The following is a 57,671-nucleotide window of genomic DNA, read 5'->3' as shown; positions in this document are numbered from 1 at the left end:
CGTGCAGGCCCGCTACGAGCGCCTGGTCGCCCTCCAGGAGGAGATCTCCTGGGAGGAGAACAAGAAGCAGGTCGGCCGCGTCCTCGACGTCATGGTCGCGGAGGGCGAGGGCCGCAAGGACGGCGAGACGCACCGCCTCTCCGGCCGCGCCCCCGACAACCGGCTCGTCCACTTCACCAAGCCCGACGAGGACGTACGCCCCGGCGACGTCGTGACCGTCGAGATCACCTACGCCGCCCCGCACCACCTCCTCGCGGAGGGCCCGGTCACCGCCGTGCGCCGCACCCGCGCGGGCGACGCCTGGGAGAAGCGCACCGCCGAGCCCGAGCCGAAGCCGGCCGGCGTGCTCCTCGGCCTGCCGAAGATCGGCGTGCCGGAGCCGCTGCCGGCGGCCGACGCGCCGGCGTGCGGGAGTCACTGACACATCAACGACTCGGCCGCGCCCGGCGGGACACCGGGGGAGCGGCCCTCGGTCTGGCAGCGCCGTCGCGCAGTAGGCTGCGGCACATGCTTGTCGCCGCCGCCGTCTGTCCCTGCCCCCCGCTGCTCGTGCCCGCCGTCGCGGCCGGTGCCGCGGCCGAGCTCGCCGAGGCGCGCACGGCCTGTTCCGACGCGCTCGGCGTGCTCGCCGCCGCCCGTCCCGACCGGCTCGTGGTCGTCGGCCCCGCCGCCGAGGGCGCGCGGGGCGGCTTCCCTGGCGGTTCCGCGGGCTCGTTCGCCGGGTTCGGGGTCGATCTGACTGTACGGCTCGGCAGCGGGCCCGGCGGGGACCGCCCGTTGCCCGCCTCGCTCGCCGTCGCCGCCTGGCTGCTCGATCGTACGGACTGGTCCGGCGCGCCGGTCGAGGGTCTCGGCGTCGCCGAGTCGCTGGAGGCCGCCCGCTGCGCGGAGGCCGGCCGGGAGATCGCGGGGTCGGCGGACCGGGTCGCGCTGCTCGTCCTGGGCGACGGCAGCGCCTGTCGCACGGTGAAGGCGCCCGGCTATCTCGACGAGCGCGCCGAGGCCTTCGACGCCGCCGCGGCCCAGGCCTTGGGGGCGGCCGACACGGCGGCGCTGCTGGCGCTGGACGAGGGTCCGGCGGGCGAGCTGAAGGCGGCCGGACGGGCGCCCTGGCAGGTGCTCGCGGGCGCCGCCGAGGGCGCGGACCTCGCCGGGCGGCTGCTGTACGAGGACGCCCCGTACGGGGTCGGGTACATGGTCGCCGCCTGGAGCTGATCGGGCACACCCTCGGGAAACACCAGCGGCGGACGGCCGTGGAGCGCGCTGCTCCACGGCCGTCCGCCGTCGCGGGGGGAGGGTCAGGCAGCCGGTGGCGGGGGCGGCGGCGGGGTCGGGCCCTCGCCGGTCGAGCGTTCGCCGGCCGAGCCGCTCCCGCCCTGGTGGGCGAGCTTCTCGATGGCCTCCTTGGCCTTCCCGGTGCCGGTCTCGATCTTGTCGCTGTACTTGCCCTTGGTCTTCTCGTCGACCATCTTGGCGGCCTTCTCGAGACCGTGCTCCACCTTGCCCCCGTGCTCCTTGGCCAGGTCGGAGACCTTGTCCTTGGCGGGGCCGAGCTTGGCCTTCAGTGAATCCAGGAGACCCATGAGGTCACCATCCCTCCGCCGGACCCCTGGCGGGTCCGTACCGTTCCGTACCGTGGTGTCTGCCGGCCCGCCGCCCTAGTGACGGGCGCCTTCTCCGGCCTCGCTGTCCACGGCCTGCTCCACCGACTGCTGCCGGGGGATCTCGACCGCCTCGGCCTCGGGCTCGGCCTTCCGCGCGGCTGCCGGTTCAACCACCTCGGCTTCCGCCCGCTCGGCTTCCCCGGCTTCGGCCGGGGCCTCGGTCGCGGCCTTGGCCGCCTCGGTCTCCACGGCTTCCGCCGCGGCCCGCTCGGCCGGTGCGGCGTCGGTCCCGGCTCCTACGGCGGGTTCGGCCTGCCCGACGGGCTCGGTTGCTGCGGTCGGCTCGGTGGTCACCTCGGCCGTCGCCGTCTCGGCCGCATCGGAAGCCTCGGCCGCCTCGACCGTCTCGGCCGCGGCCTCCGTCTCGGTGGCCCCGGCCGACTCGACCGTTCCGGCCGACGCGGCCGTCTCCTTCGCCTCCTCCGTCACAGGCGCCGTTCCGGCGACCTCGACCGGGTCCGAGTTCTTCCTGTTCCTCCTGCGAAACAGTGAGAAAACGCCCATATCTGCTCCTAGCGTACTCAGGTGTGGAATTCCGCAACAGGCAACGAAGTCGGATGGGTGCCGTCACGTAGCTCATTCGGGGACGCGCCGTGACGTTTGCGAGACTGGTGCGGTGAGAAGTGCAGCTCCCGCCCCGCGGGTCATCGCCGTCGTCGGCCCCACTGCGGCCGGAAAGTCCGATCTGGGCGTTTTCCTCGCCCAGCAGCTGGGTGGCGAGGTCGTCAACGCCGACTCCATGCAGCTCTACCGGGGGATGGACATCGGCACCGCCAAACTGACGGTGGAGGAGCGCGGCGGAGTGCCGCATCACCTCCTCGACATCTGGGACGTGACCGAGGCCGCCAGCGTCGCGGAGTACCAGCGGCTGGCGCGCGCCGAGATCGACCGGCTGCTCGCCGCGGGCCGCACTCCCGTCCTGGTCGGCGGTTCCGGGCTGTACGTACGGGGGGCCATCGACGCCCTCGAGTTCCCCGGCACCGACCCCGAGGTCCGGGCCCGGCTGGAGGCCGAGCTGGAGGAGCGCGGCTCCGGGGTGCTGCACGCCCGGCTGGCCGAAGCCGACCCCGAGGCCGCCCGCGCGATCCTGCCCGGCAACGGCCGCCGCATCGTGCGCGCCCTGGAGGTCATCGAGATCACCGGCAAGCCGTTCACGGCGAACCTCCCGGGCCACGAGTCCGTCTACGACACCGTCCAGATCGGCGTCGACGTCGCCCGCCCCGAACTCGACGAGCGCATCGCGACCCGCGTGGACCGCATGTGGGAGGCGGGACTCGTCGACGAGGTCCGCACCCTGGAGGCGCACGGGCTGCGCGAGGGGCGTACGGCGTCGCGCGCGCTCGGCTACCAGCAGGTGCTCGCGGCGCTCGCGGGGGAGCGCACGGAGGACGAAGCGCGCGCCGAGACCGTACGCGCCACCAAACGCTTCGCGCGCCGTCAGGATTCGTGGTTCCGGCGCGACCCGCGGGTTCATTGGCTCAGTGGCGCCATGGCCGACCGGGGGGAACTCCCGGGGCAGGCCCTGACGTTGGTCGAACGAGCGGTTACAGCCTGATCACGTGATGGCATCGGGACGCCATGCCCGTCATTTCAGGGGGTCGAAGCGTGCCATCATCGAGCATCGATCGACCAAGTGGAGTCCGAGTGGGAGGGCGCGTGGCGATGGAGGCCGGCCCTCGTGACACGGAGCAGCAGGCCGCCGTCCGGGGACAAGTCCCCGGTGAGGCGCCCGGGCTGACGCCGGACGGCCCCGACGAGGCCGAGGGCAGCGCCGTCGAGGTCGACGCGGCGGAGGTCGAGGTGGAACTGCGTCCGCAGCGCCGCCTGCGGATCTGGCAGCTCGCCCCGATCGTCGCGCTCGCCGCCGTCGGCTCGCTGATGTTCGCCTTCCCGCTCGCCTTCGGCTCGGGCGACGGGGGCGCCGTCGTCGCCATGCTCGGGCTGCTGATCAGCTCCTGCGCGGCCGGCTGGGGCATGATGGCAGCCCGCCGCGTCGGCTACACCTGGCCGGGCCTGCCCGCCCGCGGATCCGGCCGGCGCCCCGACTGGCGCGTCCTCGCCCTGTACGCGCTGCTGAGCACCGTCCTGGTCGTCCTCGCCGTCTGGCGCGTCGCCCGGCTGCGCTGACCCCGGCGAGAGGCGTCCCGGCGCCTGGCGGCCCGAGGCCCCGGCCCGGCCCCTCGGGCCCGCCGCGCCCGGCCCCGTACCCGTACAGTTGATCCCGTGACCAGCGCGCAGACCTCGCCCCTCCGCTTCCTCAAGGGCCACGGCACCGAGAACGACTTCGTGATCGTCCCCGACGCCGACCACACGATCGACCTGCCTCCCGCCCTTGTCGCCCGGCTGTGCGACCGGCGGGCCGGGATCGGCGGCGACGGCGTGCTGCACGTCGTGCGCAGCGCCGCGCACCCCGAGGCGCGGCACATGGCCGACGAGGCCGAGTGGTTCATGGACTACCGCAACGCGGACGGCTCCGTCGCCGAGATGTGCGGCAACGGCGTACGGGTCTTCGCCCGCTACCTGGAGCACGCCGGGCACGTCACCGCCGGTGAGGTCGCCGTCGCCACCCGCGGCGGCGTCAAGCGCGTCCACCTCGACAAGGACGGCTCCGTCACCGTCCGGATGGGCCGGGCCGTGCTCCCCGAGGACGGGGTCACCGTCACCGTCGACGGCCGCAGCTGGCCCGCCCGCAACGTGAACATGGGCAACCCGCACGCGGTCGCCTTCGTCGACTCCCTCGACCACGCCGGCAACCTGTACGGCGAGCCGCCCTACGAGCCGGCCGGGGTCTACCCCGACGGCGTCAACATCGAGTTCGTCGCCGACCGCGGCCCCCGCCACGTCGCCATGCGCGTACACGAGCGCGGTGCCGCCGAGACCCGCTCGTGCGGCACGGGCGCCTGCGCCGTCGCCGTGGCCACCGCCCGCCGGGACGGCGCCGACCCGGCCGTGTCCGGCGCCCCCGTCACGTACACCGTCGACGTCCTCGGCGGCACGCTCGTCATCACCGAGCACCCCGACGGCGAGATCGAGATGACCGGACCCGCCGTCATCGTCGGCGAGGGCACCGTCGACCCGGCCTGGCTCGCCGACACCCCGTAAGGGTCGCCGGGCGGACGGCCCCTCAGCATGTCCACCCGCACCCCGACCGAAACCGTATGACCCGGAATCATCCCTCGAATGGGTGATCCAGTTCACGCTCGGCGAGAGCGGGACTGCGCCACGTGGTGGGGTCGGTAGCATCAAGCACCGGCCCTGCCGGGCACGCTGCCCGGCCCACCTTGCCGGTCGAAGCCGCCGGAGGTGCCCCCATGAGTGCAGAGGCCGCCCAACCCCTGAGCGAGGCCGGGCCCACCGGTCCCGCCGCTCCCGGCCGCCGCCGCGGCCGCGCGAGGATCGATCTGCGCCGCATCGGCCGCGCCGCACTGCTCGGGGCCACCGCCGGACCCGCCTCGCGCGACCGGCTGCCCGACGCCATCCGGCACGTCGCCGAGGCGCATCGCGCCCACTATCCGGACGCCGATCTGTCCGTGCTGCGCCGCGCGTACGTCCTCGCCGAGTCCTCGCACCGCGGCCAGTTCCGCAAGAGCGGCGAGCCGTACATCACCCACCCGCTCGCGGTCACCCTGATCCTCGCCGCACTCGGCGCCGAGACCACGACGCTGACGGCCTCGCTGCTCCACGACACCGTCGAGGACACCGAGGTGACGCTCGATCAGGTGCGGGAGGAGTTCGGCGACGAGGTCACGTATCTCGTCGACGGCGTCACCAAGCTGGAGAAGGTCGAGTACGGCGCGGCGGCCGAGCCGGAGACCTTCCGTAAGATGCTCGTCGCCACCGGCGACGACGTCCGTGTCATGTCGATCAAACTCGCCGACCGGCTGCACAACATGCGCACCCTCGGCGTGATGCGCCCCGAGAAACAGGCCCGCACCGCCCGGGTCACCCGGGACGTCCTGATCCCGCTCGCCGAACGCCTCGGCGTCCAGGCCCTCAAGACCGAGCTGGAGGACCTGGTCTTCGCGATCCTCCACCCCGAGCAGTACGCGGCCACGCGCGCGCTCATCGCCGCCGACGCCCTCGCCGGGGACACCCTCGGGGCCGTCGCCGAACAGGTCTCCGGGGTGCTGCGCGAGGCCGGCATCGCCGCCGAAGTCCTCGTCCGGCCGCGGCACTTCGTCTCCGTCCACCGGATCCACCTCAAACGCGGCGAACTGCGCGGCAGCGACTTCGGCCGGCTGCTCGTCCTGGTCGCCGAGGACGCCGACTGCTACGCCGTCCTCGGCGAGATGCACACCTGTTTCACGCCGGTGATCTCGGAGTTCAAGGACTTCATCGCCGCCCCCAAGTTCAACCTCTACCAGTCGCTGCACACCGCGATCGCCGCGCCCGACGGCGCCGTCGCCGAAGTCCTCATCCGCACCCACCGGATGCACAAGGTCGCCGAGGCGGGCGTGGTCGCCCTCGGCAACCCGTACGCGACAGTCCCCGAGGGGGCGGGCGGCCCCGAGCAGGCGGCCGAGCCGGCCACGGGGCCCGGCGGTCGGTTCGGGGACGGCGAGCGCGCCGACCCGACCCGGCCCGGCTGGCTGTCCCGGCTCCTCGACTGGCAGCAGTCCGCCCACGACGCCGACACCTTCTGGACCTCGCTGCGCGCCGACCTCGCCCAGGACCAGGAGATCACCGTCTTCCGCACCGACGGCGGCACCCTCGGCCTGCCCGCCGGCGCCACCTGCGTCGACGCCGCGTACGCCATGCACGGCGAGGCCGCCCACGGCTGTCTCGGGGCGCGGGTCAACGGCCGGCTCGCGCCCCTGAGCACCGTGCTCGACGACGGCGACACCGTCCAGCTCCTGCTTGCCCAGGACGCCGCCTCCGGGCCCTCCCCGCAGTGGCTCGACCACGCGCGCACCCCCGCCGCCCGGATCGCCATCACCGGCTGGCTGCGGGCCCACCCCGAGGCGGCGGCGCCCCCGGCGGCCGCGCCCCGCCCGCCGGCCGACGCGGCGAAACGTCCCGCCCCGGACACCACGGCCGGTCACGACGGCGAGAGCGCCGCCTCCGAGGTCACCCTTTGCGTCGAGTCCTTCGGCCGGCCCGGCCTGCTCGCCGACCTCACCGAGGCCATCGCCGCCGAGGGCGCCACCGTGGCCGCCGCCAACGTCGACCCCCCGGACGAGCAGCGCGTCCGGCACACGTACACCCTCCGGCTCCCGGACGCCGCCGGTCTTCCCACGCTGCTGAAGGCGATGCGGGACGTGCCGGGCGTGTACGACGTACGCCGGGCGGGGAACCCGGAGGCGCCGGGACGCTGAGCGCCGCGCGGAGCCGGCCGCCCGGGACCGCGGGCGGCGGCCCGTGGGCCCTTCGGGTGGCCGGTGTGCGCGCCGCCCGGGGGAGCGGCCCGGGCCCTGGTAGCCGTAACGCATGCCGCTCCGCTCCCCGACGCTCCGCACCCGGACGCCCGCTGTCCGGACCTCGTCCCGCGCCCCCGTCCGCGCCCGCCGGCCGCTCGGGCGCGCGGCACGTTCCGCCGTCCTCGTCGCCCTCGCGGCGGGGCTCGTCGCCGCCGCCCCGGCCCCGCCGCTGCCCCCGCCGCTGGGCGTCGGCGACCGGCTCTTCCCGTACCTGGGCAATCCCGGCTACGACGTCCTGACGTACGACATCGCGCTCGCCTACCCCGGCCGCAACGACCGGCCGCTCGCCGGCGTCACCCACATCCGGGCCGTGACCACCGCCGACCTGGAACGCGTCAACCTGGACTTCACCCACGGCACCGTCTCCTCCGTCACCGTCGACGGGCGCCGGGCCGACTTCGTGAGCAGCGACGAGGACCTGGTGATCACCCCGGCCGCACCGCTCGACCGCGGCCGGGTCGTCGACATCACCGTCACCCACACCAGCGACCCCCGCGGCCCGGCCGACTCCGGGGGCTGGGTCCGCACCTCCGACGGTCTCGCCATGGCCAACCAGGCCGACGCCGCCCACCGGGTCTTCCCGTGCAACGACCACCCCTCCGACAAGGCCTTCTTCACCTTCCGGATCACCGCGCCCGACCGACTCACCGTCGTGGCCAACGGGCTGCCCGGCGGCCGTGAACGGCTCGGCGGCCGGACGACGTGGACGTACCGCACCGCCCACCCCATGGCCACCGAACTCGCCCAGGTGTCCATCGGCGACTCCACCGTGCTGCACCGCGCGGGCCCGCACGGGCTGCACGTCCGGGACGTCGTCCGGACCGCCGACCGGGAGCTCCTGGAGCCCTGGCTGAAGGACACCCCCCGGCACGTCGAGTGGATGGAGGGCCTGGTCGGTCCGTACCCCTTCGAGAACTACGGGCTCGTCGTCGCCGACGCCGACACCGGCTTCGAACTGGAGACCCAGACCCTCTCGCTCTTCGAGCGCCGTCTGTTCGCCGAATCCCGCTATCCCGCCTGGTACATCCGGTCCGTGATGGTCCACGAGCTGTCGCACCAGTGGTTCGGCGACAGCGTCTCCCCGCGCGTGTGGTCCGACGTGTGGCTCAACGAGGGCCACGCCACCTGGTACGAGGCGCGATACGCCGAGCAGCACGGCGGGCCGACCCTGGAGGCGCGCATGAAGGCCGCGTACGCCTTCTCCGACCAGTGGCGCGCGGACGGCGGCCCGCCCGCCTTCCCGAAACCGCCGGTGCCCGGCGACAAGATCAGCATCTTCCGGCCCGTCGTCTACGACGGCGCCGCCCTCGCGCTGTACGCCCTGCGCACCGAGATCGGCACCGAGGCCTTCGACCGGCTGGAACGCCGCTGGGTCGCCGAGCACCGGGACGGCACGGCCACCACCGCCGACTTCGAGGCGCTGGCCGCAGAGGTCTCCGGGCGGGACCTGGGCCGCTTCTTCGACGCCTGGCTGTACGGGACGACGACCCCGCCCATGCCCAGGCACCCGGACTGGCACGTCCAGGCCCCGGAACCGGCTCCCGCCGCCGCGAAGGCCGGCCGCGGGGCACGCTCCGTGAGCCCGGTGACGCTCGCCGTACGGGGTTCGGATCACGCGGCGCGGGCAGAAAGACCCGTGCGTGCGGGGAAACCCGGATGACGGGCCGTGCCCGACCGTGCCACCATCTTCTCGTCGGCGGCGCTGCCGGACCCCGGGAATTCTTCCCGGACGTCACGCGTTGTGACTGCTGTAGAGACTTCGATTCGACCTTCGACGTAAAGGATCCAATGACCTCCTCTTCATCCCCTTCCCAGGACAAGCAGAGCTTCGCGGAGACGAGCCGTACCGAGAGCCTTCGGGCCGATGCCCTGATGGAAGAGGACGTCGCCTGGAGCCACGAGATCGACGGAGAGCGGGACGGCGAGCAGTTCGACCGCTCCGAGCGTGCGGCCCTGCGCCGTGTCGCGGGCCTCTCCACCGAGCTCGAGGACGTCACCGAGGTCGAGTACCGGCAGCTGCGCCTGGAGCGCGTGGTGCTGGTCGGCGTCTGGACCTCGGGGACCGTCCAGGACGCGGACAACTCCCTCGCGGAGCTCGCGGCGCTCGCCGAGACGGCGGGTGCCCTCGTGCTCGACGGTGTCATCCAGCGCCGCGACAAGCCGGACCCGGCCACGTTCATCGGTTCGGGCAAGGCGCGGGAGCTGCGGGACATCGTCCTCGAATCCGGCGCCGACACCGTCGTGTGCGACGGTGAGCTCAGCCCCGGCCAGCTGATCGCCCTTGAGGACGTCGTCAAGGTCAAGGTGGTCGACCGGACCGCCCTGATCCTCGACATCTTCGCCCAGCATGCCAAGTCCCGTGAGGGCAAGGCCCAGGTCGCGCTCGCGCAGATGCAGTACATGCTGCCGCGACTGCGCGGCTGGGGTCAGTCGCTCTCCCGGCAGATGGGTGGCGGCGGCGGTGGCGGCATGGCCACCCGTGGTCCCGGTGAGACCAAGATCGAGACGGACCGGCGACGGATCCGCGAGAAGATGGCGAAGATGCGCCGTGAGATCGCGGAGATGAAGACCGGCCGTGATGTGAAGCGGCAGGAGCGGCGCCGCAACAAGGTGCCGTCGGTCGCCATCGCCGGATACACCAACGCCGGCAAGTCGTCCCTGCTCAACCGCCTCACGGGCGCGGGCGTGCTGGTGGAGAACGCGCTGTTCGCCACCCTCGACCCGACCGTCCGGCGGGCCGAGACGCCCACCGGCCGGGCCTACACCCTGGCGGACACCGTCGGCTTCGTCCGGCACCTGCCCCACCACCTGGTCGAGGCGTTCCGCTCCACGATGGAGGAGGTCGCCGACGCCGACCTGATCCTGCACGTGGTGGACGGTTCGCACCCGGCCCCGGAGGAGCAGCTCGCGGCCGTACGCGAGGTGTTCCGCGAGGTCGGCGCGGTGAACGTGCCGGAGATCGTCATCGTCAACAAGGCGGACGCGGCCGACCCGCTGGTGCTCCAGCGGCTGCTGCGGACCGAGAAGCACTCCCTCGCCGTCTCCGCCCGCTCGGGCGAGGGCATCGAGGAGCTGCTCGCCCGGATCGACGCCGAACTGCCCCGGCCGCAGGTCGAGATCGAGGTCCTCGTGCCGTACACGCACGGTGGTCTCGTCTCGCGGGCACACGTCGAGGGCGAGGTGATCTCCGAGGAGCACACCCCGGAGGGCACCCTGCTCAAGGCGCGGGTCCACGAGGAACTGGCGGCGCTCTTCGCCCCGTACGTGCCCGCCGCGCACTGATCCGACCCGCTCGGACCAGGTCTTCTCGAAGGCGCCGGTCGTCTCCCCTCCGGGGGAGGCGACCGGCGCCTTCGTCGTTCGGCGCGCGCGTGCCTGCCGCGGAGTCACGTGCCGGTGGGCGACGCCGCGGGATCCCGCGGGTCCTCGGGCCGCTGCTTGCGCCGGTAGTGGGTCCGGCCCTTGGCGGAGTTCCCGCAGGTGGCCATGGAACACCAGCGGCGGCGGCCGCCCCGGGAGCTGTCGAGGAACACCCAGCCGCAGCGGCCGCCGGGGCAGACCCGCACGCGGTCCGCCGGCCAGGACCGCAGCAGTTCGAGCGCCTCCAGGGCGAGGACGTGGGCGGGGTAGTCGAGCCCGGAGGCATCGAGGCCGATGTCCAGCCGCGGGATGTTCCCGTCCAGGACGAGCCGGGAGCGGGCGACGGCCTGCTTCCACTGCTTCTCGACCCGGCCGACCGCCACCGCGGGGGCAGGGGTGTCGTCGTGGACCAGCGCCGTGACGAGCGCGTGCAGCGCCTCGCGCAGTTCGCGGACCCGGTCCAGGGCCCGCGCCTCCGTACCGGGATCGGCCCCGGCCGTCGCGACCAGCTCCGTGAGCGCGGCGGGGGAGAACCGGCCGGTCAGGGCGGCCCACTCCAGCAGACGCGGATAGCCGTCGAGCCAGTCGGCCGGTTCCGCGTTCCGGGCCGTGACCGTGTTCACCAGATCGAGGACGACATGCCCGCCGACCAGGTCGCGCGGCCTGAAGGTGTGGGCCTGGGGGACCGCCGTCATGGACGCCCGCCTTTCGTGCTGGTGCGCCGCTTGCTCTTGCGCCCCTTATTCCAACCGATGTACTCATGTTATCCAGTTGGAATTCCTTGATCGAAAGGACGGTCATGCCCCCTGCCGTCGATATCGTCGCGGCCCCCTGGAACCTCGGCCTGCGCCCGCTCGCACCAGGACACGAGCCCGGCACCTGGCGCGCCCCGAGCGCCCTGCTGTCGGCGGGCCTGGAGGCCCGGCTGCGGCCGGCCCGGGTGGTGGAACTCGACCGTCCGCCGTACGCGTTCGACCCGCAGCCGGCGACCCGGATCCGCAACGGGGTGACCCTGCGCGCGTACACGCTGCGGCTCGCCGACGAGGTCCGGACCACGCTGGCCGCCGGCCGCTTCCCGCTCGTTCTCGGCGGTGACTGCAGCATCCTGCTGGGCTGTCTGCTCGGGGCCCGCCGTGACGGCCGCTGCGGCCTGGTGCACCTCGACGGCCACAGCGACTTCCGGCATCCCGGGAACCACGACGCCGACGCCTCGCTCGGCTCGGCGGCCGGCATGGACCTGGCGCTGGCCACCGGCCGCGGCGAGCTGCTGCTCACCCACTGGCCGGAGGTGGGCCGGCCGCTGGTGGCCGACCGGGACGTGGTCCAGATCGGCGACCGGGAGGGCGGCGAGGGAGGGGAGCTGCCCCCGGGCTTCCGGCTCACGGCCGGGGAGATCGCCCACGCCGAGGCCGACGACGTGGCCGATCGGGTGATCCGGCGGCTGGAGCGGCGTGGGCTCGACCGGGTCTGGCTTCACCTCGACTTCGACGTCCTCGACGAACGCGTCCTGCCCGCGGTCGACTCCCCGGGGAGCCCCGGCCTGGACTTCCCCCGGCTCACCCGGCTGGTCTCGGCCCTGGTCGGCACCGGTCGGATCATCGGACTCGACGCCGCCATCTACGACCCCGAGCTCGACCCCGACGGCACGTACGCCGCTCCCCTCGCCGACTGCCTCGCCTCGGCCCTCGCCCCGCTCACGACCGTGGAGGTCTCCCCGTGAGGACGCTGCTCGCCGACGGCCCCGACGAGCGCAACGCGGCCGCGCTGGCGGACTTCGGACGCCTGGCCGGGCTCTGGACGACCCTGATCACGTACCACCCCGCCGACGGCTCGCCGGTCCACTCCGTCAGCGGCGAATGGGAGTTCGGCTACGCCCTGGAAGGCCGGGCGGTCCTGGACGTCTGGCGGTGGCCCGGCCGCGCGGACCTCCCCACCACAGGGCGCGCGCCGGACCAGGAGTGCGGTCTGTGCGTCCGGATCTGGGACCCGGGCCTCCAGCTGTGGCGGTTCACCTTCCACGGCACCGCCCACGGCGACGTGGTGCAGATGTACGCCCGCCGGATCGGCGACGAGATCGTCATGGAACGCGCCGTCGGCGGCGACCTCGTCCGCTGGACCTTCGGCGCCGTCACCGACGACACCTTCCACTGGCGCAACGAGCGCTCGTCCGACGGCGGAAGGACCTGGCGGCTCGACCAGGAGGTCGACGCCCGCCGCGCGCCGGCGGAGCCCGACCAGGAGTGAGCCCACGACCCGTACGTATACGAACGGCGCGGGCGGGACTCCGAGGAGCCCCGCCCGCGCCGTCGTCAGGCCGCCCGGGTCAGCGGTTGGCGTACTTCGCGCTCATCTTGTCGTACAGCGTCTTGGCCTCGGGGCCGAGCCGCGGACCGGCCAGCCAGCCCGCCGTCACCGGACCGATGGAGGTGTTCGACACCAGCGCCGGCTTGCCGTCCTGGCCCGCGGCCACCCAGCCGCCACCGGACGAACCACCGGTCATGGAGCAGCCGATGCGGTACATCGTCGGCTGGTCGGTCTCCACCGACAGCCGGCCCGGCTTGTCCGCGCACTGGAACATCTTCTGCCCGTCGAAGGGCTTGCCCGCCGGGTAGCCGGTCGCCGTCATGCTCGCGATCTTCGGCACGGCCGGGGCGTTGAACTCCACCGGGAGCGCCGAGCCGACCGTCTCCTCCAGGGACTTGCCCGTGGAGCCCTTCTCCGGCGTCACGTGAAGCACCGCGAAGTCGTACGGGGCGCCCTGGCCGCCGGTCTGGCCGCCGCCGGCGATCCACTGGTCCGAGGTCTGCGCCCAGTCACTCCACCACACGCCGTACGGGGCGATCTCCTGGCGGGTCGCCTGCTCCAGCGCCGCGGTCGACTTGCCCGCGTTGTTGTACGACGGGACGAAGGCGATGTTGCGGTACCAGCCGCCCTTCTTGCCCGCGTGCACGCAGTGGCCGGCCGTCCAGACCATGTTCGACTTGCCGGGGTGCGCCGGGTCCTGCACCACGGTCGCCGAGCAGACCATCGAGCCCTCGGGGCCGTCGAAGAAGACCTTGCCGGAGGCGGCCGCCGTCTCGTGGTAGGGAGCCGCGACCGGCTTCGCCCGCACCACGACCGGGGTCGGGTCCGTCACGCCCTTGTCACCGGAGATGTCCTCGGGGTCGACCGGCTTGTCCGGGCGCTCGGCGTCGCGCATCCGGTCCGGGTCCCACAGGTCCTCGATGATCGGGTTGACGAAGTCCTTCGCCTCACGCAGCCACTTGTCCCGGTCCCAGTTCTTCCACTCACCCCCGCGCCACTTGTCCATGTCGATCCCGTGATCCTTCAGACGCTGCTTCAGATCGTCCGGAATCGTGATCTTGCCGTTCGCGGTCGGGTCCGCGGCGGCGGTGGGCTTGTCACCCCCCGTGCCTTCCTCGGCCGGGCCGCAGGCCGTCGCCGTCAGCGTCAACGCCGCGACGGCGGATGCCGCGACCAGCAGCGGACGAATCGATCGCATCTCGTGATCCCCCTGGGACTACGTCAACTTGCATATGTGTGAACAGCGGCGGCGCGAAGGCCGCGCCGCGCGAAGCCCCCACTATGCCGGTGCGGGTGGGGACGGCACGACCCAGGTCCGCGGTTCCGCCCCTTACCGGCTGTTGCCGTGCTGTTGCGGGGTTGTGATCCACCGTGCGCCGGCCCGCGCCGAGGAACTCGGCCGCCGACCGTGATCCGGGGCGCTCCGCGTCGTTGGTACGGACGGGGGACACGACGGCGGCTTCCGGGCCGCCATCGAGCCCGTCCCCGTACACCGAGTGAGCCGAAGGGCCCGCCGGGGGAAGGGCGCCGGGCGCGCCGCCTTCGAGGACGCGGAGGCGGCGTGAGCGGCGTCGCGAGCCCACCGCGCGGCCGCCCGGAGGCGTCCGAATCGTCACGCTGGAGGACACCGAGCCGTGGCCGTCACCGAACCAGCTCCGGCCGTCGTACCCGCCGCACCCGTCGCGCGGACCTGCGGAGAGCGCCGCGAAGCCCCCGGCGAGGACCGCCCCGCGGACCCCCGCGAGGAGCATCCCGACCACCGCGCCGATCCGTCACGGGAGGGCGGGCGCCCGACCGGTGCCGGGGCCGGCGAGGGCATCCTGCGCCGCCAGGCCCAGCGCGAGTCCGCCGCCCGTACATACGCGCGTTCGCTGCCCATCGTCCCCGTCCGGGCCCGGGGTCTGACCATCGAGGGCGCCGACGGCCGCCGCTACCTCGACTGCCTGTCCGGCGCCGGCACCCTGGCGCTCGGGCACAACCACCCCGTCGTCCTCGAAGCCATCCGCAAGGTCCTCGACTCGGGCGCGCCCCTGCACGTCCTGGACCTCGCCACCCCGGTCAAGGACGCCTTCACGACGGAGCTGTTCGCCACCCTCCCCGGCGAACTCGCCGCCGACGCCCGCATCCAGTTCTGCGGTCCGGCGGGCACCGACGCCGTCGAGGCGGCCCTCAAACTCGTCCGTACCGCCACCGGCCGGCACGACGTGCTGTCCTTCACCGGCGCGTACCACGGGATGACGGCGGGCGCCCTCGACGTGTCCGGCGGCGCCACCGGCGTCCGCGCCACCGCCCGGCTGCCCTATCCGTACGACTACCGCTGCCCCTTCGGCGTCGGCGGCGAGCGCGGTGCCGAACTCGCCGCCCGCTGGACCGAGCACGTCCTCGACGACCCCAAGAGCGGCGTGCCGGCCCCCGCCGGGATGATCCTCGAACCGGTCCAGGGCGAGGGCGGCGTCATCCCCGCCCCCGACGGCTGGCTGCGCCGCATGCGCGCGCTCACCCGGGACCGCTCCATCCCGCTGATCGCCGACGAGGTCCAGACCGGCGTCGGCCGCACCGGCGCCTTCTGGGCCGTCGAACACAGCGGGGTCGTCCCCGACGTGATGGTCCTGTCCAAGGCCATCGGCGGCTCCCTCCCGCTTGCCGTCGTCGTCTACCGGTCCGCGCTCGACGCCTGGGAACCCGGCGCCCACGCGGGTACGTTCCGGGGCAACCAGCTCGCCATGGCCGCGGGCGCCGCCACCCTCGCGTTCGTACGGGAGAACGGGCTCGCCGAGCGCGCCGGCCTCCTTGGCGCCCGGATGCTCGCCCGGCTCCAGGGCCTCGCCGCCGCCCACCCCTGCGTCGGCGACGTCCGCGGCCGCGGCCTGATGATCGGCGTCGAACTCGTCGACCCCGAGGGCACCGGACCCGGCGACCACGTGCCGCCCCCCGACCCCGAACTCGCCGCGGCCGTCCGGCGCGCCTGCCTCGGCCGCGGTCTCATCGTCGAACTCGGCGGCCGGCACAACGCCGTCGTCCGGCTGCTGCCCCCGCTCACCCTCACCGACGAGCAGGCGGCCGCTGTCCTCGACCGCTTCGCCGACGCGCTGGCCGCCGCCGAGAAGGCCCGCCGCGAGCGCCCCGCCACTGCCGCCCCGGCGCACCTCCCCGCCGCGCGGCCGCCCCACTGACACCCCGCCGTACCCCGGACCGATGCCCCCCACCCGGCCCATTCCCCTCTCAAGGAAGCACCCCGTGAACCCGACCCCCACCGCCGCCGCCACCGTCACCCCCGTCCCGTTCGAGGCGGCCGACGACCGCGGCGGCACGGTGACCGCCGAGCCGACGGTGCCGCGCCAGTACCTGACCGGCCACCCCGTCCCGTACGAGCGGCTCGCCGGCACCGAGGGCACCGCCCTCGCCGCCGAGGTGTACGCGGCGGACGGCCCGGTCGCCGCCCCGTCGCACGACCCGCTGGACGACCCGGACCCGGTCCGGGCCGCCGACGCGGCCGCCGCCGAGAACCTGCTGCGCTGCTGGGTACGGGAGAACGACCTGCCCGCACCCGACGGCGGCACCCTGCGCGTCCCCCTCGCCGCCAGCGGCGCCACCCTGCGCGTCCCCGTCCACCACTGGTCGCCCACCGGCTGGCACCGCTTCGGCACCCCCGCCCTCGACGGGCTCCCGGCCGGCGCCCCGGCCCTCGACGCCGTCACCCTCGCGGCCCTGCTCAGCCGCGAGACCGGCCGCCCCGAGGGCACCGAACTCGTCGGCCGGGTCGCCGACTCCGCCCGCCGGACGGCCGAGTTCCTCACCGCCCGCCGCCGCGACCCGGGCCCCCGCCCCGAGGCCGACCTCTTCCTGACCGCCGAACAGTCCCTGCTGCTCGGCCACCCCCTGCACCCCACCCCGAAGAGCCGCGAGGGCCTGTCCGAGTCCGAGGCCCGCAGCTACTCGCCCGAGACGCACGGCTCCTTCCCGCTCCACTGGATGGCCGTCGACCCCCGCGTCCTCGCCACCGACTCGGCCTGGACGGAACACGGCCGGGCCGTCCCCGCCGCCCGGCTCACCGCCGGACTCGCCGAGGGCCTCCCCCTGCCCGACGGCACCGCCGCCCTGCCCCTCCACCCCTGGCAGGCCCGCGAGCTGCGCGAGCGCCCCGCCGTGGCCGCCCTGCTCGCCGCCGGACTGCTGCACGACCTCGGCCCGTACGGGGAGCACTGGCACCCCACCTCTTCCGTCCGCACCGTGCACCGCCCCGGCGCCCCGGCCATGCTCAAGCTCTCCCTCGGCGTCCGGATCACCAACTCCCGCCGCGAGAACCTGCGCAAGGAACTCCACCGCGGCGTCGAGGTGCACCGGCTGCTGCGCACCGGCCTCGCCGACCAGTGGCAGGCCGCCCACCCACGCTTCGACATCGTCCGCGACCCGGCCTGGCTGGCCGTCGACACCCCCGACGGCGAACCCGTCCCCGGACTCGACGTCATGATCCGGCACAACCCCTTCGCCCTCGGCGACGACGCCGTCTGCATCGCCGCCCTCACCGCCCCGCGCCCCTGGCCCGGCGACCCCCGGATGCGGTCGCGGCTGGAGGTCCTGGTGCACGGGCTCGCCGCCCGGACCGGCCGCGGCGTCCCGGCCGTCGCCGCCGAGTGGTTCCTGCGCTACCTCGACCTGGTGATCCGCCCGCTGCTCTGGCTCGACGGCCAGGCCGGCATCGCGCTGGAGGCCCACCAGCAGAACACCCTGGTCCTCCTCGACCCCGAGGGCTGGCCCACCGGCGGCCGCTACCGCGACAACCAGGGCTACTACTTCCGCGAGTCGCGCCGCGAGGAGCTGAGCCGCCGGCTGCCCGGCATCGGCGGCGTCAGCGACACCTTCGTCTCCGACGAGGTCACCGACGAGCGCTTCGCCTACTACGTCGGCATCAACAACGTCCTCGGCCTCATCGGCGCCTTCGGTTCCCAGCGCCTCGCCGACGAGCGCGTGCTGCTCGCCGCGCTGCGCCGCTTCCTCGCCGGTGCCACCGGCCTCGGCTCGCCGCTGCCGCGGCGGCTCCTGGAGGCGCGGACGCTGCGCTGCAAGGCCAACCTCCTCACCCGGCTGCACGGCCTGGACGAACTGGTCGGTCCGGTCGACACCCAGTCCGTCTACGTCGGGATCGCCAACCCGCTGCACCTCTGACCCGCCCGGGCGCGGGACCCGCCGGGGCCCGCGCCCCGGCCGGTCCCGCGGCACCGACCCCGTACCCGATCCGCCGCACCCGCATTGCGTACCGCATCCGCCGACTTCAGCGCTTCCACCGATTCCACCGACTTCACCGACGTCACCGAGAGGAGGGCCCCGTGCCTCCCCGCGCAGCGCAGCCCGGCACCGCGCACCCGTCCGGCGTCGGCCCGTGCCCCGGCCCCGCCACGGATCCCCGCCCGCCGGGGCAGCGTCGGACCGGGTCCGGCGACTTGCTCGACGACCTCGCGGGCTGGGCGCCGGTCGCCACCCCGGCCGGCGGCTTCCGGCTGGTCCCCGTGCGCCCGCACCGCGACCTGCCCCTGATCACCCGCTGGATGAACGATCCCGCCGTGGCCGCCTTCTGGGAGCTCGAAGGCCCGGCCGACGTCACCGCCGCCCACGTCGGCGCCCAACTCGCCGGCGACGGACGCAGCGTGCCCTGCCTCGGCGTCCTCGACGGCACCCCCATGAGCTACTTCGAGATCTACCGCGCCGATCTCGACCCGCTCGCCCGCCACTACCCGGCGCGGCCCCACGACACCGGCGTCCACCTGCTCATCGGAGGCGGCACCGACCGGGGCCGCGGCCTGGGCACCACGCTGCTGCGGGCCGTCGCCGACCTCGTGCTCGACCACCGGCCCCGGTGCACCCGGGTCCTCGCCGAACCCGACCTGCGCAACGCCCCGTCCGTCGCCGCCTTCCTCGGCGCCGGATTCCTGCTCGACGCGGAGGTCGACCTGCCCGGCAAACGGGCCGCGCTGATGGTCCGCGAACGTGCCCTGCGCCACCTCCTCTGACCGCCCTTCCCCCACCTCGCCCCGGCTCCGGCCGGGGCCCTTCCGCCTCAGGCCCCCGTCCGTCGTCCGTCCCGCCCCGGCCGCGTCACCGCTCACCACCCGCCCCACCCCACCTGCCTCTCCGTCCCACCGCCCCCGACCGCCCACCCACGGCGGTCCCACCCCGAGGAGTCCCCGTGTCGACGTCCCCTGCACCCCTCGACTCCACACCCCCCACACCCCCCGCCCGGGCGACCCTGTTCTGTCCCCCCGAACTCACCGCCGAGCGCTGGGATCGGGTATCCGCCCGGCTGCTCGCGAAGGCCCTCGCCGAGTTCGCGTACGAGGAGGTCGTCGTCCCGAGACCCGTCGAGGACGCGGCCCACGGCGCCGCCCCGGCGGAACCCGGCGGCGCACCGCGCGCCGCCGCCCCGGCCCCGTACACCGTCACCCTCGACGACGGCGCCACCCTCGCCTTCACCGCCCGCCGCGGCGCGTACCGAGGCTGGCGGATCGACCCCGGCTCGCTCACCCTCGACGGCCGGCCCGCCACCGACCCGCTCGACTTCCTCGTCCGCGCCCGCCGTCTCCTCGGCCTCGACGGCGCCACCCTCGGCCACCTCATCCGCGAGCTCACCACCACCCTCGCCGCCGACGCCCGGCTCGACCACACCGCCCTGCCCGCCGCCCGGCTCGCCGAGCTGAGCTACGCGGAGCTCGAAGGCCATCAGACCGGTCACCCGTGGCTCGTCCTCAACAAGGGCCGGGTCGGCTTCGCCGGCACCGACGCCGCGCGCTGGGCCCCCGAGGCCCGCCGCCCCACGCCCCTCCCGTGGATCGCCGTCTCCACCCGCATCGCCTCCTACCGGGGCGTGACCGGCCTCGCCACCCCCGGCCGCCTCTACGCGCGCGAACTCGGCCCCGAGGTCCGCGAGCGCTTCCGCGCCGTGCTGCGCGACCGCGGCCTCGACCCGGACGGCTACCTCGTGCTCCCCGTCCACCCCTGGCAGTGGGACGAGATCCTGCTGCCGCTGTACGCCCCCGCGATCGCCTCCGGCGCCCTCGTCCCGCTCCCCACCGACGGCGACCTGCGCCTGCCGCAGCAGTCCGTCCGTACCTTCCTCAACCTCAGCCACCCCGACCGGCACACCGTCAAGCTGCCGCTCTCCGTCCTCAACACCCTGGTCTGGCGCGGCCTTCCGACCGAACGCACCCTCGCCGCGCCGGCGCTCACCGCCTGGGTCCAGGGCTTGCGCGACGGCGATACCTTCCTGCGCGACGAGTGCCGGATGATCCTGCTCGGCGAGGTCGCGTCCGTCACGGTCCGGCATCCGCTGTACGACCGGCTGCCCGAGGTCCCGTACCAGTACAAGGAACTCCTCGGCGCGATCTGGCGCGAACCGCTGCGGCTGCCCCCGGACGAACGCGCCCGTACGCTCGCCGCGCTGCTGCACACCGACCCGGCAGGCCGCGCCTTCGTCGCCGAACTCGTCGAACGCTCGGGCCTCGCGCCCCGCGCCTGGCTCCGCCGGCTCTTCGGCGCGCTGCTGCCGCCGCTGCTGCACTTCCTCTACCGGTACGGCACGGTCTTCTCCCCGCACGGCGAGAACGCGATCGTGGTCTACGACGACCAGGACGTGCCCGTCCGGCTGGCGATCAAGGACTTCGTGGACGACGTGAACGTCAGCGCCGTACCCCTGCCCGAACACGCCACGATGCCGGACGACGTACGCGGGGTGCTGCTCACGGAGGAGCCGGACTTCCTCACCCAGTTCATCCATTCGGGTCTGTTCATCGGCGTGTTCCGCTACCTGGCCCCGCTGTACGAGGAGCAACTCGGCGTCCCCGAACGCGATTTCTGGGCCCTGCTGCGGGCCGAGATCCTGCGCCACCAGGCCCGCTTCCCGGAGCTGAAGGAACGGTTCGAGCTCTTCGATCTCCTCACCCCGCGGATCGACCGGCTCTGCCTCAACCGCAACCGGCTGCACCTCGACGGCTACCGCGACCGGCCCGAGCGGCCGCACGCCGCCGTCCACGGGACCGTCCCGAATCCGCTGGCGTGACCTGCGGAACGGACCGGGAACGGCCCCGGCTGTCAGTGCCGCCCCGTAGGCTGGAAGGGCTATGACGAAGCCATCCCTCCCCGATCTCCTCCACGCCGCCGTCGCCGCCGTCGGCGGTGTGGAGCGCCCCGGCCAGGTCACCATGGCCGAGTCCGTGGCCGAGGCCATCGACGACGGTTCGCACCTGCTCGTCCAGGCCGGCACCGGTACCGGTAAATCCCTCGGCTATCTCGTTCCGGCGCTGGCGCACGGGGAGCGGGTGGTGGTCGCCACGGCGACGCTGGCGCTCCAGCGCCAGCTCGTCGAGCGCGACCTGCCGCGCACGGTCGACGCGCTGCACCCGCAGCTGCGCCGCCGTCCCGAGTTCGCCATGCTCAAGGGCCGGTCGAACTACCTCTGCCTGCACCGGCTCCACGAGGGCGTGCCGCAGGACGAGGAGGACGGCCTCTTCGACCCGTTCGAGGCGGCCGCCCCCACCAGCAAGCTCGGCCAGGACCTGCTGCGGCTGCGCGACTGGTCCGACGAGACCGAGACCGGCGACCGGGACGATCTCACGCCGGGCGTCTCCGACCGGGCCTGGTCGCAGGTGTCGGTGGCCTCGCGCGAGTGCCTGGGCGCGAGCAAGTGCGCGTACGGGGCGGAGTGCTTTGCCGAGGCGGCCCGGGAGCGGGCCAAGCTCGCCGAGGTCGTCGTCACCAACCACGCGCTGCTCGCGATCGACGCCATCGAGGGCGCCCCGGTGCTGCCGCAGCACGAGGTCCTGATCGTCGACGAGGCCCACGAGCTGGTCTCCCGGGTGACCGGCGTCGCCACCGGCGAGCTCACCCCGGGGCAGGTCAACCGGGCCGTGCGGCGGGCGGCGAAGCTGGTCGACGAGAAGGCCGCCGACCAGCTCCAGACCGCCGCCGAAGGCTTCGAGAAGCTGATGGAGCTGGCCCTGCCGGGCCGCCTGGAGGAGATCCCCGAGGACCTCGGCTACGCGCTGATGGCGCTGCGGGACGCCGCGCGGACCGTGATCACCGCCCTCGGCACCACCCGCGACCGCTCCGTCCAGGACGAGGACGCGGTGCGCAAGCAGGCCATGGCCTCCGTCGAGACCGTGCACGGGGTGGCCGAGCGGATCACCCAGGGCTCGGAGTACGACGTCGTCTGGTACGAGCGCCACGACCGCTTCGGCGCCTCGCTGCGGGTCGCCCCGCTGAACGTCTCGGGGCTGCTGCGGGACAAGCTCTTCACCGACCGCGCGGTGGTCCTGACCTCGGCCACGCTCAAGCTGGGCGGGGACTTCAACGGGGTGGGCGCCTCGCTCGGCCTCGCCCCGGAGGGCACGCGGGGCGACGACCTGCCCGTGTGGAAGGGCATCGACGTCGGTTCACCCTTCGACTACCCCCGGCAGGGCATCCTCTACGTCGCCAAGCACCTGAACCGGCCCGCCCGGGACGGCGAGCGCGGCGACATGCTCGACGAGCTGACCGAGCTGATGCAGGCCGCCGGGGGCCGGACGCTCGGTCTGTTCTCCTCGATGCGGGCCGCCCAGCAGGCGGCCGAGGAGCTGCGCACCCGGATCCCCGAGCTGCCGATCCTGCTCCAGGGCGAGGACACCCTCGGCGAGCTGATCAAGAACTTCTCGGCCGATCCGAAGACCTGCCTCTTCGGCACGCTCTCCCTCTGGCAGGGCGTCGACGTGCCCGGCGCGAGCTGCCAGTTGGTCGTCATGGACAAGATCCCGTTCCCGAGGCCGGACGACCCGCTGATGAGCGCCCGGCAGAAGGCCGTCGAGGACGCCGGGGGCAACGGCTTCATGGCGGTGGCCGCCACGCACGCGGCGCTCCTGATGGCTCAGGGCGCCGGCCGGCTGGTCCGGGCGACGGGGGACCGCGGTGTGGTCGCGGTGCTCGACCCGCGGCTCGCCACCGCGCGCTACGGCAGCTATCTGAAGGCCTCGCTGCCGGACTTCTGGTACACGACGGACCGCAACCAGGTGCGGAAGTCCCTGGCCGCCATCGACGCGGCGGCGCAGGCGACGGCCGCGGACGCGCAGAGGTAGAGGCGGACGCCTGGACGCGGACGCCTGCGGGCGTCAGGCCCCGTACCCGCGGACAGCGGGCGGCGGGGCCTGTGCGGCGCGCCCTGACGGCGTGCGGAGGGGCCTCGTACGCGTACATCCGGCCCTGATGCCGGAAAGCCGCCCGTGGGCCCGGAGACACGCCCCTGGCCCACCCGGGCACACAACAGGACCCCGGAACCGGCGCAGTGGGTCCCGGGGCCCTGGTCCAGGGCCGACGAGGTGGGTCACACCCGTCGCAGCACGGCGACGACCTTGCCGAGGATGGTGGCCTCGTCGCCGGGGATCGGCTGGTACGCCGCGTTGTGCGGCAGCAGCCAGACGTGGCCGTCCTCGCGCTTGAAGCGCTTCACCGTGGCCTCGCCGTCGAGCATGGCGGCGACGATGTCGCCGTTCTCCGCGACGGGCTGGCGGCGTACCGTGACCCAGTCGCCGTCGCAGATGGCGGCCTCGATCATGGAGTCGCCGACGACCTTGAGGACGAACAGCTCGCCGTCTCCGACCAGCTGCCGGGGGAGCGGGAAGACGTCCTCGACGGACTCCTCGGCCAGGATGGGCCCGCCGGCCGCGATCCGGCCGACCAGGGGCACGTAGGACGCGGCGGGCTTGCCGGTGGTGTCCGTGGGCTGCGTGCTCGGCTGGTCCGAGCCGCGGACCTCGTACGCCCGGGGCCGGTGCGGGTCGCGCCGGAGGAAGCCCTTGCGCTCCAGGGCCATGAGCTGGTGCGCCACGGAGGAGGTGCTGGAGAGGCCGACGGCTTGGCCGATCTCGCGCATCGACGGCGGGTAGCCCCGGCGTTGCACCGAGTCGCGGATGACCTCGATCACCCGGCGCTGGCGATCGGTGAGGCCGGAACTGTCGGCCCTGATCCCGGGAGGTCGTCCGGGAAGCGAGCGCGTGGGCCGCCCCGCTTCCCCCTCCCCGTTCATGACGGAGTCGTTCATCGCGTGTACCGGTTCGAATCGGCCCTGGGAGCGGTCCTGGGCAGTGATGGTGGCACTGTCAGCGGTGGTGGTCACGTCGGCGGCCCCTCTCGAATGGTCTCCCTGGCTGGCACAACGGTAGTAGCTTTCGAAAGGTTGCGCCAAACACACGTTCGAGTGAAAATTCGCCTTTCGTCTTACGCGTGCCTGTGGGTGGGTGTATGCGCGGATCGGGCGCGGCCACCCCAAAACGGTCATTACGGTAGCCTTCGCGGGCGGGCGACGCGGGTGTGGGGGAGGTCTCCCTGACGCCTCCGAGACGCCTCCGAGACGCTGTCGCGCCGCCGTGCCGGGTGACCCCGGCGTCCGCGCCACCGGGCCCTTCCCGTACCTTTGTGGGCGGCCGCGCAGGTGACACGCGCAGAGGCCGAAATCGCGGACCGACCCAAGATCTAGTGGTTGGATTGCATCAGCCACCCACAAGTAGTGGTCCTTGGTCCGTCGAGGGTCGCCACATCACCTATGCTGGTGGTCGCTTCGAGGGGCTCTTGACGGCCCCGGTGAAGCTGTTCAGTCGTGCCATGAGGGAGGGTCGGAACCAATGCACTGCCCCTTCTGCAGGCACCCCGACAGCCGTGTCGTCGACAGTCGCACCACCGACGACGGGACGTCGATCCGACGCCGCCGCCAGTGCCCCGACTGCTCCCGTCGTTTCACGACGGTGGAGACGTGTTCGCTCATGGTGGTGAAGCGGTCCGGGGTCACGGAACCCTTCAGTCGCACCAAGGTCATCTCCGGCGTGCGCAAGGCATGCCAGGGGCGGCCCGTCACCGAGGACGCCCTCGCCAAGCTCGGCCAGCGGGTCGAGGAGGCGGTGCGCGCCACCGGAAGCGCCGAACTGACCACCCACGACGTGGGTCTGGCCATCCTCGGCCCGCTGCAGGAACTCGACCTCGTCGCGTACCTGCGGTTCGCGTCCGTCTACAAGGCGTTCGACAGCCTCGAAGACTTCGAGGCCGCCATCGTGGAACTCCGCGAGCGGCCTCCCGCCGGCGGCGGGACCGGAGCGACCCCTGGGGTCCCGGTTCCCGTGCCCGCCCCCGCCACCGACTGACCGGTGGCGGGACCGGACCGTCGTCGGTCCGGTGACCGGCCGCCGTGCGGCCGGTGAAAGACATGCCCCGAGCGCCCCTGAGGCGTTCGTGGTGTTGGCAGTACAGACAGCAGCAGACAGCAGTACAGAGACGGAGCCCTGGAATTTTCCGGGCGCTGTAGGGTGTTTTGCCCGTATATGGGAGGCGGCATGACAGAGACGGCGAGCGGTCCGGCACGTGGTTCCCGAGCCAAGGGATCCAAGGCGGCCAGCAAGGGCCTGCGTATCGAGCGCATCCATACCACCCCCGGCGTGCATCCGTACGACGAGGTGAGCTGGGAGCACCGTGACGTCGTCATGACCAACTGGCGCGACGGCTCGATCAACTTCGAGCAGCGTGGCGTCGAGTTCCCCGACTTCTGGTCGGTGAACGCGGTCAACATCGTCACCAGCAAGTACTTCCGCGGGGCCGTCGGCACCCCGCAGCGCGAGACCGGTCTGAAGCAGCTCATCGACCGGATCGTCAAGACGTACAGCAAGGCCGGCGAGGATCACGGGTACTTCGCCTCCCCCGCCGACGCCGAGATCTTCGAGCACGAGCTGACCTACGCCCTCCTGCACCAGATCTTCAGCTTCAACAGCCCCGTCTGGTTCAACGTCGGCACCTCGCAGCCCCAGCAGGTCTCCGCCTGCTTCATCCTGTCCGTCGACGACTCCATGGAGTCGATCCTCGACTGGTACAAGGAAGAGGGCATGATCTTCAAGGGCGGCTCCGGCGCCGGCCTGAACCTCTCCCGTATCCGCTCCTCCAAGGAGCTGCTGTCCTCCGGCGGCAACGCCTCCGGTCCGGTCTCCTTCATGCGCGGCGCCGACGCCTCCGCCGGCACCATCAAGTCCGGTGGCGCCACCCGCCGCGCCGCGAAGATGGTCGTGCTCGACGTCGATCACCCCGACATCGAGGACTTCATCCAGACGAAGGTCAGCGAGGAGGAGAAGATCCGCGTCCTGCGCGACGCGGGCTTCGACATGGACCTGGGCGGCGACGACATCACGTCCGTCCAGTACCAGAACGCCAACAACTCGGTGCGCGTGAACGACGAGTTCATGACCGCGGTCGAGAAGGGCGGCCAGTTCGGCCTGCGTGCCCGTATGACCGGCGAGGTCATCGAGGAGGTCGACGCCAAGGCGCTCTTCCGCAAGATCGCCGAGGCCGCGTGGGCCTGTGCCGACCCGGGCATCCAGTACGACGACATGATCAACAACTGGCACACCTGCCCCGAGTCCGGCCGGATCACCGCGTCGAACCCGTGCAGCGAGTACATGCACCTGGACAACACGTCCTGCAACCTCGCCTCGCTGAACCTGATGAAGTTCCTTCAGGACGACGGCAAGGGCAACCAGAAGTTCGACGCCGAGCGCTTCGGCAAGGTCGTCGAGCTGGTCATCACCGCGATGGACATCTCCATCTGCTTCGCGGACTTCCCGACCCAGAAGATCGGCGAGAACACCCGCGCCTTCCGCCAGCTCGGCATCGGCTACGCCAACCTCGGCGCCCTGCTGATGGCGACCGGCCACGCGTACGACTCCGAGGGCGGCCGCGCCCTGGCCGGTGCCATCACCTCCCTGATGACCGGCACCGCCTACCGCCGCTCCGCCGAGCTGGCCGCCGTCGTCGGCACCTACGACGGCTACGCCCGCAACGCCGAGGCGCACAAGCAGGTCATGAAGCAGCACGCGGACGCCAACTCCGGCGCCGTGCGCATGGACGACCTGGACACCGCGGTGTGGGCCGCCGCCACCGAGGCATGGCAGGACGTCCTGCGCCTCGGCGAGAAGAACGGCTTCCGCAACTCCCAGGCCTCCGTGCTCGCCCCGACCGGCACCATCGGTCTCGCGATGTCCTGCGACACCACCGGCGTCGAGCCCGACCTCGCCCTGGTCAAGTTCAAGAAGCTGGTCGGCGGCGGCTCGATGCAGATCGTCAACGGCACCGTGCCGCAGGCCCTGCGCCGCCTCGGCTACCACGAGGAGCAGATCGAGGCGATCGTCGCCCACATCTCCGAGTACGGCAATGTGATCGACGCTCCCGGCCTGAAGACCGAGCACTACGAGGTCTTCGACTGCGCCATGGGCGAGCGCGCCATCTCCCCGATGGGCCACGTCCGCATGATGGCCGCGATCCAGCCCTGGATCTCCGGCGCCATCTCCAAGACGGTCAACATGCCGGAGACGGCGACCGTCGAGGAGGTCGAGGAGATCTACTACGAGGCGTGGAAGCTGGGCGTCAAGGCGCTCGCGATCTACCGCGACAACTGCAAGGTCGGCCAGCCGCTCTCCGCCAAGAAGAAGGAGGACGAGAAGGCCGAGGTCACGGCGAAGGCCGAGGAGACCATCCGTACCGCGGTCGAGAAGGTCGTCGAGTACCGTCCGGTCCGCAAGCGCCTCCCGAAGGGCCGCCCGGGGATCACCACCTCCTTCACCGTCGGTGGCGCCGAGGGCTACATGACCGCCAACTCCTACCCGGACGACGGTCTCGGCGAGGTCTTCCTGAAGATGTCCAAGCAGGGTTCGACCCTCGCCGGCATGATGGACGCGTTCTCCATCGCCGTCTCCGTCGGCCTGCAGTACGGCGTCCCGCTGGAGACCTACGTCTCGAAGTTCACCAACATGCGCTTCGAGCCGGCCGGCATGACGGACGACCCGGACGTGCGGATGGCGCAGTCGATCGTCGACTACATCTTCCGCCGCCTGGCGCTCGACTTCCTGCCGTTCGAGACCCGCTCCGCCCTCGGCATCCACTCCGCCGAGGAGCGCCAGCGTCACCTCGAGACCGGTTCGTACGAGCCGGCCGACGACGAGGTCGACGTCGAGGGCCTGGCCCAGTCCGCCCCGCGGGCCCAGGAGCCGGTGGCCGTCGCCGCGCCGAAGGCCGTCGAGGCCGCCCCGGCCGACGCCCCGAAGCAGGCGCACACCAGCGCCGAGCTGGTGGAGATGCAGCTGGGCATCCAGGCCGACGCCCCGCTCTGCTTCTCCTGCGGTACGAAGATGCAGCGCGCCGGCTCCTGCTACATCTGCGAGGGCTGCGGCTCGACCAGCGGCTGCAGCTGATCACCGCTGACGCGGGACGGAACGGGCGTCTTCCCCTGAGGACACCGATCCACGCCTGAGAAAGGGCGCCGACCATCGGTCGGCGCCCTTTCGGCTACTCAGGGGCAGGGGCAGGGGCAGGGGCAGGGGCAGGGGCAGGGGTCGCGACAGCGGTCAGTGCGTCCAGTTCGGTGCCGATGGCCCTCCGCTTCGGCCGTGGCAGATCCGACGAGCCGGCGCACGTCCGGCTCGTCGGCCGGCAACACCGCGTACCCCGGCAGGAACTGCACGTCCCCGATCACCGCGAACCCCACGTCCAGCCGCCGCAGCACGGTGGGGTTCTCGCCCCGCAGAGCGCTTCCGATCCGGTCCTCACGCCAGTCACCCGTCATGGCGGGAACCTCCAGCGAGGCGGCGAGGCGGCGAGGCGGCGGACAGGCCGAGGGGCCGGGCCCGCGGGGGGGCGGGCCCGGCCCCCGGTCGTTCCGGCGGCTACGCGCGCGTGGGCGGACGCGTGCCGAGGGCCGTTACGCGGCGCCCATCACGTCGCCGAACGAGCGCGGGTCCGTGTCGAAGCCGCGGAGCAGGGGGCGCCAGGTCCAGACGCCGGCTCCGTCGCGGGTGAACTCGACGACGGTCGCGGCGGTCGCGTCCGCCACCGACGCGAAGTCGTCGGTCAGCAGGTCGGTGTAGCCCTCGCGGACCCGGATCCCGGTGCCCGAGACCTGGCTGAAGGCGAGCCGTCCGGTGCCCTGCTGTATCGCCACTCCCACCACCACGCGCGTGTACTGCTCGGCGAGCCGCCCGAGTTCGACGGTCATCGCCTCGTCGTAGCCGAAGCCCTGTCCCGTACGGCTGTCGCGCTGGAGCGTGATGGTGCCGTCGGGGGAGCGGTGGTCGAAGTGGACCAGATAGGCGGGCGGTCCGTACGGGGCCTCCGCACCGTAGACCCCCGCGACGATGTCCAGGTCGTGGGCGGGGGCGCCGGACGGGCTGGGGTCCCACTTGAGCGCCACCTCGACCTTGTCGACCCCCTTGTTGAGTCCGCTCATCATGAATCCCCTCTCCGCGTACGGTTCTTGACGAGTCGTTCATAGTGTCATGCGGACAACCGATCAACATGCCATCGGGGTACGGCCGATACCGGCCCCCTTTTCCGTCCTGGATTTCGAACGTCGAACGGGGCTGTGGGGCGGTACGGGGGTGCGGTGAGCGGGTACGGCTGAGGTCTGACGGGGCGTCGTCCCGCCCCGTACCATGGCGCGGTGCTGGTCAAGTGGATTCGTTGCACCGTGGTGGACCGTCGAGGGTTCGAGCGGGGGCAGCGGAAGTGGGCGGGGCTGCCCGGCGAACCGGGGTTCCGGGGCCAGGGCGGCGGGTGGAGCCGGCGACGGCCGGATGTCGCCCATGTCTTCGGTTTCTGGGAGAGCCGGGCGTTCTACGACTCCTTCATGGCGCGGTCCCACGACCGGCTCGCGGCCGCCCAGGTCGGCACATACCGCGATATGCAGGTGAAGCTGTTCGATCACCGTTTCGACGTGAAGACCGGGTTCGAGCCGCGCTTCGCGGACGCCGACGTGGCCCGGGTCGCGCACTGCCGTGTGCGCGAGGACCGGGCCGAGCACTTCGCCCTCATGCAGGAGAAGGTCTGGAACCCGGCGATGGCGGGGTCCCCGGGCATGTTGCGCGGGCTGTTCGGGGAGGGCCCGGGGCCCGAGTTCCTGGTCCTGTCGATGTGGAACTCGGCGGCCGAGCACGGGAAGTACCGCGCGGAGCGGGTGGAACGCCTCGGTCTGCGGGCGCAGACCGAGGCCGATGTCGCGGCCATGACGGGGGACATCGTGGAGCTGGAGCAGGCTTGGGCGGTGTGATCCCGGCGCGTGCCGCGCGGGGGTGAGGGGCTGGCTGGGGTACGGAGTCCGGAGGGACCGGCCGGCGTGCGGAGGGACCGGCCGGGGTACGGATGGGCCGGCCGGGGTACGGGACGCGCGCCGGGTACGGAAGCGACGTCCGGCCCCCCAGCCCCCGGCGGCGATTGCTGCCGTGTCCTACGCCGGCGCGCCCGCGTCCTCGCTCGTGAAGGCGCCCGCCTCGACCGCGGCCAGGACCGTGCGCGCCGCCTGGTCCGCGATGCGGGTGTCCACCGGCTCGCGCGTGACGAACAACCGCAGGAAGAGCGGCGCGGAGACCGCCCGCACCACCGCTCCCGCGTCCGTGCCCGCCGGAGCCTCGCCCCGGGCCACCGCCCGGTCGACGACGCACGCGCAGCGCCGGAAGCGCTCCGCGTAGAAGGCGTGCAGCGACTCGGCGGCCCGCGGGGACTGGAAGGCGGCGGCCACGAACGCCGTCGGCGCCGCGGCCAGCGCCGGATCGGCGAAGGAGTCGGCCACCTCGCGCGCCAGCGCGCGCAGATCCCCGGCGAGGCTGCCGGTGTCGGGAGCCGTCCACCGGTCCTCGCCCGCGAGGGCGAGCGCGTCGGCGACCATGCCCTCGACGCCGCCCCAGCGCCGGTAGAGCGTCGTCTTGTGCACGCCCGAGTGCTCCGCCACGTATTCGACGGTGAGGGCCGGGTAGCCGTGCTCGGCCAGACCCGTCAGGACCGCGTCGCGGACCGCCGCGCGGGTACGGGCCGTGCGGCCGCCGGGGCGTCTGCTGCCGGGGGCGGGGCTGCTCGCGCCCCGCTCCAGAGGGCTCTGCGGATCGTTCAACTGCTACTCCCGTTGCGTTAGTGGCTTCGAGTGTGCCACACTCCGGGTAACGCGACAACGGTTGCGTTTATTCGTCCCTCGCCCAGGAGGCGCCCTTGCCCACGCAGATCTCGCTTCACGACGTGACCGTGACCCGCGGCGAACGGCTGCTGCTCGACCAGGTCTCGCTCACCGTGCGCCCCGGCGAGCGGCTGCTGCTCGACCAGGTCTCGCTCACCGTGCGCCCCGGCGAGCGGATCGGGATCGTGGGGGAGAACGGCGCGGGCAAGTCCACCCTGCTGCGGATACTCGCCGGGCCGACCTCACCGTCCCGGTCGGCAGCCTCTCCGCGGGCCAGCGCCGCCGCCTCGCCCTCGCGCGCCTGCTCACCCGCCCCGCCGACCTGCTGCTGCTTGACGAGCCCGCGAACCACCTGGCCCTCGGTCTCGTCGAGGAGCTGGAGCAGGCCCTGGAGCAGTGGGAAGGAGCCGTGGTCGTCGTGTCCCACGACCGCGAACTGCGCCGCCGGTTCACCGGCCGGATACGGCGCATGGACGGCGGACGCCTGGCCGACTGAGCCTGCCGCCGGGACACCGCCTAGGGTCGAGACATGGCACGACCGCGGCGCATCGTTCTCGTACGGCACGGAGAGTCCGAGGGCAATGTCGATGACACGGTGTACGAACGGGAGCCCGACCACGCGCTCGGGCTCACCGAGACGGGACTGCGCCAGGCGGCGGAGACGGGGGAGCGGCTGCGGGAACTGTTCGGCGACGAGCGGGTCAGTGTCTACGTCTCGCCCTACCGCCGCACCCACGACACGCTGCGCGCCTTCCGGCTCGACCCGGACCGGATACGCGTCCGGGAGGAACCCCGGCTGCGTGAGCAGGACTGGGGCAACTGGCAGGAGAGGGACGACGTACGCCTCCAGAAGGAGTACCGGGACGCCTACGGTCACTTCTTCTACCGCTTCGCCCAGGGGGAATCCGGCGCCGATGTGTACGACCGGGTCGGGGCGTTCCTGGAGAGCCTCTACCGCAGTTTCGAGGCGCCCGACCACCCGCCCAACGTCCTGATCGTCACCCACGGGCTGACCATGCGGTTGTTCTGCATGCGCTGGTTCCACTGGACGGTCGCCGACTTCGAGTCGCTGTCCAACCCGGGCAACGCGGAGACCCGGACCCTCCTGCTCGGCGAGGACGGAAAATACCGGCTCGACCGGCCGTTCGAACGTTGGCGAGTCCCGGAATCGTACGGTCCCACCGGATAGAGTTGCTGAGCGATGACCGCTGATTCCTCATTCGACCGGCGCTTCGACCGCGCCCTGGCCAGTCTGCGCGGACTGGCCGTGGGAGACGCCCTCGGCTCCCAGTACTTCGTCCCCGGCACCTACGCCCTCCTGAAGCGGCGAGAGACACCGGCCGGCCCCTGGCAGTGGACCGACGACACCGAGATGGCCTGTTCCGTCGTCGCCGTCCTGGCTGGCCACGGCCGCGTCGACCAGGACGCCCTCGCGTCGTCCTTCGCCCACCACCACGACTTCGACCGCGGCTACGGCCCCGCCGTCAACCGCATGCTCCGGCTCATCCGCGAGGGAGGGGACTGGCGCCGGCTCGCCGCGGAGCTCTTCGACGGCCAGGGCTCCTGGGGCAACGGCGCCGCCATGCGGATCGCCCCGCTCGGCGCCTGGTACGCCGACGACCCGGAGCAGGCGACCCACCAGGCCGAGATCTCCGCGTACGTCACGCACCAGCATCGCGAGGCGGTGGCCGGGACGATGGCCGTCGCCGCGGCCGCGGCGCTCGTCGCGAACCCCGCCGGCCCGCCCACGCCCGAGGCGCTGCTCGACGGCGTCGTCGCGCTGGTTCCGCGCAGCGCCGTGGGAGCCGGACTGCGCCGGGCCCGCGACATGCTCGACTACGGCGACGCCGGAACGGTCGCGGCGGTCCTCGGCAGCGGCCGGCGGACCAGCGCCCACGACACCGTGCCGTTCGCGCTGTGGTCGGCGGCCCGGGCGCTCGGCGACTTCGAGCGGATGTTCTGGACCACGGCGTCGGTCGGCGGTGACGTCGACACCACCTGCGCCATCGCGGGCGGTGTCGTGGCCGCGAGCCCGGCCGGCACCCCGCCGGCCGCATGGCTGGAACAGACCGAGGACCTGCCGGCCTGGGTCCCCACGGCGGCCCGCTCTTAGGTGACGGCGCGTCGGCCCGGTCAGGCGGCCGGGCCGGCCGCCTCCGCCTTCCCACGTAGGGCCGCCAGGTCGCTCTTGCGCACCCGGATCACCAGCGTGGCCGTGCCGAGCGCGACCAGCGCCATGACCACGGCGCCGGTGAACGCGCTGGAGATCCCCGCCGTCAGCACCTCGTGGGACCAGGGTGCGGGGAGCCGGCTCTCCTGCGCGAACGCTTCCTTCTGCGCGGGCGTCGCGTGCGTGAGGAAGTCCGGCGTCTGCTGCTTCGCCTCGGTCGCGCTCGCCGCGCCGAAGACCGTGACGAGGATCGACAGGCCGAGTGAACCGCCCACCTGTTCCATGGCGTTGAGCAGCCCCGAGGCGGCACCCGCCTCGTGCGGGGCGATGCCGGAGACGGCGGTGAGGGTGAGCGTCACGAAGTTGAGGCCCATGCCGAAGCCGAAGACGATCATTGGGCCGAGGACCCCGGCCACGTACGACGTGTCAGGGGTGAGGAAGCTCAGCCAGAGAAGGCCCGAGCCGGTGATCGCCGTGCCGGCCATCAGGAACGGCTTCGGGCCGAACAGGGGGAGGACTCGCTGGGCGAGCCCCGACCCCACGCCGATGGCCAGGGTGACCGGCAGGAACGCGACCCCGGCGCGGATCGGGCTGAAGCCGAGCACGTCCTGGAGGAACAGGACGATGAAGAAGAACATGCCCAGCATCGCGGCGGCCAGGCTGAGCATGATCACGTAGGTGCCCGCGCGGTTGCGGTCGGCGAACAGCCGCAGCGGGGTGATGGGTTCACGGGCCCGTGACTCGACGACGGCGAACGCGGAGAGCAGGAACACGGCGGAGACGAACGCCCCGAGCGTGAGGGCATCCGTCCAGCCCGCCTCCGCGGCACGGATGAACCCGTACACGAGCGCGGCCGTGCCGAGCGTGGACGTGAACGCGCCGGCCAGGTCGAAGCGGCCCGGATGCCGCGCCGACTCCGGGATGAAACGCGGCGTCAGGAAGGCGATGACCAGGCCGATCGGCACGTTCACGAACAGCACCCAGCGCCAGTCGAGCCATTCGGTGAGCATGCCGCCGGCCAGCAGTCCGACGGCGCCGCCGCCGGCCGAGACCGCCGCGTAGACGCCGAACGCCCGGTTGCGGGCCGGGCCTTCGGGAAACGTCGTGGTGATCAGGGCGAGCGCGGTCGGCGAGGCGATCGCGCCCCCGACGCCCTGGAGGGCGCGTGCGGCCAGCAGTTGCCACGGTTCCTGCGCGAATCCGCCGAGCAGGGAGCTGAAGGTGAAGACGAGGATGCCGATCAGGAACATCCGGCGACGGCCGAGGATGTCGCCCGCACGGCCGCCGAGCAGCAGCAGACCGCCGAAGGTGAGGGTGTAGGCGCTCAGCACCCACGACAGACTCGTGGTGGAGAAGTCGAGTGCGTCCTGGATGTGGGGAAGCGCGATGTTCACGATCGTCGCGTCCAGGATCACCATCAACTGGCACGCGGCGATGACGGCGAGGGCGACGCCCGGCCGGTCCCGATGGCGCATACGACCCGGAGGCGTACGGGTGTTCGTCCGAGTCGTTGTCACGGTGCAGCCCCCACGAAAAATGCGGTGAAGTGCCCCGTTGACCGTGTTTCACGGTAGTGAGTCCCCTTCGGGGCACGCAAGCGTTCACCGCCTGCCGGTACGGACGTGTCGCCCCGCTTCGAGCGGCGGCCACACAGGGAGGCGCGAGGTCATTCCCACCCCGACGCGCCCGGCAGTCGGAGCGGCGCGACACGGTGCGGTGAGATTCACGAATGCGACGAATGGCCCGCTCCGCGTCTCCGTGAGGTGATCGTCGCTGGGTCGACCGTTCCCTTCGGGCTCTTCTCCCGTGCCGTAGGCGCTATGGGGAACACGTCGGCGAGGGAGCCGCCCACGATGCGACCCGGGCGGTCGCGATGCCGAGCGCGGCACTGTGCGGGAGCGAAGAAGATCGGAGCGTGATCGGTGAGGCGATCGACGGGGCCGTGACGCCCGCATCACGGGGGCGGCCGAGCGGCCGAGCGGTGCCGTTTCCCGCCCCGCCGGGCGGGCGGTCCCGGCGCCGTCGCGAGCGGGTTTCGGACGGACCTGACGGACCACGGGGAATCCGGGTACCGAGCCGGGTACCTCTCGGCGTAACCTGTCAGGCGCCATGCCGTACGAACCACCCACCCACAGCGTCGAACGCTCGATCCGGGCCACCACCGGCGCCAAGATCATCGCCGGGGTCGACGAGGTCGGACGCGGGGCCTGGGCCGGTCCCGTCACGGTGTGCGCCGCCGTCACCGGCCTGCGCCGCCCGCCCGACGGGCTCACCGACTCCAAGCTGCTCACCCCCAAGCGCCGTACCGAACTCGCCGCCACACTCGAGGGGTGGGTCACCGCGTACGCGCTCGGTGACGCCTCGCCCGCCGAGATCGACGAGCTCGGGATGACCGCCGCCCTCCGGCTGGCGGCCGTCCGCGCCCTGGAGGGGCTGCCGGTCCGTCCCGACGCCGTGATCCTGGACGGCAAGCACGACTACCTCGGCAGTCCCTGGCAGGTGCGGACGGTGATCAAGGGCGACCAGTCCTGCGTCGCCGTCGCCGCCGCCTCCGTGATCGCCAAGGTCCGCCGTGACACGCTGATGGCCGAGCTGGAGCCCGAGCAGTACGCCGCGTACGCCTTCGGAGCCAACGCGGGCTACCCTTCCCCGGTCCACAAGGCGGCGCTGGAGGAGTTCGGGCCCACCCCGTACCACCGGCTCTCCTGGGCGTACCTCGACGCGATGCCCCGCTGGCGGCATCTCAAGAAGGTCCGCCTCTCCGCCGAGGCCGCCGCACTGGAAAGCGGGGGCCAGCTCGGCTTCGACTTCTGACGTCCGGCCCCCACGGCCGGCCACCTGTACTTCCGGCCCCTGAAACGGGGATCCGCCGGCGGACACCCCACCCGGGGAGCCGACCGGAAGACCTCATTCCACCGGGTCGGGGCGCCTGTGCGCCCACCCGCCGGAGCCCCACGCGACGGCGTTTGATAGACATCCACCCATGCCTCTCACCCCCGAGGAGCCTCAGATTCACGAGAGCGCCCAGGGTCCCCGCGCGGCCGCGTCCGCCGGCCGTCCCGTGCCGACCCCCCGACCCGTTCCCGGCCCGCGTACCGCGGCCACGCCCCGTCCCGGGCGACCTGTCCCCGGCCCTGCCCGGCCCGCGCCCCCGGCGGCCTCCGGAACCCGGACCGACGCCCCGGCGGAGAATCGTTCCGACCAGCGCGGCGAACCGCAGATCCAGCTGATACCGGCGCCCGTCGACGGAGCGCTCGACGCCGCCGAGGAAGCGGTGGACCTGCTGCTCGAGACCGGCCGCGCCCCCGGCGACGTGCTGGTGCTCACCACCGGCGAGCCGCACCCCTGGGCAGCGCACGAGCTGTCCTTCGGTGAGGACGCCTACTGGGCGCAGCAGGACACCCGCGAGGACGTGTTCTTCGCGGACGCCGCCTCCGCCGCCCGCGCCGCCACCCGTCCCGTGGTCGTCGTCGCCGTCAACGGCGGCTCCGACGAGGCCGTCGCGAGCCGGCTGCCCGAGGCGATGGGCCGGGCCTCCGCCCTGCTGATCGTCTGCGGTGACGCGCAGCGCGTGGGCGCCGTGCTCGGCGCCGGCGTCTGACCCCGCCCGTCCACCGTCCCGGCCGTCCTCGTGGCGGCCGGGCGGACGGGCCGTGTCTCCCGGCTCCCGCGAACTCCCCGTGCCGAGTGGCACCCCTGGGGGCGGTGGCCGGAGGGTCGCTCAGCGTGCGGCGGCCCGCCGCAGCGGTTCGGACGCCCCGCTCGCGATCCGCGGCGACGGCAGTTCGAACGCGCCGCTCTCACCCAGGGGCACCGGGCGTGAGCCGAGGTCGGGCCGGCGCCCGCCCCGTCCCTCGCCGACCACCTGCCAGCCCGACCGGGTGAGCGTGATGTACGCGCCGCAGCGCAGCCCGTGGAGCGTACAGGCGTCCCGCAGCCCCCACATCCAGGCCCCGTCCTCCTCGGTCCAGCGCTCGTCGCCCTCGCGGCAGTAGAGCAGCACCGCCGTCCGCACCGGAGTGCGACGCCGCAGATCGTGCGGGATCACCCGGCGCAGATGGGCCAGGAGAGCGTTGCGGAACTCCCAGCCGTCCGCGGGCGTGGACCGGCGGACGAAGGAAGCGCTGGCGGCGATCCGTTCCTCGTGATCGAGTACGGCCACCACCGCCGTCGACGGCGTGGGGAGATGGCGGGAGTGCAACCCGGTGACCACTTCACGCGGGTTGCGCAACAGCGGAATCCCCGCACCGGCCCACTCGGCCGGTTCGAGGGTCCGCGCGAGACGACTGGCCGACCCGGACGGGGAGCCGGCCGGAGCCGCCGAGGACGGAACGAATCCGAAGGTCACGATCCTCCCTTCGGATGTGCGTCGCCCGCGTCGCGGGCAGGGACGGGGCGAGGGCGCACCACGACACGGTCCAGTGGACCGCTGAGACGTCGTGCGGGGTGGATGGCCGATTCTTCCTGGCGTGTGCGCGGGCGGCAACGAGCAATTGGCCACGCCGACCGGAATGAACCGGTATGACGGTCATATCCCTGCCCGTCACACCCGGTTCGCTCCCCGTTTCACCCCTGGATGGCGAGCACCAGCGGAAACACTCCCTCCGCTCCCGCCCGGCGCAGCAGTCTCGCCGCCACCGCCAGCGTCCAGCCGCTGTCGGCGAGGTCGTCGACGAGGAGCACCGGGCCGCCCGCCGCGGCCAGCCGCTCCGCCAGATCGGCGGGCACGACCAGCGTCCGCTGCAGGCCGACCACCCGCTGCGCGCTGTTCGTACGGGAGATCCTCAGGTCCTCCGCCTCCGGCGCGTACTCCACCGAGCCCAGCAGCGGCATCCGCCCGATCTCCGCGATCCGGTGCCCGAGCGAACCCACGAGCCGCGGCCTGCGATGCGAGGCGACCGTCACCACACCGGCCGGCCGGGGCGCCGCGTCCGGTGCCCCCGAGGCCCAGCCCCCGGGTCCCTTCGCCCAGTCGGCGAGCACCCGCACCACGGCCTGCACCACGTCGTCCGGCACCTCGCCGTCCGGTGCGGCGTCCGCGAGCAGCGGCCGCAGCCGGTTGCCCCAGCCGATGTCCGAGAGGCGGCCGAGGGCCCGGCCCGGGGACGACTGCTCGCCCGCCGGGATGCGGCCCTTCAGATCCACGCCCACCGCGGCGAGTCCGGTCGGCCACATCTTGCGCGGCTCGACCTCGACCCCCGGCCGGCCCAGCTCGCCCCGCGCGGCGTCCAGCGAGCCGCCCGACACCTTCGCGTCGAACCGGGCCCCGGCGCAGTTGTCGCAACGGCCGCACGGCGCCGCCTCCGTGTCGTCCAGCTGACGGCGCAGGAACTCCATCCGGCAGCCGTCCGACGCCGCGTACTCCCGCATGGCCTGCTGCTCGGCCTCCCGCTGCCGGGCCACCCACGCGTACCGCTGGGTGTCGTACACCCACGGCCGGCCCGTACTCTCCCAGCCGCCCTTGACCCGCTTGACGGCCCCGTCCACGTCGAGCACCTTCAGCATCGTCTCGAGCCGGGTCCGGCGCAGTTCGACCATCGGTTCGAGCGCGGGCAGCGACAGCGGCCGGCCGGCCGCCGCCAGCACGTCGAGCGTGCGGCGCACCTGTTCCTCGGGAGGGAAGGCCACCGAGGCGAAGTACTTCCAGATCGCCTCGTCCTCCTTGCCCGGAAGCAGCAGCACCTCCGCGTGCGCCACCCCGCGCCCGGCGCGGCCCACCTGCTGGTAGTACGCGATGGGGGAGGAGGGCGAGCCGAGGTGCACCACGAAGCCCAGGTCCGGCTTGTCGAAGCCCATGCCGAGCGCCGAGGTCGCCACCAGCGCCTTGACCCGGTTGGCGAGCAGATCGTCCTCGGCCTGCTGCCGGTCGGCGTTCTCCGTCCGGCCGGTGTACGAGGCGACCGCGTGCCCGCACTGGCGCAGATGGGCCGTGACCTCCTCGGCCGCGGCGACCGTCAGCGTGTAGATGATCCCGGAGCCCGGCAGCTCGTCGAGATGGTCGGCGAGCCAGGCCAGCCGGTGCGCCGCGTCCGGCAGCCGCACCACCCCGAGGCTGAGGCTCTCCCGGTCCAGCGGCCCGCGCAGCACCAGCGCGTCCGTGCCCGCGCCGGTGCCCAGCTGCTCGGCGACGTCCGCGGTCACCCGGGCGTTGGCGGTCGCCGTCGTGGCGAGCACCGGCACTCCGCCCGGCAGGTCCGCGAGCATGGTCCGCAGCCGCCGGTAGTCGGGCCGGAAGTCGTGTCCCCAGTCGGAGATGCAGTGCGCCTCGTCGACCACGAGCAGCCCGGTCGCGGCGGCCAGCCGCGGCAGCACCTGGTCGCGGAAGTCGGGGTTGTTGAGACGCTCGGGCGAGACGAGCAGCACGTCGACCTCGCCCGCCGCCACCTCCTCCTGGACGGTGTCCCACTCCTCGGTGTTCGACGAGTTGATCGTGCGCGCGCGGATGCCCGCGCGGGCGGCCGCCTCCACCTGGTTGCGCATCAGCGCGAGCAGCGGGGAGACGATCACGGTGGGGCCGGCGCCGCGCTCGCGCAGCAGCGACGTCGCGACGAAGTACACGGCCGACTTGCCCCAGCCGGTCCGCTGGACGACCAGCGCCCGGCGTCCCTCCGCGACCAGGGCCTCGATGGCACGCCACTGGTCCTCGCGGAGTCTCGCCGTCCCTGTCGGGTCCGAGACGAGACGGGCGAGCACGGCGTCGGCGGCCGTGCGCAGGGCGGTGCGGTCCTCGGTGTGGTCTGCGTGGGTCATGCCCCCATGCAACCCGATGACTACGACAATGCGCGAATGGGCCGTCCAGCCTGTGGATAACGTTATCCACAGGGCTTTCGCGATCGGTGGTGTCTGCGGGACTGTCGGGCCATGACCGAAATTCCCCACCAGAGGCGTACATTCGCCGCGTCCCAGCCGATCGCCCTGCGCGGGCCCGCCGAGCTGGCCGACGCCCTGCCCTTCATGCTCGGCTTCCACCCCAGCGACTCGATCGTGCTCGTCGCGCTCCACGGTGAGCACGGGCGCTTCGGCGGCCGGGTCAGGGTCGGCATCCCGTCATCGCCGCGGGAATGGGCCGCCCTCGCCGGCTGCCTGGCCGAATGCCTCGTCGAGGGCTCCGCCCGGCGTGGTGAGCGCCCCGACGGCATCGTCGGCTTCCTCTGCCAGGAACCCGGCCGCGGCGAGACCGGCCGATGGGTGATGGAGCGGCTGCGGCCGCTCGCCCAGAGCCTGCGGGTCGCCTGCGGCACGCTCGACGTCCCTGTCCACGAAGTCCTCTGCATCTCCGACGGCCTGTACTTCTCCTACTGCTGCCCCGACAACTCCCGCTGCTGCTCGCCGGACGGCACACCCCTCGCCCTCTCCGGTACGTCGGTGATGGCGGCGTCCGCCGCCTATGCGGGGCTTCAGGTACGCGGCACCCTCAAGGACCTGGAGGCCCGGCTGAAGCCCGGCGGGCCCGCGGCCGACGCGGCGGCCCAGCGCGCGGCGCTGAACGACGCGGCGGCCGTCATCGTGCCCAGGATCCTCGACGGAGTGTCGGGCACTCTCGCACGGCAGGAGACGCGCGACACCACGCTGGCCCTTCTCCACCGGCTCGTCGAGCGGTTCGCCGAAGCTTCCGCCGCGGAGGCCCCGGCGGAGCGCACCGGTGCGGGCCTGGCCCTCCTGCTGTCCGGGCCCGCCCGGGAGGACGCCCGGGACGACGCGCTGATCAGCCCGGACGAGGCCGCCACTCTGGTTCTGGGACTCCAGGACCGCGACACCCGCGACCGTGCGGCCGAGTGGATGGAGGGACCCGAGGCCGCCCCCGCCCTGCGAATCTGGAGCGCCCTCGCGCGCCGCTGTGTCGCCCCGTACGAGGAGTACGCGGCGGCGCCGCTGACCCTGGCCGGCTGGGTCGCGTGGTCCACCGGCGACACCCCGCTCGCCCGGGTCGCGCTCAGCCTCGCTCTGGAGGCCGACCCCCACTACCTGTTCGCCCGGCTGCTGCATCAGGCGTGCAACGAGGGGCTGGACCCGGAATCGCTGCGCGACTGCCTGCGCAGGGAGCGGGACGCGCGGATCGCGGTGGAGCAGGAGCGGCAGGAGCAGCCGGGCGCCCGCGACCGTGAAGCCGAAGCCGAAGCCGAAGCCGAAGCCGAAGCCGATGGCGATGGCGACGGCGACGGCCAGAGCGTGGACCAAGACCAAGACCAGGACCAGGACCAGGACCAGGACCAAGACCAGGACGAGGGCAGCGAGCCGGCCCATGCCGACGACCGGGAGCGGGCGCTGCGGCGGGCCCGTCTGATCGCGCGGCGGAACGCGCGCCAAGCCGGCTTGCGCAAGGCGGGCTCCGCCCGGCCGCCGGCGCGCGCCGACGCGGCCCCCAAGCCGCCGAAGAACCCGACCGGACGCCGGACCGGGCGGCGCGGCGCGAGGAACGGCGGATGACGGCCGTGACCCGGCGCCCCGCCTCGGCGTTCACTTGGATGGCGGTATCGCGGGAGCGGTGGCGCCGACCCGTGGCCGCCCCGGCGGACCGCCGGGACCGTCCGAGCGGCCCCGGCCCCGGCCCTCGCCGGACCAGGGCGGGCCGCCCGGACCGCACAGAGAGCCCTGTACCCCCGCCATGGCCATCAGTCCCGCCCAGGCCCCCGGATCCTCCGTCGGGCACCCGTCCCGCACCGGAACCCCACCCATGGGGCCGGGAGCCGGGGCTACCCGTCCCACTGACCTGCCCACCACCCACGACACCCTCATCGGCGTCGCCCTGCCCGCCCTCGCCATCAGTCCCCGGCACGGCCAGCTCACCGGGGCCGGTCTCGAAGGGGTCTTCCTCTCCGGGCGCCGGCTCCTCGCCCGCTGCGTCCTGCGGGTCGCCGGCCGCGCGCCCGTCCCCCTCCAGGGCCGCGCGATCACGGCGGACCAGGCCGAGTTCGTCGGGGTCCTGCGTGCACCCGGCGACACCGGCCCCGACCCGGGGCTGGCCGTCGAACGGGTCCGGGCCGCCGACGGGACGGAGCGGATCACCCTGCGCAGCTCCGCCCCCCGGCCGCTGCGGATCCGCGTGGAGATCGCTCTGGGCACGGATCTCGCGGACCTGCGCGCGGTGGCGTCGGGGCGGCCGGGCCCCGAGCTCACCGCCGCCGTCCACGGCAGCGGGCTGCGCTGGACCGCCGACGACGGCGCCGCCGTCGCCGTTCTGGCGGACCCTCCGCCCAGCGAGGCCCTCGCGGCGACCGGACTGCTCCGCTGGGACCCCGAACTGGCCCCCGGCGCGAGTTTCGTCCTCACCCTCCGGCTCCGCGCCGACCGGGCCGCACCCCCTTCCGGCCAGGGCCGCGCGACGGGGTCCGGCACGGGACCCGGACTCGGAACCGGCGCGGGCGGCCGGGTCGGCGGGCACTTCTTCTCCGAGGCCGTCGCCGAAGGGGACGACGCCCGGCTCGGGCTGTTATTGCGGGCCTCCGTCGCCGACCTGCGCGCCTTACTCCAGCGCGACCCGGCCCATCCCGCCGACGTCTACCTGGCCGCCGGAGTGCCCTGGCGCTGCGGATCCGTCACCGCCGAGGCCCTCTGGGCCGCCCGTATGGCCCTCCCGCTCGGGACCCGGCTCGCCGCGACCACCCTGCGGGCCGTGGCCCGCGCCCAATGCGGCGGTACGGGGCCGGAGGCGGGACGGATGCGCGGCCCGCTCCGCGACGCCGGACCCCATCTGCCGCCCCGCTGCACCGGTGTCGAGGCCACCCTCGCCTTCCCCGTCGTCCTCGCCGAGGCCCGCCGCTGGGGCCTGCCGGACCAGGACCTCGCGGAGCTGCTCCCCGTCGCGGAGCGGTGTCTCGGCTGGCTGCGCGGATCCCTCGACGCCCACGGATGTGTGCCGGACCCGTGGCCCACCGGCCAGGCCCGGGCCGAGACCCAGGCCCACGCGCACCGGGCGGCCCTGCTCGGCGCCGATCTGCTCGACGCCTGCGGACGGCCCGGCGGAGAGGAATGGCGGGAGTGGGCGTGGGGGCTGCGCGAGCGGTTCCGGGCCCGTTTCTGGCTCGACGATCCGTCCGGTGGCCGGCCCGTGCTCGCGCTCACGTCCGACGGCCGGCCGCTGTGCCAGCTCGGGAGCTGGGCCGCGCACCTGCTGGACACCGGGCTCGCCGAGACGGGCTGGTACGCCCCCGGACTCCTCGACCGGGCCCGGACCGAACGGCTCGCCCGGCTCCTGGTGACTCCCGCGCTCGACTCCGGCTGGGGGCTGCGCGGCCTCGGCGCGAAGGAGCAGGGGCACAATCCGTTCGGACACCGCTCGGGAGCCGTACGGGTGCACGAGACCGCCGTCGCGGTCGCCGGGCTGGCGGCGGCCGGTCACGAGAGCGAGGCGGCCGGGCTGCTGCGCGGGCTGCTCGACGCAGCCGAGGCCTTCGACCACCGGCTTCCCGAGATGTTCGCGGGCCAGCGGCGTACCCCCGGTGTCACGCCGGTCGCGCACCCGGCGGCTTGCAGGCCCGCCGCCGTCGCCGCGGCGGCCGGGGTGTACCTGGTCACCACCCTGGTCGGCGTACGCCCGGACGTGCCCGGCCGCACGGTGGCCCTGCAACCGTTGCGTTCGGCGCCGTTCGGCGAGGTCCGGCTGTCCGGGCTGGTGGTCGCGGGCGAACCGTTCGCGGCCCGCGCCGGCCGCTTCGGCCTCGGCATGGTCGAGGAAGCCGCCCCCGGTCTGCAGCTGGGTGTCTGACGGGGATCACGCGCCGGCGGGAGGGGCGAAGCGGGCGAACTCCCAGGGATCGTGCGCGCTGAAGACCGTCACCCGGTCCCCGTGGTCGCGGTGGAGGGCGCGCAGCCGGTCGAGCGTGGCGACGAGGGCCTCGGCATGGGTCTGCGCGCCGTGCTGGATCGGGGCGAAGACGGGGTGGGACAACGGCGGGGTCCGCTCGATCTCGCCGTGGTACATGTACGCGTCGCCCGCGTGCAGAAGCCACTGTCCGGCATCGTCGCGGACGGCGACGCCCGCGTGCCCCGCGGAGTGGCCCGGCAGGGGCACCAGCAGCAGTTCGCAGGCGAGCCCTCGCGGACGTGCCACCCCCGGGAAGCCCAACCACGCCGTGTCCTCGTCCGGGACGGCGGGCGTCAGCAGCGGGCCGTGCGCCCGGTGCGCCGGCATGAAGCGGTCGAGGCTGTGCCGGTGGTGCGGGTGCCCGGGATCCGTGACGGCCTGGTACTCGGCGGGGTGCACATGGACCCGCGCGTGCGGAAGGTCCGGCAGCCCTCCGGCGTGGTCGCGGTGTAGATGGGTGAGCACGATGTGGCGTAGGTCCCCCGGCGCGTAGCCGAGGCGGACGATCTGCCGCAGCGCGCTTTCCTCCGGGTCCCGTGCGCTCGGCGTACGCCACCCAGTCCGCGCCCAGAGCCCCTTCGGGGTCGTTCAGGTCGGCGGTGCCCAGCCCGGTGTCGACCAGAACCAGCCCGTCCGCGTCCGTCTCGATGAGCAGGCAGTGGCACACGGTGGCCCGTCGATCGGCCGTGGCCTCCGGCGGGCCCTCCCCGACGAGCGGGGGAACCTTCCGGAGGGAGCCGCAGTTCAGGTGATGGATACGCATGAGGACCCCCGGGAGAAGCGGGCGGACTGTTCACCCGGGACGTTAGAAAGGGCCTTCGTGACTCACCAAACGGTTGGACACGTACGGCCGGACGGCCACGGTCCGCTGGCGGACTGTCCTGAGAGCGCTCTCGTTCCGCCGGGCCGCCGGGCCGAGGATCCGCACTGCCCTGTGGACGTCACCCTGGCCGCGCTGGCGGGCCGTTACGCCGCTGGTGCTCCGCGAGTTCCTGCGCCGCGGCCGGGCCACGTACTCGGAACTGTCCGCCGCCCTGCCCGCTCTCTCGGACAAGGTCCTCTCCGACCGGCTGTCCCAGCTGACCGGCGCGGGCGTGATCGAGCGCCATCGCACCGCCGGTTGGCCCCCGCGCGTCCACTACGTCCTCACGGCGCGGGGCCGGGCCCTGGAGCCGGTGATGCACAGCATGTGGGAGTGGGGCACCGCGCGACGGCAGGATGCCCACAGCCCCTCCGTCCGGCCGGCGGAGACGTCCTAGGCACGGCCTGGCCGGACAGGGAGACGGACAAAAGCGATGGAGCCGGCGGAGAGTCCGGGGCGGGGGAGAAGCGGAACGGTGCGATCCTTCGAGACGCGTGTTTATCGTCAGGGAGACGACTATGATCGCGGCATGCCTCCCTACGACCCGTCGGCCTTCCCGTCCTTCGCTGTCACCGTCGATCTGGTCGTGCTCACCGTGCGGCGTCACGCCCTGTGCGCCCTCGTCGTGAAACGCGGGGAGCCTCCGTTCCAGGGGAGCTGGGCGCTGCCGGGCGGGTTCGTCCGGGCCGACGAGGACCTCGACGGCGCCGCCGCGCGCGAGCTGGTCGAGGAGACGGGGCTCTGCGTCCACGACCCCGGTACGTCGCAGCCCGGACCCGGGAACGGCGCGCACCTGGAACAGCTGGCGACGTACGGGGCACCCGACCGGGACCCGCGGATGCGCGTGGTGAGCGTCGCCCATCTCGCGCTCGCCCCGGATCTGCCCGCGCCGCGTGCGGGCGGTGACGCGAACAGCGCGCGCTGGGCACCGGTCGAGGAGCTGCTCGGTCATGACATCGACGCGACGGAGGGCACGGGCGAGATGCCGGCGCCGCTCGCGTTCGACCACACCCGGATCCTGTCCGACGGAGTGGAGCGCGCCCGTTCGAAGATCGAATACTCGTCGCTGGCCACGGCCTTCTGTCCGCCCGAGTTCACGGTCGGCGAACTGCGCCGGGTCTACGAGGCCGTGTGGGGCGTGACGCTCGACCCGCGGAACTTCCACCGGAAGGTGACCGGTACGCCCGGCTTCCTCGTGCCAGCCGGGGGTACGACGACCCGTCAGGGCGGCCGCCCCGCCCAGCTGTTCCGCGCCGGCGGCGCCACATTGCTGAACCCGCCGATGCTGCGTCCGGAGGTCTGACCGGGGCCGTCGGCGACCCGAGGCGCGTTCGCTACGCTAAAAGTCCGAAATGTAACGCTATCTTGCTGGAACAGCCGCCCTGCCGCGGAGCGGTCTCACCTACCCGCGAGAGAAGCGATGCTCCAGGCCATCGGACTCACCAGCACCCCCCGCCGGGACCTTCCGCCCGTCGTGGACGATCTCACCTTCGAGGCCCGGCCCGGCACGGTCACCGCCCTGCACGGGCCCGCCGGCGCCGGCAAGACCACCGCCCTGCGCCTCATGCTCCAGCTCGAACCGGGCCGTGGCGTCACCTACTTCAGAGGCCGCGCCCTGCACCGCGTCGCCCACCCCGCCCGCGAGGTCGGCGTCCTGCTGGGCGACGTCCCGGGCCACCCCTCCCGTACCGTACGCAGCCAACTCCGCATGCTCTGCGCCGCCGCCGGAGTCCCCGGCTCCCGGGCCGACGACATGCTCCGGGCCGTCGGCCTCGACGGCGCCCGCGACCAGCGCATCGGCACCCTGCCGCTCGTCATGGACCGCCGACTGGGCCTCGCCTGCGCCTTGTTGGGTGGCCCGCACACCCTGCTCCTCGACGAGCCGGGCGCCCGGCTCTCCGTACGCGAGAGCGCCTGGCTGTACGAACTCCTGCGCGCCCACGCCGACGAGGGCGGCACCGTCCTCTACACCACCGCCGACCCCAGGGACGCCGCCCGGAACGCCGACCGGGTCGTCACCCTGGAAGAGGGGCGGCTCGTCGCCGACCAGGACGCCGCCGACTTCGCCCGCACCCGGCTGCGCCCCCGGGTCGTCGTCCGTACGCCCTACGCGACCCGGCTGGCCGCCGTGCTCGCCCAGGAATCCCGGGCCGCCCGCCGCTCGGTGGAAGTGGTCGCGGAGGGCGGCAACCACCTGTCCGTCTACGGCAGCGACTGCGCCACCATCGGCGAGAGCGCCTTCCGGCACGGACTGCTCCTGCACCGGCTCGCCGACGAGACGGGTGACACGGGCGACTCCGTCGTGCCTCGCCAGGCCCTGGCACCGGCGCCCGCTTCCATCCCGGGCCCCTCGCCCGCCCCCGAGGGCCCGCCGGCCGCCCTGTCGGCCTCGGAGGCCCCCGACGCCGATGTCGCGGCGACCGCCGAGGAGCCCTTCGGAGCGACGGTGGCCGACCCGGATCGACCCCTGCCGGTCACGGAACCCCGGAGCGCTTCGGCCCCGGAACCCGCGAAGGTGTCGGTCGAGGCGCCCGAAGGCTCTCCGGCTCCGGACTCCGAGAGCCCGCCCGTCCTGGACTCCGCCCTCGTCCCGGACGTCGACCCCGACCCGCTTCCCGCGGTCCAGCCGCCCCGGCGTTCCCCGCTGTGGCCCGTGCGCTACGAGATCCGCCGCCTCCTCGGGGTGCCCTCCACGCCGCTCGTGGTCCTGGGCGTGCTGTTCGTCTCCGTCGTGATCTCCGTCCTGCTCGCGCGCAACGGGCGCACCCCGCTGCCCGCGACGCTGGCCGCCTGGCCCGGGCTCTCCCCGCTGCCGCCCGCGGCGCTCGGGGCCGGGCTCATCGGCGCCTTCTCCTTCGGGGAGGAGTACCGCTACCCGGCACTCACCACCGGACGCGGCGCCGTCCCGCGCCGGCTCGGTCTGCTGCTGGCCAAACTGGCCGTCGCGGCCGGGGTCGGGGCATTCCTCGCCGTACTGGTCGTCGTCGCCGACCGGGAGGCCCTGCGGTTCGTCTACGGCGGCCAGTTGGTCCCCGTACCGCACAACTGGCCCGGACTGTCCGCCAATTGGTTCGGCCTGGTGATCGGCTGCGCGTGGGCCGGGCTGCTGGGGGCGGGCGTGTTCCGGGCGGCCGCCGCCGGAGTCGCCGCGGTCCTCGCCGTACCGGTGGCCTTCGCGCCACCGCTGCGTCACGTGCTCGCCGCGGGCCCCGGGCGTTCCGTCGCGGGGCTGCCGGGACGGCTGCGCGGTCTCATGAGCATCGAGTGGTCGACGGCGGCGGACCGCTGGGTGATGGGGGCGCTCAAGGTGGTCGGCCAACCCGTGGGGGTGGCCCTGGCGCTGACCTTGACGGTTCTCCTGTGCGCCTATGTGCTCACCGGCCTTCGCGGCAGGGCGCGTTGGTGACCACATTCGGATCGAGAAGTTCCGTTCGGTCGGCAACTCCCATGAAAAATGCACCTTATGTCTCATTAATCGTCAATTGTATAGGGGGTGCCGATCACCCTTTCGTGTGCTTTTCACCAAAGACCTCAAGGGGCGCGGAAGCCACGCCGACAAAGGATGCGTGAGTACCCTTGCGCACACGATGATGACCGCCGCCCGCTCCGTCGAGTCCGGCCTCGGCGCCCCGGGCGATCTCGACCGCTACCCCTACTCCGAGGCCTCCGGGCCGGACCGAGTGGCCCCGCCCGCCTGGGAAGGGGTGGACGAGCTCGGCCGGGCCGGCCGCAGGGCCGCCGGCAGCCGCGGCCGCGGACTGCACGGACAGCTCGTCCAGCAGCTCGGCCAGATGATCGTCTCCGGCGACCTCGGCGCCGACCGCCCGCTCGTTCCCGAGGAGATCGGCCAGCGTTTCGAGGTCTCGCGCACCGTCGTGCGCGAGTCGCTGCGCGTGCTGGAGGCGAAGGGCCTGGTCAGTGCCCGGCCCAACGTCGGCACCCGGGTCCGCCCGGTCAGCGACTGGAATCTGCTCGATCCCGACATCATCGAGTGGCGGGCCTTCGGTCCGCAGCGCGACGACCAGCGCCGCGAGCTGGCCGAGCTGCGCTGGACCATCGAGCCGCTCGCCGCCCGGCTCGCCGCCGGTCACGGCCGCGAGGACATCCAGCAGCGGCTGTCCGACATGGTCGAGATCATGGGCCACGCCTACGCCCAGGGCGACACCATCACCTTCTCCCGCGCCGACGCCGAATTCCACGCCCTCCTCATCCAGCTCGCCGGTAACCGCATGCTGGAGCACCTCTCCGGCATCGTCGCCGCCGCCCTGCAGGTCTCCGGATCCCCCGCCGCCGGATGCGACCGCCTCAGCGAGAGCTGCCTCGGCCACCACGCCCGGATCGTCGAGGCCCTCGCCGCCGGTGACGCGGGCGCCGCCGAGGCGGCCATGCGGCAGCTGCTGACCGGACACCCCGAGCCCGTCGTGCCGGGGCCGCGCGAGCAGCACTGACCGCGCACCGTGGCCGACCACGCAGTGACGCCCGTCCCGCGCACCGCCGGACCGAGCGGAACCCGGGGGCGGGCGACCACCCCCGGGTGCGCCGGGCTCCGGCGCGCCGGGCGTATCCGGTGCTTCCGGCTCGTCCGGCTCGTCCGGCACCCTTGAAGCGCCCGGCGCGCCCGGCGCACGCGACGCGCTCGGCCCGCTGGGCAGGGCCGGCACTGCCGCGTACGGCGCCGCCGCGGCACCGGAGGGTGCCCGGGCGACGCCCCTCGGCACCGAGTGGCGCCCTGTGACGTGACGCCGGGCGACGTCGGGCGACGGCCAGTGACGGTGTGGGGCTTCGGGCGAGGCGATCGTGCCGCCTTCCTGACACTTCCTGGCGGATTCACCGTAAATGAGGTGTGACTCGGGCCACGAAGATTGGGCGTAACGCTCCCGGCGGCCCCGCGATGACCTAAGAGGTGACAGCCGAGGAAGGAATACAGCAGCCGCTCAAGGCGCTGTGCATTTCCCCGGCCCAGCCCGCGCCGTCGGCTCATTCCCTGCCGACGGTCGTCGGCTCCGGCCCGATTCAGGGCGGGGCCGGAAGCCGTTTCCATCGTTCCGAGAGGTTGTTCGTGTCGGCCAGCACATCCCGTACGCTCCCGCCGGAGATCGCCGAGTCCGCATCTGTGATGGCGCTCATCGAGCGGGGAAAGGCTGATGGGCAGATCGCCGGCGATGACGTGCGGCGAGCCTTCGAGGCCGACCAGATTCCGCCGACCCAGTGGAAGAATGTTCTGCGCAGCCTGAATCAGATCCTCGAGGAAGAGGGTGTGACGCTGATGGTCAGTGCAGCGGAGTCGCCGAAGCGCACCCGCAAGAGCGTCGCCGCGAAGAGCCCGGCCAAGCGCACCGCCACCAAGGCCGTCACCGCCAGGACGACCGTGACGAAGACCGTCTCGGCCGCCGGTGCGGCCACGGCGGCCGCGGGCGCCGACTCGACCGACGAGACCGGAGCCCCGGTCAAGAAGGCCGCGGCGAAGAAGACCGCCGCCAAGAAGACGGCGGCCAAGAAGACCGTCGCCAAGAAGGCGACGGCGAAGAAGACCGCGTCCAAGAAGGACGACGACGAACTGATCGAGGGCGAGGAGCTGCTCGAGGACGTCGCGCCCGGCAAGGACGACGAGGAGACCGAGGGCGAGAGCAAGGGCTTCGTCCTGTCCGACGAGGACGAGGACGACGCGCCGGCCCAGCAGGTCGCCGTCGCCGGTGCCACCGCCGACCCGGTCAAGGACTACCTCAAGCAGATCGGCAAGGTCCCGCTGCTCAACGCCGAGCAGGAGGTCGAGCTCGCCAAGCGCATCGAGGCCGGTCTGTTCGCCGAGGACAAGCTGGCGAACTCGGACAAGATCGCTCCGAAGCTCAAGCGCGAGCTGGAGATCATCGCCGAGGACGGCCGCCGGGCCAAGAACCACCTCCTGGAGGCCAACCTCCGCCTCGTGGTCTCGCTGGCCAAGCGCTACACCGGCCGCGGCATGCTCTTCCTGGACCTGATCCAGGAGGGCAACCTCGGTCTGATCCGCGCCGTCGAGAAGTTCGACTACACCAAGGGCTACAAGTTCTCCACGTACGCCACCTGGTGGATCCGTCAGGCGATCACCCGCGCCATGGCCGACCAGGCCCGCACCATCCGTATCCCGGTGCACATGGTCGAGGTCATCAACAAGCTCGCCCGTGTGCAGCGCCAGATGCTCCAGGACCTGGGCCGCGAGCCCACCCCGGAGGAGCTGGCCAAGGAACTCGACATGACCCCGGAGAAGGTCATCGAGGTCCAGAAGTACGGCCGTGAGCCGATCTCGCTGCACACCCCGCTGGGCGAGGACGGCGACAGCGAGTTCGGTGACCTCATCGAGGACTCCGAGGCCGTCGTCCCGGCCGACGCGGTCAGCTTCACGCTCCTCCAGGAGCAGCTGCACTCCGTCCTCGACACGCTCTCCGAGCGTGAGGCGGGCGTCGTCTCCATGCGCTTCGGTCTCACCGACGGTCAGCCGAAGACCCTCGACGAGATCGGCAAGGTCTACGGCGTGACGCGTGAGCGCATCCGTCAGATCGAGTCGAAGACGATGTCGAAGCTGCGCCACCCGTCGCGTTCGCAGGTGCTGCGCGACTACCTCGACTGATCCCTGGATAGATCCGTAGATCCGTAGATCTGTACGAGGCTTACGCCGACACACGAAGGGCCCGGTTCCCCGCCTCGGGGGCCGGGCCCTTCGGCGTAGGCGCGGGTGCGCGGGCGGTGCGACTGGACCACGCTGGGTAAGAGCTTCTCAACGGAGAGTCAGGAGACTCCATGCGTCGTCCCCTTGCCCGCGCCCTGACCGGCGCTCTGGGTCTGCTCGCCGCCGCGGCGGTGCCGCTCGCCACCTCGGTTCCCGCCGCCGCCGACAGCGTCGTGGTCGGCGGCCGGCCGACCCGGACCGCGGACGCGCCGTGGGTGGTGGCGCTGTCCAGCCGTGCCCGGTTCGGGGGTGCGCGGGCGGGGCAGTTCTGCGGCGGGGCGGTCGTCGCCCCCACCAAGGTGCTCACGGCGGCCCACTGCCTGGGGAGCGAGGTGCTGGGCGGCGAGCCCTGGGAACTGCCCGACTTCCGGGTGATCGCTGGACGTACGGCGCTGCGCGGCGACGGCGGGCGGGAGGTGCGGGTCACCCGCACCTGGGTCAACCCGGAGTACGACCCGGCGGCCGGCTCGGGTGATCTGGCCGTCGTGACCCTGGAGCGGGCGCTGCCGGCGTCATACGTGATCGACGTGGCCACCGCGGACGATCCCGCGCTCGCGCCCGGCACGGCGGCGGACGTGTACGGCTGGGGCGACACGACCGGCGACGGGACGTACGCGCGGTCGCTGCGCGCCGCGAGGGTGCGGGTGTTGCCGGACGCGACCTGCGAACGGGCGTATCCGGGCGGTCTGGGGGTGGAGTACCGGCGCGAGACGATGCTGTGCGCGGGCGACCCGCGCGGCGGCAGGGACGCCTGTCAGGGCGACAGCGGGGGCCCGCTCGTGGCGCGGGGTCGGCTGATCGGCCTGGTGTCGTGGGGGAGCGGCTGTGGCGAGGCGGACAGCCCCGGCGTCTACACCCGGGTGTCCGAGATCCTGCGCCGGCGCTCCTGACCCGCTGTCGCCCGGGGCGAACGGAGCGAAGTGCCCGGCTCGCTCGGGGCCAGGGGCGGGATCACGGCTCCTGGCACGACGAAGCACCGGACCGGTGACCCCGTGTCAGGGGGCGGTCACGGTGCGAGAACGGGCGGCCTCCCGCACGCGCGTATGGCGTGGGGAGGGCCGCCCGTCGGCCGGCCGTCAGTGACCGGCTGCTGGCTCGTCGTGCAGGCGAGGCGTCAGCGCTCGTCGTCCGCGGCGTGGTTCGGCACGGCGCTGAGCCGGTCCGTCTCGTCCTGTATCTCTGCGGCGATCTTCTTCAGTTCCGGCTCGAACTTGCGTCCGTGGTGAGCACAGAAGAGCAGGTCACCGCCGCTGGTCAGGACGACGCGCACGTACGCCTGGGCGCCGCAGCGGTCGCATCGGTCAGCGGCCGTCAGGGGGGTCGCGGGGGTCAGAACAGTAGTCACGTCGCCTCTTCTCTAGCTCGACGAGCTGTCGTACCAGGGTCAACATCCAACCAGGCCGAAAACGTTCCCGCTCGTGGCTTTTCCTTGAAAAATTTTCCAAGGAGGCTGTTTGCTGCCGTTTGGCGGCGAATGAGCCGTATTGCTTCGCTCTACGGGTTTTCGCGTTGCTGTGTGTGGTGGTGCCCTCCCGGCGGGTTGCCGGTTGTTCATGAGGACGTGCCCGGAGCCTAAATGGTTCATGCCTGGAAGGGAACGTGATGTTTCCGTCACCCCAACGAGGGATCGAACACTCATGCGACTCTGGACTAGCATGAAGAATCAGGAGGGTGGCGTGACAACGGCCCTACCAGGCATCGGTACCCTCTGACCGGCGACCGACGCCGGGCCTTACCCCACCGGGCCAGATTTCAAATTCAGCGAGGAGCGAACCGCGTGACCGCCGATACGTCCGTGCCGTCCAGTGCGCTGCTGACCGCAGACCGTGACGGTTCCAACTACACCGCGCGGCACCTGCTCGTCCTCGAAGGGCTCGAAGCCGTCCGCAAGCGCCCCGGTATGTACATCGGATCCACGGACAGCCGTGGACTGATGCACTGTCTCTGGGAAATCATCGACAATTCGGTCGACGAGGCCCTCGGCGGCTACTGCGACCACATCGACGTGATCCTCCACGACGACGGCTCCGTCGAGGTCCAGGACAACGGCCGCGGCATCCCCGTCGACGTCGAGCCCAAGACGGGCCTCTCCGGCGTCGAGGTCGTCATGACCAAGCTGCACGCCGGCGGCAAGTTCGGCGGCGGCTCCTACGCCGCCTCCGGCGGTCTGCACGGTGTGGGCGCCTCCGTGGTCAACGCGCTCTCCGCCCGCCTCGACGTCGAGGTCGACCGAGGCGTCACGCACGCGCTGAGCTTCCGCCGCGGCGTTCCCGGCATCTTCACCGAGTCCGGCCCGGACAGCCCCTTCGACCCGTCCGGCGGCCTCCGCAAGGGCAAGCGCGTCCCCAAGGGCCGTACGGGCACCCGGGTCCGCTACTGGGCCGACCGCCAGATCTTCCTCAAGGACGCCAAGCTCTCCCTGGAGACGCTGCACCAGCGGGCCCGCCAGACCGCGTTCCTCGTCCCCGGCCTGACCATCGTCGTGCGCGACGAGCGCGACCTCGAGGGCGTGGGCAAGAGCGAGGAGACCTTCCGCTTCGACGGCGGCATCAGCGAGTTCTGCGAGTTCCTCGCCCAGGACAAGGCCGTCTGCGACGTCCTGCGCCTCACCGGGCAGGGCACCTTCAAGGAGACCGTCCCGGTCCTCGACGACCGCGGCCACATGACCCCCACCGAGGTCACCCGCGAGCTCGGCGTCGACGTCGCCCTGCGCTGGGGCACCGGCTACGACACGACGCTGAAGTCCTTCGTCAACATCATCGCCACCCCCAAGGGCGGCACCCACGTCTCCGGTTTCGAGCAGGCGATCGCCAAGACCGTCAACGAGGTGCTGCGCTCCGCCAAGATGCTGCGCGTCGCCGAGGACGACATCGTCAAGGACGACGCCCTGGAGGGTCTCACCGCCGTCGTCACGGTCCGGCTCGCCGAGCCGCAGTTCGAGGGCCAGACCAAGGAGGTGCTCGGCACCTCCGCGGCCCGCCGGATCGTCGCCAACGTGGTCGCCAAGGAGCTCAAGGCCTTCCTGACCTCCACCAAGCGCGACGCCAAGGCCCAGGCCCGGGCCGTCCTGGAGAAGGCCGTTGCCGCCGCCCGTACCCGTATCGCGGCCCGGCAGCACAAGGACGCACAGCGCCGGAAGACGGCCCTGGAGTCCTCCTCGCTGCCCGCCAAGCTCGCCGACTGCCGCAGCGACGACGTCGAGCGCAGCGAACTCTTCATCGTCGAGGGAGACTCGGCGCTCGGCACCGCCAAGCTCGCCCGCAACAGCGAGTTCCAGGCGCTGCTCCCGATCCGCGGCAAGATCCTCAACGTCCAGAAGTCCTCCGTCTCGGACATGTTGAAGAACGCCGAGTGCGGAGCGATCATCCAGGTCATAGGGGCGGGCTCGGGCCGCACCTTCGACATCGACGCGGCCCGCTACGGGAAGGTCATCATGATGACCGACGCCGACGTCGACGGCTCCCACATCCGCACCCTGCTGCTGACCCTGTTCCAGCGCTACATGCGGCCCATGGTCGAGCAGGGGCGCGTCTTCGCCGCCGTGCCGCCGCTGCACCGCATCGAGCTGGTCCAGCCCAAGAAGGGCCAGGACAAGTACGTCTACACGTACTCGGACAACGAGCTGCGCCAGACCCTGCTGGAGTTCCAGCGCAAGGGGGTCCGCTACAAGGACTCCATCCAGCGCTACAAGGGCCTCGGCGAGATGGACGCGGACCAGCTGGCGGAGACCACCATGGACCCCCGCCACCGCACCCTGCGCCGGATCAACATCGGCGACCTGGAAGCGGCCGAGACGGTCTTCGACCTCCTCATGGGCAACGACGTGGCTCCCCGCAAGGAGTTCATCACCAGCTCCGCGGCGACCCTCGACCGCTCCCGTATCGACGCCTGACGTCCCTTCCCGCGAACGGCGCCCCACCCGGCGCCCGCGGCTATCTCCGTCCGAGGCCCCCGGCATCCGTCGCCGGGGGCCTCGGCGCGTTTGCCGGTGTTCTTGGTGTCCCCCTCAGGAGCCTCGCCGATACGACAGTCAGACGGCACGGGTCAGGCGCAAGGGCGCCTCGGTCACCTAATGGTGTGAAGAATCCAGGAGAAGCGTCCAGGATGCGCCCGCTCTGTCCATCCTTGGGCACGCGGCCCAAAGGGTCCGCTGACCAAGGAGAGTTCACCGGTGGAGAAGCAGGAAGGGCGCGACGCCGCGACGGTGCGGATCGACGACCCCTGGTACGACGCGCTGGCCGCCCCATGGGGCGAGCCGGACGGGAAAGCCCCCGACAGCGAGGGGCACGGCGGGGACGGATTCGGCACGACCGGGTACGCCGCCCTGACCCACGACGACACGGAGCACGACGGGATCGGGGACACCGCCCTGGACCCGTCCGGCATGGTCCCGCGCCAGCGAGTGCACAGCACCGCGGACATCTACCTGGAGGTCCAACGCAGTCCCGCCTTCCAGGAAGTACGCAGCCGGTACCGCCGGTTCGTCTTCCCGGCCGCCGGCGCCTTCCTCCTCTGGTATCTGGCGTACGTGATCGCCGCGACCGCCGCCCCCGGTGTCATGGCCCACCCCGTGGCCGGAGCCGTCAACGTCGCCCTGCTCGCCGGACTCGGTCAGTTCGCCACCACCTTCCTGCTCACCTGGGCCTACGTCCGCCACGCGCGGCGGCGCCGGGACCGGGCCGCCCTCGAACTGCGCTGGGACACCCAGCAGATGACCCGGGGGGCGCGGTCATGACCGGAGACCAGATCACCGGCGACCACCAGACCCTGGCGCTGGTGCTGTTCAGCGTCTTCATCGTGGTCACCCTGGCCATCACCACCTGGGCCGGCCGCAACCGGCAGGGCTCCGCCGAGGAGTTCTACGCCGGAGGCCGCCTCTTCTCGCCCATGGAGAACGGCTTCGCCATCGCCGGCGACTACATGTCCGCCGCCTCCTTCCTCGGCATCTCCGGCCTGATCGCCCTGTTCGGCTACGACGGCATGCTGTACTCCGTCGGCTTCCTCGTCGCCTGGCTGGTCGTCCTGCTGCTCGTCGCCGAACTCGTGCGCAACTGCGGCCGCTTCACCCTCGCCGACGTCGTGGCCTCCCGGATGGCCGAGCGTCCCGTCCGGATCGCCGTCGGCTCCTCCTCGGTCACCGTCTCGGTGCTCTACCTCGTCGCCCAGATGGTCGGCGCCGGCAGCCTGGTCGCCCTGCTCCTCGGCGGCACCAGCGGCGCCGCCCGCTCCTGGACCGTGATCGGGGTCGGTGCCCTCATGGTCGTCTACGTGTCGCTCGGCGGCATGCGGGCCACCACCTGGATCCAGATCGTCAAGGCCGTGCTTCTCATGGTCGGCACGATCGCCCTCACCGTGCTCGTCCTGATCCGCTTCCACGGCAACTTCAACGAGCTCCTCGCCAGCGCCGCCGAACGCAGCGGCCATGGCGCGGACTTCCTCGGCCCCGGACTGCTCTACGGCCAGAACTGGACCGCCCGCCTCGACTTCGTCAGCCTCGGTCTCGCCCTCGTCCTCGGAACCGCCGGACTTCCGCACATCCTGTCGCGCTTCTACACCGTGCCCACCGCCAAGGCCGCCCGGCACTCCGTCGTCTGGTCGATCGGCCTCATCGGCGGCTTCTACCTGATGACGATCGTGCTCGGCTTCGGCGCGGCCGCCGTCGTCGGCCCCGACACCGTCCACGCCTCCAACGCGGCCGGCAACACCGCCGTACCCCTGCTCGCGCTCGACCTCGGCGGCGGACCGGGCTCCACCGGTGGCACGATCCTCTTCGCCGTCGTCGCGGCCGTCGCCATCGCCACCATCCTGGCCGTGGTCGCCGGCATCACCCTCGCCTCCTCCGCGTCGGTCGCCCACGACCTCTACGCCACACTGCGCCGTTCCGACGCCAAGCAGTACAGCGAGGTGACCGTCGCCCGGCTCGCCGCCGCCGGCATCGGTGTCGCCGCGATCGGCCTCGGCCTGCTGGCCAGCGACCTCAACGTGGCCTTCCTGGTCGGTCTGGCCTTCGCCGTGGCCGCCTCGGCGAACCTGCCCGTGGTGCTCTACTCGCTGTTCTGGCGGCGGTTCAACACCCGCGGCGCTGTCTGGTCGGTGTACGGCGGACTCGTCCCCGCGGTCCTGCTCGTCGTCGTCTCGCCGGTCGTCTCCGGCAGCCCCGAATCGCTGTTCCCCGGCGTGGACTTCGAGTTCTTCCCGCTGGAGAACCCGGGCCTGATCTCCATCCCGCTGGGCTTCCTCGCCGGCTGGTTCGGCACCGTCACCTCGTCCGAGCCGGCGGACGAGGCCAAGCACGCCGAGACCGAGGTCCGGGCGCTCACCGGCGCCGGCGCGGTCTGATCCGCCCCGGCGGCATCAGTAAGCCTCCGACGCCACGAAGCAGGTGTGCGCGACGAGGTTGT

General features: G+C 73.0%; 45 protein-coding genes and 2 pseudogenes (1 of these 47 running past the window's edge). 34 read left to right on the top strand and 13 right to left on the bottom strand.

All coding sequences use genetic code 11. The annotated features are described in order from the left end of the window. Both miaB and ABZ693_RS17355 read left to right on the top strand, forming a co-directional pair. Positions 1-421, top strand: the end of a protein-coding gene (gene miaB, locus ABZ693_RS17360) for a tRNA (N6-isopentenyl adenosine(37)-C2)-methylthiotransferase MiaB (protein WP_359877532.1). It extends 1,100 nt beyond the left edge of the window; only the last 421 of its 1,521 coding nucleotides appear in the window; the start codon falls outside the window, past its left edge; the stop codon is at positions 419-421. Between the two features lie 86 nt (positions 422-507). Beyond that, positions 508-1,215, top strand: coding sequence for a class III extradiol ring-cleavage dioxygenase family protein (locus ABZ693_RS17355; protein ID WP_359877529.1), 708 nt, complete (start codon positions 508-510; stop codon positions 1,213-1,215). A gap of 83 nt (positions 1,216-1,298) precedes the next feature. On the opposite strand, the gene ABZ693_RS17350 is transcribed toward ABZ693_RS17355, so the two are convergent. Then, complete coding sequence (locus ABZ693_RS17350; RefSeq protein ID WP_359877526.1) at positions 1,299-1,583, bottom strand: antitoxin; 285 nt, start codon at positions 1,581-1,583, stop codon at positions 1,299-1,301. 75 nt (positions 1,584-1,658) lie between these two features. Beyond that, on the bottom strand, positions 1,659-2,093 hold the full coding sequence (locus ABZ693_RS17345; RefSeq protein WP_359877523.1) for a hypothetical protein: 435 nt from the start codon (positions 2,091-2,093) through the stop codon (positions 1,659-1,661). Between the two features lie 187 nt (positions 2,094-2,280). On the opposite strand from ABZ693_RS17345, the gene miaA reads away from it, so the two are divergent. The 6 genes from miaA to hflX all read left to right on the top strand — a co-directional run bounded on the left by miaA (position 2,281) and on the right by hflX (position 10,363). Beyond that, positions 2,281-3,219, top strand: a complete 939-nt coding sequence (gene miaA, locus ABZ693_RS17340) for a tRNA (adenosine(37)-N6)-dimethylallyltransferase MiaA (protein ID WP_359877520.1) — start codon at positions 2,281-2,283, stop codon at positions 3,217-3,219. 107 nt (positions 3,220-3,326) lie between these two features. Beyond that, the gene (locus tag ABZ693_RS17335; protein WP_359877626.1) at positions 3,327-3,791 is read left to right on the top strand and encodes a hypothetical protein; all 465 of its coding nucleotides are present in this window, start codon (positions 3,327-3,329) and stop codon (positions 3,789-3,791) included. Between the two features lie 96 nt (positions 3,792-3,887). Further along, positions 3,888-4,766, top strand: a complete 879-nt coding sequence (dapF, locus tag ABZ693_RS17330) for a diaminopimelate epimerase (protein WP_359877517.1) — start codon at positions 3,888-3,890, stop codon at positions 4,764-4,766. Positions 4,767-4,975: 209 nt separating this feature from the next. After that, positions 4,976-6,979 carry an HD domain-containing protein gene (locus tag ABZ693_RS17325; protein WP_359877514.1) on the top strand — a complete coding sequence of 668 codons (2,004 nt, stop codon included), beginning with the start codon at positions 4,976-4,978 and terminating at the stop codon, positions 6,977-6,979. Between the two features lie 112 nt (positions 6,980-7,091). After that, positions 7,092-8,741, top strand: a complete 1,650-nt coding sequence (locus tag ABZ693_RS17320; protein WP_359877511.1) for a M1 family metallopeptidase — start codon at positions 7,092-7,094, stop codon at positions 8,739-8,741. A 128-nt stretch (positions 8,742-8,869) separates the two neighbouring features. Continuing rightward, positions 8,870-10,363: a GTPase HflX gene (hflX, locus tag ABZ693_RS17315; protein ID WP_359877508.1), complete on the top strand. Its 1,494-nt coding sequence runs from the start codon at positions 8,870-8,872 to the stop codon at positions 10,361-10,363. A 104-nt stretch (positions 10,364-10,467) separates the two neighbouring features. Here the strand turns inward: hflX and ABZ693_RS17310 are convergent, their stop codons facing one another. Beyond that, on the bottom strand, positions 10,468-11,136 hold the full coding sequence (locus tag ABZ693_RS17310; protein ID WP_359877505.1) for a CGNR zinc finger domain-containing protein: 669 nt from the start codon (positions 11,134-11,136) through the stop codon (positions 10,468-10,470). A gap of 104 nt (positions 11,137-11,240) precedes the next feature. Between ABZ693_RS17310 and ABZ693_RS17305 the strand changes: the two genes are divergently transcribed. Further along, positions 11,241-12,161: an arginase family protein gene (locus ABZ693_RS17305; protein ID WP_359877503.1), complete on the top strand. Its 921-nt coding sequence runs from the start codon at positions 11,241-11,243 to the stop codon at positions 12,159-12,161. After that, positions 12,158-12,685 (top strand): hypothetical protein, encoded by a 528-nt coding sequence (locus tag ABZ693_RS17300; RefSeq protein WP_359877500.1) that lies wholly within the window; start codon positions 12,158-12,160, stop codon positions 12,683-12,685. The genes ABZ693_RS17305 and ABZ693_RS17300 overlap by 4 nt, the downstream gene beginning before the upstream one ends. 79 nt (positions 12,686-12,764) lie before the next feature. Here ABZ693_RS17300 and ABZ693_RS17295 read toward each other — a convergent pair whose 3' ends face one another. Further along, on the bottom strand, positions 12,765-13,943 hold the full coding sequence (locus ABZ693_RS17295) for a trypsin-like serine peptidase (protein WP_359877497.1): 1,179 nt from the start codon (positions 13,941-13,943) through the stop codon (positions 12,765-12,767). 619 nt (positions 13,944-14,562) lie between these two features. Between ABZ693_RS17295 and ABZ693_RS17290 the strand changes: the two genes are divergently transcribed. The 5 genes from ABZ693_RS17290 (at position 14,563) to ABZ693_RS17270 (ending at position 22,842) form a co-directional block, all read left to right on the top strand. Beyond that, entirely contained in the window at positions 14,563-15,918 is a 1,356-nt protein-coding gene (locus ABZ693_RS17290; RefSeq protein ID WP_359877623.1) for a diaminobutyrate--2-oxoglutarate transaminase family protein, read from the top strand. A 64-nt stretch (positions 15,919-15,982) separates the two neighbouring features. After that, positions 15,983-17,911: an IucA/IucC family protein gene (locus ABZ693_RS17285; RefSeq protein ID WP_359877494.1), complete on the top strand. Its 1,929-nt coding sequence runs from the start codon at positions 15,983-15,985 to the stop codon at positions 17,909-17,911. A 161-nt stretch (positions 17,912-18,072) separates the two neighbouring features. Then, positions 18,073-18,753 (top strand): GNAT family N-acetyltransferase, encoded by a 681-nt coding sequence (locus tag ABZ693_RS17280; RefSeq protein ID WP_359877493.1) that lies wholly within the window; start codon positions 18,073-18,075, stop codon positions 18,751-18,753. Between the two features lie 176 nt (positions 18,754-18,929). Beyond that, the gene (locus tag ABZ693_RS17275; RefSeq protein ID WP_435842446.1) at positions 18,930-20,795 is read left to right on the top strand and encodes an IucA/IucC family protein; all 1,866 of its coding nucleotides are present in this window, start codon (positions 18,930-18,932) and stop codon (positions 20,793-20,795) included. Positions 20,796-20,856: 61 nt separating this feature from the next. Continuing rightward, positions 20,857-22,842 carry an ATP-dependent DNA helicase gene (locus tag ABZ693_RS17270; protein WP_359877491.1) on the top strand — a complete coding sequence of 662 codons (1,986 nt, stop codon included), beginning with the start codon at positions 20,857-20,859 and terminating at the stop codon, positions 22,840-22,842. A 245-nt stretch (positions 22,843-23,087) separates the two neighbouring features. On the opposite strand, the gene lexA is transcribed toward ABZ693_RS17270, so the two are convergent. Then, the gene (lexA, locus tag ABZ693_RS17265; RefSeq protein WP_359877489.1) at positions 23,088-23,879 is read right to left on the bottom strand and encodes a transcriptional repressor LexA; all 792 of its coding nucleotides are present in this window, start codon (positions 23,877-23,879) and stop codon (positions 23,088-23,090) included. Positions 23,880-24,384: 505 nt separating this feature from the next. Here lexA and nrdR point away from each other — a divergent pair. Continuing rightward, a complete protein-coding gene (gene nrdR / locus ABZ693_RS17260; RefSeq protein ID WP_359877486.1) occupies positions 24,385-24,897 on the top strand; it encodes a transcriptional regulator NrdR in 513 nt (170 codons plus the stop codon). A 189-nt stretch (positions 24,898-25,086) separates the two neighbouring features. Then, complete coding sequence (locus tag ABZ693_RS17255; RefSeq protein WP_359877483.1) at positions 25,087-27,984, top strand: vitamin B12-dependent ribonucleotide reductase; 2,898 nt, start codon at positions 25,087-25,089, stop codon at positions 27,982-27,984. A 154-nt stretch (positions 27,985-28,138) separates the two neighbouring features. Here the strand turns inward: ABZ693_RS17255 and ABZ693_RS17250 are convergent. Further along, positions 28,139-28,355 (bottom strand): annotated as a pseudogene (locus ABZ693_RS17250) (diadenosine tetraphosphate hydrolase); the annotation flags it as partial. Between the two features lie 135 nt (positions 28,356-28,490). After that, entirely contained in the window at positions 28,491-29,015 is a 525-nt protein-coding gene (locus ABZ693_RS17245; RefSeq protein ID WP_359877480.1) for a TerD family protein, read from the bottom strand. Positions 29,016-29,228: 213 nt separating this feature from the next. Between ABZ693_RS17245 and ABZ693_RS17240 the strand changes: the two genes are divergently transcribed. Further along, a complete protein-coding gene (locus tag ABZ693_RS17240; RefSeq protein WP_359877477.1) occupies positions 29,229-29,834 on the top strand; it encodes a YdbC family protein in 606 nt (201 codons plus the stop codon). Between the two features lie 177 nt (positions 29,835-30,011). Here the strand turns inward: ABZ693_RS17240 and ABZ693_RS17235 are convergent, their stop codons facing one another. Next, complete coding sequence (locus ABZ693_RS17235; protein WP_359877475.1) at positions 30,012-30,671, bottom strand: TetR/AcrR family transcriptional regulator; 660 nt, start codon at positions 30,669-30,671, stop codon at positions 30,012-30,014. Between the two features lie 173 nt (positions 30,672-30,844). On the opposite strand from ABZ693_RS17235, the pseudogene ABZ693_RS17230 reads away from it, so the two are divergent. From ABZ693_RS17230 to ABZ693_RS17220, 3 genes and pseudogenes are all read left to right on the top strand, one after another. Continuing rightward, positions 30,845-31,227, top strand: a pseudogene (locus ABZ693_RS17230) (ATP-binding cassette domain-containing protein); the annotation flags it as partial. 33 nt (positions 31,228-31,260) lie between these two features. Further along, positions 31,261-31,920 carry a histidine phosphatase family protein gene (locus ABZ693_RS17225; RefSeq protein WP_359877472.1) on the top strand — a complete coding sequence of 220 codons (660 nt, stop codon included), beginning with the start codon at positions 31,261-31,263 and terminating at the stop codon, positions 31,918-31,920. Positions 31,921-31,932: 12 nt separating this feature from the next. Continuing rightward, the gene (locus ABZ693_RS17220; protein WP_359877469.1) at positions 31,933-32,844 is read left to right on the top strand and encodes an ADP-ribosylglycohydrolase family protein; all 912 of its coding nucleotides are present in this window, start codon (positions 31,933-31,935) and stop codon (positions 32,842-32,844) included. A 20-nt stretch (positions 32,845-32,864) separates the two neighbouring features. Here ABZ693_RS17220 and ABZ693_RS17215 read toward each other — a convergent pair whose 3' ends face one another. Next, positions 32,865-34,376, bottom strand: coding sequence for an MFS transporter (locus ABZ693_RS17215; protein WP_359877466.1), 1,512 nt, complete (start codon positions 34,374-34,376; stop codon positions 32,865-32,867). A gap of 634 nt (positions 34,377-35,010) precedes the next feature. On the opposite strand from ABZ693_RS17215, the gene rnhB reads away from it, so the two are divergent. Then, on the top strand, positions 35,011-35,715 hold the full coding sequence (gene rnhB / locus ABZ693_RS17210) for a ribonuclease HII (protein ID WP_359877463.1): 705 nt from the start codon (positions 35,011-35,013) through the stop codon (positions 35,713-35,715). 169 nt (positions 35,716-35,884) lie between these two features. Further along, positions 35,885-36,502, top strand: coding sequence for a hypothetical protein (locus tag ABZ693_RS17205; protein ID WP_359877460.1), 618 nt, complete (start codon positions 35,885-35,887; stop codon positions 36,500-36,502). Positions 36,503-36,622: 120 nt separating this feature from the next. On the opposite strand, the gene ABZ693_RS17200 is transcribed toward ABZ693_RS17205, so the two are convergent. Both ABZ693_RS17200 and ABZ693_RS17195 read right to left on the bottom strand, forming a co-directional pair. Next, positions 36,623-37,249 (bottom strand): hypothetical protein, encoded by a 627-nt coding sequence (locus ABZ693_RS17200; protein ID WP_359877457.1) that lies wholly within the window; start codon positions 37,247-37,249, stop codon positions 36,623-36,625. Between the two features lie 218 nt (positions 37,250-37,467). After that, positions 37,468-39,651, bottom strand: a complete 2,184-nt coding sequence (locus tag ABZ693_RS17195; RefSeq protein ID WP_359877455.1) for a RecQ family ATP-dependent DNA helicase — start codon at positions 39,649-39,651, stop codon at positions 37,468-37,470. 111 nt (positions 39,652-39,762) lie between these two features. Here ABZ693_RS17195 and ABZ693_RS17190 point away from each other — a divergent pair, with 111 nt between their 5' ends. Beyond that, on the top strand, positions 39,763-41,328 hold the full coding sequence (locus ABZ693_RS17190) for a DUF4192 domain-containing protein (protein ID WP_359877452.1): 1,566 nt from the start codon (positions 39,763-39,765) through the stop codon (positions 41,326-41,328). A 178-nt stretch (positions 41,329-41,506) separates the two neighbouring features. Further along, positions 41,507-43,606, top strand: coding sequence for a glycogen debranching N-terminal domain-containing protein (locus tag ABZ693_RS17185; protein ID WP_359877449.1), 2,100 nt, complete (start codon positions 41,507-41,509; stop codon positions 43,604-43,606). A 6-nt stretch (positions 43,607-43,612) separates the two neighbouring features. Here ABZ693_RS17185 and ABZ693_RS17180 read toward each other — a convergent pair whose 3' ends face one another. After that, complete coding sequence (locus tag ABZ693_RS17180; RefSeq protein ID WP_359877620.1) at positions 43,613-44,212, bottom strand: MBL fold metallo-hydrolase; 600 nt, start codon at positions 44,210-44,212, stop codon at positions 43,613-43,615. Positions 44,213-44,682: 470 nt separating this feature from the next. Here ABZ693_RS17180 and ABZ693_RS17175 point away from each other — a divergent pair, with 470 nt between their 5' ends. The 6 genes from ABZ693_RS17175 (at position 44,683) to ABZ693_RS17150 (ending at position 52,160) form a co-directional block, all read left to right on the top strand. Then, positions 44,683-44,964, top strand: coding sequence for a winged helix-turn-helix transcriptional regulator (locus ABZ693_RS17175; protein WP_359877446.1), 282 nt, complete (start codon positions 44,683-44,685; stop codon positions 44,962-44,964). Positions 44,965-45,096: 132 nt separating this feature from the next. Further along, a complete protein-coding gene (locus ABZ693_RS17170; RefSeq protein ID WP_359877444.1) occupies positions 45,097-45,870 on the top strand; it encodes an NUDIX hydrolase in 774 nt (257 codons plus the stop codon). A gap of 117 nt (positions 45,871-45,987) precedes the next feature. Further along, positions 45,988-47,973: an ABC transporter ATP-binding protein gene (locus ABZ693_RS17165; RefSeq protein ID WP_359877442.1), complete on the top strand. Its 1,986-nt coding sequence runs from the start codon at positions 45,988-45,990 to the stop codon at positions 47,971-47,973. Positions 47,974-48,079: 106 nt separating this feature from the next. After that, entirely contained in the window at positions 48,080-49,015 is a 936-nt protein-coding gene (locus tag ABZ693_RS17160) for a FadR/GntR family transcriptional regulator (RefSeq protein ID WP_359877438.1), read from the top strand. Positions 49,016-49,626: 611 nt separating this feature from the next. Further along, on the top strand, positions 49,627-51,171 hold the full coding sequence (locus ABZ693_RS17155) for an RNA polymerase sigma factor (protein ID WP_359877436.1): 1,545 nt from the start codon (positions 49,627-49,629) through the stop codon (positions 51,169-51,171). Between the two features lie 170 nt (positions 51,172-51,341). After that, on the top strand, positions 51,342-52,160 hold the full coding sequence (locus tag ABZ693_RS17150) for a S1 family peptidase (RefSeq protein ID WP_359877433.1): 819 nt from the start codon (positions 51,342-51,344) through the stop codon (positions 52,158-52,160). Between the two features lie 224 nt (positions 52,161-52,384). Here ABZ693_RS17150 and ABZ693_RS17145 read toward each other — a convergent pair whose 3' ends face one another. Further along, positions 52,385-52,615, bottom strand: a complete 231-nt coding sequence (locus ABZ693_RS17145; protein WP_359877431.1) for a DUF7455 domain-containing protein — start codon at positions 52,613-52,615, stop codon at positions 52,385-52,387. Positions 52,616-53,047: 432 nt separating this feature from the next. On the opposite strand from ABZ693_RS17145, the gene ABZ693_RS17140 reads away from it, so the two are divergent. The 3 genes from ABZ693_RS17140 to ABZ693_RS17130 all read left to right on the top strand — a co-directional run bounded on the left by ABZ693_RS17140 (position 53,048) and on the right by ABZ693_RS17130 (position 57,609). Beyond that, positions 53,048-55,162, top strand: a complete 2,115-nt coding sequence (locus ABZ693_RS17140) for a DNA gyrase/topoisomerase IV subunit B (protein WP_359877429.1) — start codon at positions 53,048-53,050, stop codon at positions 55,160-55,162. A gap of 279 nt (positions 55,163-55,441) precedes the next feature. Further along, a complete protein-coding gene (locus tag ABZ693_RS17135) occupies positions 55,442-56,005 on the top strand; it encodes a DUF485 domain-containing protein (protein WP_359877426.1) in 564 nt (187 codons plus the stop codon). Positions 56,006-56,016: 11 nt separating this feature from the next. Next, the gene (locus ABZ693_RS17130; protein ID WP_359877618.1) at positions 56,017-57,609 is read left to right on the top strand and encodes a monocarboxylic acid transporter; all 1,593 of its coding nucleotides are present in this window, start codon (positions 56,017-56,019) and stop codon (positions 57,607-57,609) included. Positions 57,610-57,671 lie beyond the last annotated feature (62 nt).

It is taken from the genome of Streptomyces laurentii, assembly GCF_040635425.1.
GTDB lineage: Bacteria > Actinomycetota > Actinomycetes > Streptomycetales > Streptomycetaceae > Streptomyces > Streptomyces laurentii.
This window is presented reverse-complemented; position numbering and strand designations above follow the sequence as displayed.

Coding starts and splice junctions, on each gene's coding strand:
- ABZ693_RS17355 (WP_359877529.1), top strand. CDS start 508: ATGCTTGTCGCCGCCGCCGTCTGTCCCTGCCCCCCGCTGCTCGTGCCC.
- ABZ693_RS17350 (WP_359877526.1), bottom strand. CDS start 1,583: ATGGGTCTCCTGGATTCACTGAAGGCCAAGCTCGGCCCCGCCAAGGAC.
- ABZ693_RS17335 (WP_359877626.1), top strand. CDS start 3,327: ATGGAGGCCGGCCCTCGTGACACGGAGCAGCAGGCCGCCGTCCGGGGA.
- ABZ693_RS17325 (WP_359877514.1), top strand. CDS start 4,976: ATGAGTGCAGAGGCCGCCCAACCCCTGAGCGAGGCCGGGCCCACCGGT.
- ABZ693_RS17320 (WP_359877511.1), top strand. CDS start 7,092: ATGCCGCTCCGCTCCCCGACGCTCCGCACCCGGACGCCCGCTGTCCGG.
- hflX (WP_359877508.1), top strand. CDS start 8,870: ATGACCTCCTCTTCATCCCCTTCCCAGGACAAGCAGAGCTTCGCGGAG.
- ABZ693_RS17310 (WP_359877505.1), bottom strand. CDS start 11,136: ATGACGGCGGTCCCCCAGGCCCACACCTTCAGGCCGCGCGACCTGGTC.
- ABZ693_RS17305 (WP_359877503.1), top strand. CDS start 11,241: ATGCCCCCTGCCGTCGATATCGTCGCGGCCCCCTGGAACCTCGGCCTG.
- ABZ693_RS17295 (WP_359877497.1), bottom strand. CDS start 13,943: ATGCGATCGATTCGTCCGCTGCTGGTCGCGGCATCCGCCGTCGCGGCG.
- ABZ693_RS17270 (WP_359877491.1), top strand. CDS start 20,857: ATGACGAAGCCATCCCTCCCCGATCTCCTCCACGCCGCCGTCGCCGCC.
- nrdR (WP_359877486.1), top strand. CDS start 24,385: ATGCACTGCCCCTTCTGCAGGCACCCCGACAGCCGTGTCGTCGACAGT.
- ABZ693_RS17255 (WP_359877483.1), top strand. CDS start 25,087: ATGACAGAGACGGCGAGCGGTCCGGCACGTGGTTCCCGAGCCAAGGGA.
- ABZ693_RS17245 (WP_359877480.1), bottom strand. CDS start 29,015: ATGAGCGGACTCAACAAGGGGGTCGACAAGGTCGAGGTGGCGCTCAAG.
- ABZ693_RS17225 (WP_359877472.1), top strand. CDS start 31,261: ATGGCACGACCGCGGCGCATCGTTCTCGTACGGCACGGAGAGTCCGAG.
- ABZ693_RS17220 (WP_359877469.1), top strand. CDS start 31,933: ATGACCGCTGATTCCTCATTCGACCGGCGCTTCGACCGCGCCCTGGCC.
- ABZ693_RS17215 (WP_359877466.1), bottom strand. CDS start 34,376: ATGCGCCATCGGGACCGGCCGGGCGTCGCCCTCGCCGTCATCGCCGCG.
- rnhB (WP_359877463.1), top strand. CDS start 35,011: ATGCCGTACGAACCACCCACCCACAGCGTCGAACGCTCGATCCGGGCC.
- ABZ693_RS17205 (WP_359877460.1), top strand. CDS start 35,885: ATGCCTCTCACCCCCGAGGAGCCTCAGATTCACGAGAGCGCCCAGGGT.
- ABZ693_RS17195 (WP_359877455.1), bottom strand. CDS start 39,651: ATGACCCACGCAGACCACACCGAGGACCGCACCGCCCTGCGCACGGCC.
- ABZ693_RS17190 (WP_359877452.1), top strand. CDS start 39,763: ATGACCGAAATTCCCCACCAGAGGCGTACATTCGCCGCGTCCCAGCCG.
- ABZ693_RS17185 (WP_359877449.1), top strand. CDS start 41,507: ATGGCCATCAGTCCCGCCCAGGCCCCCGGATCCTCCGTCGGGCACCCG.
- ABZ693_RS17170 (WP_359877444.1), top strand. CDS start 45,097: ATGCCTCCCTACGACCCGTCGGCCTTCCCGTCCTTCGCTGTCACCGTC.
- ABZ693_RS17165 (WP_359877442.1), top strand. CDS start 45,988: ATGCTCCAGGCCATCGGACTCACCAGCACCCCCCGCCGGGACCTTCCG.
- ABZ693_RS17150 (WP_359877433.1), top strand. CDS start 51,342: ATGCGTCGTCCCCTTGCCCGCGCCCTGACCGGCGCTCTGGGTCTGCTC.